Origin of the sequence: Alkalihalobacillus sp. BA299 (genome assembly GCF_017745675.1) — a bacterium.
Classification (GTDB): domain Bacteria; phylum Bacillota; class Bacilli; order Bacillales; family Bacillaceae_F; genus Alkalihalobacterium.
On sequence record NZ_JAFLJM010000003.1, the window covers coordinates 288,357 to 346,027 of the forward strand.

Below are 57,671 nucleotides of genomic sequence, written 5' to 3' on the forward strand. Positions count from 1 at the left end.
TTGATCTCCAAGCACGAGCATGTAAGGGATCTTTTGCATTTGTGCTTCGCGAATTTTATAACCAATCTTTTCATCACGTTCGTCAATTTCTACACGAATTCCTTCTGCCTGTAACGTTTCAGCTACACGTTTCGCATAGTCTAAGTGTACATCAGGTGATACAGGAATAACTTGAACTTGAATAGGTGCAATCCATGTTGGGAAAGCCCCTTTATATTCTTCAATTAAAAACGCAACGAAACGTTCCATTGTCGATACAACACCACGGTGAATAACAACCGGTCGATGCGGCTTTCCATCTTCACCTACATACGTTAAATCAAAACGTTCTGGTAATAAGAAATCCAGTTGGACTGTTGATAAAGTTTCATCCTTTCCTAAGGCTGTACGTACTTGTACGTCTAGCTTCGGACCGTAAAACGCAGCTTCACCTTCAGCTTCAAAGTATTCTACTCCTAAATCATCCATCGCTTCTTTTAACATACCTTGCGCTTTATTCCACATTTGATCATCGTCGAAGTATTTTTCTTTATCTTCCGGGTCTCTATATGATAAACGGAAGGAATAATCGTTCAATCCAAAATCTTTATACACTTCTTGAATCAGACGAACAACGCGAATGAACTCATCTTTAATTTGGTCTGGTCGACAGAAAATATGAGCATCATTTAAAGTCATCCCACGAACCCGTTGTAATCCTGTAACGGCACCACTCATCTCGTAACGATGCATCGTACCAAGTTCAGCAATACGAATAGGTAGCTTTCGATAACTGTGAATGTCATGCTTATACACCATCATATGGTGAGGACAGTTCATTGGACGAAGGACAAGTTCCTCATTGTCCATTTCCATCACAGGGAACATACTATCGCGATAGTGATCCCAATGTCCTGATGTTTTATACAATTCTGAGCTACCAAGTACTGGCGTATACACGTGGTCATATCCTAAGCGAACTTCTTTATCAACAATGTACCTTTCGATTAAACGACGGATTGTCGCTCCTTTTGGTAACCAAAGCGGCAAGCCTTGACCTACTTTTTGAGAGTTTGTAAATAAACTGAGCTCTTTTCCAAGTTTACGATGGTCACGTTCCTTCGCTTCTTCGAGTAAACGTAAATGTTCGTCAAGATCTGCTTTTTTAAAGAATGCAGTTCCATAAATGCGTTGAAGCATCTTATTCTTACTATCTCCACGCCAATATGCTCCTGCAATACTTAACAACTTAAATTCTTTAATTTTCCCAGTCGACGGTACGTGAACCCCGCGGCAAAGATCAAAAAATTCACCTTGCTCGTAAATTGTCACCGATTCTTCAGCCGGTATAGCTTCAATGAGCTCCAATTTAAGCTGATCATCAATTTCTTTATAGCGAGCAACAGCTTCATCACGACTCACCTCTATACGGTGAATATCTAGATTTTCATTAACGATTTTCTTCATTTCTTTTTCGATTTTCGGTAAATCTTCAGCTGTGATTGGCGTTTCACTATCAATATCATAATAAAAGCCATTTTCAATAACTGGACCGACACCAAGCTTTACGTCTCCGAATAACCGCTTAACAGCCTGTGCTAATAAATGGGCCGTACTATGACGCATAATTTCTAGGGCATCCTCAGAATCCTGCGTGACAATTTCAATTTTTCCATCTGTATGAAGTGGTGTACGTAAATCCACTAACTCTCCATTGAATTTTCCAGCAATTGATTTTTTCTTTAGTCCAGGACTAATCGATGCTGCAACATCTTCTGTTGACGTTCCAGTTGGAAAATCCTTTACAGCACCATCTGGGAATGTAATTTGCAATACATCAGACATTTCACTCACTCCTATTTTTCTTTTTGGCTCTTTTCTAAAAGATTGTTGCTTTTAGCTATTGAACCGTTAACCAAGCGAAAGCTTGGTTCTTCACGCTTTGGCGTGAAGCCTTTGAACATAAATCAGCCAGATGGACAAATTAATTTGTCCATTAGGGCTGATTTATGTTCAAAAAACGGTCCAATAGCAACAAAGTTTACGAAAACAGCTTTCTTTTTTTGCAAACAAAAAAACACCCATCCCAAAAAGGGACGAGTGTTATACTCGTGGTTCCACCCTTGTTTCTATAATTGCATTCGATCATCGTTCCTTACTACGCTACGTAATCGACATCGTTTCATTGTATTTTAATACTTTCGATTACAATTACTGCTACCTAAAAGTATACAATGACATATTAACCCACGCAATTATAGCTCAATTCTTCAGAATAACGGTCTGGAGCCGTTAGCAGATACTATGACTTCCCTGCTAATGTTCAAAGGTGGTAAGTCAACATTTCGTGTTAGGTAGTTCTCAGCACATGCTACCTTCTCTGGAAACCGTAAATGAAGACTCTTATCCTTATCATTACATCACACATCATTTAATTTGATATGTAAGTAATTATATGAATTCATTTCAAGAAAATCAAGTTTTCGTTTAAAAATATGATCATTTTTTATGTTACTCTTTGAAATACACCGAGTGGATATAAGATTGCTCTTTCTTGAAAAATCGTTTGGAGCGTATATATGATCCCTTGGTCGACATCATCCGTATAAATAGAAACTATTTCTGGATTAATACTGACTAGAGGAGAAACAACCATTTCCTCGATATCTAAGTCTCCTTCGAAAACCAAGGCCTCTTCGAGAAAATGTTCTTTTTCTTCTCGACTAATTTTTCTAAAGGAACTATTATAAAACGAAAAATGGCCATCATAAACAAGATGGAGTTCTTTCATTTTCTTTGGAGCTGATTTCAAATAGTTACGAAGACTCTCAACAATATTTTGATACTCTTGCTCAAGTAAATATTCATCAATTGCGATTTCAACACAATCTATTAATATTTCACAATAGTCTTTTAAGCGAAACGTTAAAAATGGTTCATAGTAGAAGGTTGTATGTTCGTCAATATTACTCGCAAATGCTTCATATAAGTAATTTTCACGTTCTCTAAAGCAAGAAATAGATGGTATATCATCCCGGTATCCATTAATAATTTCACAAGCAATACTTAAGATTTGTTCCTGTTCTTCTGGGTCTTTAAAATAAAACATACTTTCAATAATTTCTAATAACCAATCTTCCTCTTTCGTTTCAATCACATAGTGTGAAAGAATTGAAGCTAATAATGGATGAAACGAATCATAGAAGTCAATGTTTGTATCCTCATAATGTATGAATAATGTCGCCTCTTCTTGCCCCTTAGCTATGTCTAATGTTACTTGTACACCTAATTGAGTATATTTAGACATATACCGGGTAAGTTGATTATAGACTTGCTGGCAATCGTGCTGAGATTCAAATTGAATGGAAATCAATGGCAAATCCCCCTTAACCGATGAATTAAACAATTTATTTGCACCGTATCCCGGTTGTAAGCGTTCGTGCATGACAAATCATTCTACTTGATTCCTATGACAAGCTAGGAAAAAAAGAACAAAAAAATACGCTTATCGTATAAAAACGAATAAGCGTTAATTTAAATCAGTCTCATGTTTCATAGCTATCGACATATTTCTAAAGAAATTCTTACTATCTCTAATTAATAGCCTATTTCAAGAATAAGAATTCATCCTTTTTTAGTTTTGCATGACAAAATCTTTTGCTGTCATTTCATCATTATCAAATATACGTAAGATTTTATATTTTGTATTTCGCTGAGCAGGAATTTTACCGGCTTCACGAATTAGCTGTAAAATTTGATTCGTGTTCACTTTATGAGTTGTACCCGCTGCAGAAACGACGTTTTCTTCCATCATCGTACTCCCGAAATCATTACAGCCATAAGATAATGACTCTTTTCCAACGTCAGGCCCCATCGTTACCCATGAAGATTGGAAATTCGCAATATTGTCTAAGAAAATTCGAGATATTGCTACATTTTTGAGGTAGCCACGTGGTGAAATTTTTTCACCTTTTAAATTCGTATTATCAGGTTGGAACGTCCAAGAAATAAATGCAAGGAAACAATCCGTTTCATCTTGTGCATCACGAATTCTTTGCAGGTGAAGAGCGCGTTCTTCAATCGTTTCACCTAAACCAATTACCATCGTAGCCGTTCCGTGCATACCTACTTTTTTTACAGTTTTCATACAATCGATCCATTCTTGCCAGCTATCCTTAAGACGGCTCACACGTCTACGTGTTTCATCCGTTAAAATTTCTGCACCGCCTCCAGGTACTGAATCTAATCCAGCTTCTTTTAACTGAGTAAGTATGTCTTCTAATGACAATCCTGAAACCTCTGCCATTTTGTAAATTTCAGCAGGCGAAAACGAATGCATCGTAATGTCAAAACGTTTTTTGATCTCTTTTAGTAGATCTGTATAATACGTAAATGGTAGATCGGGATTTGTTCCACCTTGCATTAAGATTTCCGTTCCCCCAACATCTACCGTTTCTTGGATTTTTTTAAATACTTCTTCATTTTCAAGGACATAACCATCTGCATGCCCAGGCGGTCGATAAAAGGCACAAAATCGACAATACGTATCACAGAAATTTGTATAATTTACGTTTCTACCGATTACAAATGTTGTAACTGGTTTAGGATGCCATTTTTTCATAATGGCATTTGCAGCTCGCCCCATTTTTTCGACTTCATCGCTTTTATAAAGTTCAATGCAATCTTCTAACGAAATACGTTCACCGTTCACTGCTCGCTCGAGAATGTGGTCAATGCCCATTTGATTCATAACCCCCATCTTTTTCAACTAGTATTATACTATCATAGATTAATGGAGAATGCCCGTTCCAAAAAGAACTATTTCTTTTCTCTACGATTAGAGCCTTCTACAAATATAGGCGTCGTGAAGTGGCGGATTCTCTCCATAATCCGTTTTGCCTTAAGCTGTTCAAATCCTCCACGCTCCGAATAAGACAAATGTGCTTCTAATTCCTCATAGCTATAATTAGATGTAAAAAGCGTTGGGAGTTTTTCAAGCATTCGATATTGCAGAATAACTCCTAGCACATCATCTCTAATCCAGCTCGACAAACTTTCTGCTCCGATATCATCTAAAATGAGCACCTCGGCATTTTTAACTCGATCGAGCTTTTCATTTACTGTACCATCACCAATGGATTGTTTCATTTCTCTAAAAAAGTCCGGCGTATAAACAAGCATCGTTTCGATGTCACGATCGGCCAAAGCATTAGCGACAGCCCCCATAATATACGTTTTACCGACACCGAACATTCCGTATAAGTACAAACCCATCGATCGATTTCCTGGATCTGCTTGCATAGCAAACTCTAACGCAGCTGCACTAGCAGGCCACCGAGATTCTTCACTTTTATCAAAATTTTCAAATCTCGCTTCTAAAATATCTTTAGGAATATATAAGCTTTTAATTAAAGATTGTTGTTTCTTTTGGCGATCCGTTTTTTGTTTAACTTCGCAAACCTCGAATTGAATATCAACAAACTTTTTTTCAACAACTAAGTTCGGACGATAGCCTTGCATTAAATTCGTGCACTTCTCAAGCCCTGGACAGTTATGACAGGTACTCAACTCTTTTCGATATTGATCTAACTTCGGTAAGCTTCTTTCTAGCATATCTAAGGAAACATGCGGTTTTGATTGTAAAAACTCACCTATCAACGGATCAGTTAAGATCTCGCGTTTCAACTTCTCATACTGTCTTACAAATTTTTCTCCGCTCATCATCGACTGTAGGGAAGCTTGAATCGATTCCATCTAATCTTCCTCCTTTTTCGTTTTCTTTTGTCTTAATTCTTCCATCATTTTTTCAAATCTTTCTTTTTCCTGGGCATATTTAGGATCCGGACGCTGTAATTCTTTATCTTTCATGTCTGTTGACTTTTGTTCCTGTTCTTTTAATAACCATTTTGGTAATGTTTCTTTACGTTCAGATGATTTCCTTGGTCGTCCTTTTGCTTTTGGTGTATTGTCTAATTTTCCTTGCTGATAGGTCGTATTTTTTTGGTACTCTTGTTTCGCTAATTCCATTGCTTGCTTTACTGTTTTTATATTCTTCCTTGACCAATGTCCTGCTATTTTATCAATTAATGACTTCGTTAATTTCATATCATTTCGTATCATTACGGAATCAATCAGTACATTAACAACACCCGGCGTCAATTGATAGTCCAAAAGCAAGCTTTCGATTATTTTCACGTCAGCCAATGGAACTTTAGCTCCCTCTGATCGACTTTCTAATAAATCTAGTGGTGACGTCGTTTCATATAAAACAATCATTTTTTCTTCGTCCGATTGAGGCTCCTTTCCAACCATTTCTCGGTGTTCGATTGGTTGGGTTTTTAATCCAAGGGTTGGCGGTTCATTTCCATATTCAATTTTATACCACTCTTGTGCCCGTTTTCTTAATTCTTCAATATTCAATTGATCATCATGAAGAAGGGCTTGCTGAATTAACCGGCTCATTTCTAGTGGCTGAATACGATAAACAAATGCAAGACGAATAATAACCTTTCGAATTTCTATTGTAAGCAATTGTTTCGCATTAATAAATGTCGCCAGGTCGGATTCTAATAATTGGAAATCAAATGAACTGTCCGCAAACATCAAATCATTCGTTGATTCTCGTTGAACGACTTCTTTACTCGAATCTATTTCTAACGCATTAATTAACTCTGTTTGATGATGAGTAGCAATCTCAGAGTGAGCCAAAGAAGTAAATACCTCATCGAAACCATAAGTTACTTCTTCATAGCCTTCATGGTCTAACTTATCAATTAAAAAACGTTCTCTGATTTGACGGTACTTTGTCTTCCCTAAACGATTATATAGATAAACACTTAAAACGTCATTTGTAAAAAATGCCTGTGGTGACATCGGAGACTGAAGCTCATACAAATAAGTTGAGGTGTCTTCGGTCTTCTTTTTGAAAGTTTTTAATAATCCAATTGCTTCTAACTTTTTCCGTTCTTGATAAAGTTGAGGTAACGGTAAATCCATACTAATCATTAATTGTCGATGTGTCGCCTCAGCACTCCAATAAATATCATCTTCCAATTCACTCCATAGCGTCATATATAAGCTATAAGCCACTGCTCCGATCAGTGGTTGATATAATAAAATCAATACTCTTTGATCCTGAATAGTTAATTGATCTTTTGCTCTAATCATATACCGATCTACTGGCAAAAGTTCTTTCCAATGCCATTCCATCCTTACCACCTAGCCTTACTCTGTTCTTCTGTAGAAAGTCATCATATTTAGCTACGAACGGCGACAAAAATAAGTTTTCTCATAGTATAAAGTGAAAAAGAGCTCTCAGCATTTTGCCTAAAGCTCATTTTATTTCTTCGTAGTATTTCGATCTATGAGATCTTTTAATTCATCAATAAACACATTAATATCTTTAAATTGGCGATACACCGATGCGAACCGAACGTAAGCTACATCATCTACACTAGCTAAAATTCCCATCACCAATTCTCCGACGTCTCTGCTCTCGACTTCATTCATTCCTTTGCTGCGGAGCTCTCGTTCTACTTTTATAACAATTTCATTCAGCTGTTCTAAAGATACTGGTCGTTTTTCACAAGCGCGAATAAGACCCCTTAATATCTTTTCACGACTGAACTCTTGACGCGTTCCGTCTTTCTTTACAATAATAATTGGATGTTCTTCTACCGTCTCAAAGGTAGTAAAGCGATAATTACATGCTTCACACTCTCTTCGTCTTCGAATTGACTTACCTTCGTGGCTCGGTCTAGAATCAAGAACTTTTGTTCCATTAAATTCACATGCTGGACAACGCATTTGGTATCAACTCCACTTTGTCTTGCATTTGGGTTAGAAAAGCGCAAGCGACCGCTCATCGGCGCTGGAACTAGACATCTTCTGAACAATATACTACTTTAATAATAAATAAAAAATTAAAGAAAGACAAGAAATCGTTCACTCGATATGTAAGAAAAGTAGTTTTATTGTCCAAACTAGGAAGTTTTCTTCAATTATTTATCTTTATTGTTTGTCAAGATAAAGCTATTATTACCAGTCCCTATGCACAGCCTTAATGTTAGTTAAACGGGTAAAAAAACCAAAAAGAGGTGGCTCAGGACCACCTCTTTTTAAAACATTACAATGCTTGAACTTTTGATTTTTCAACCTTGATAGGACCCATTCCCCTTGGCACTTCAATTATTTCACTTGTTGTAGCCTGTAGTGCTTTAGATATATAATCTGAAGCTACATTCGGGTCGATTCGATCGCCACAAGTGTAAACATCGATACTTGCGTAACCATGTTCTGGAAAGCTGTGGATTGTTAAATGCGATTCTGAAATAATCACAACTCCACTAACACCATGTGGGGCAAATTTATGAAAAGCTACTTCACGTACTTCTGCCCCCGATTCCAATGCAGCATCAACGAAAACTCTCTCAATAAAATTCATATCATTCAACTTCTCTACGTTACATCCCCATAATTCAGCAATTACGTGACGACCCATAGTATCCATAAGTTGAATCCCCCTTTTCAAAAAAATTCATGCCTTCGAAGCATGTAGGAATGTTAAGGTACCACGGGGGAAAGTTAGTCCAGAGAGGTCCTAACCCTTTGAGTAGCTAACTATTCCTGATTTGCTTATTTGAAGTTCACGTGAATTAGTATACTTGTTTTATTTTGGATTTGCAATAATAATTTAACAAGTATATTCAACGATCTGCATTGTAATCTGATACGTGCTGCTGGATGCTTTAGGATACCTAGTGCCGTAACACATCTAGGGATACTTCATACAAGAAACGATAGTTCTCCTGCACGAAGTTACACTATATTGTTAACTCCTTCACTAGCCTATATTCAATTAATATATACCATTTAAAGACATTATAAGGCCATGAGGCTAAACTTATCCTTTACCTCATTTTTAAAGTGCCTTAGAACCATAAAAAAAGCTGCTTTAGCAATCTTCATGTCCCCGCCCAACACCCTTTAGACTCAATAAAAGAGACTATAAAGAAGGTTTAGTCGGAAAACCGAAATGCATAAGGCAGCCTGTATTCTAGACTTTTTTAAGTTTAAACGTGAAGTTCAGCCCCTGTTACAATTTTTTTTGCAATAAGGTTTACAAGGTCGACTACTCGGCATGAATATCCCCACTCGTTATCATACCAAGCAAGCACTTTTAATTGTCTTTCTCCTAATACCATCGTTGATAATCCATCAATAATCGAAGAATTTTCGTTACCATTAAAGTCTATTGATACAAGTGGTTCATCTGTATATCCTAAAATTCCTTTTAATTCATTATTCGCTGCTTTTCTTAATACATCATTTACCTCTTCAACCGTCACATCTTGCTTTAGCTGAACAACAAAGTCAACTAAAGATACATTTGGTGTTGGAACACGTAATGCCATTCCGTTTAATTTTCCTGAAAGATTTGGTAAAACTTTCGCGATCGCTTTTGCTGCACCCGTCGAGGTTGGAATGATCGACTGCGCGCAAGCTCGAGCTCTACGTAGATCTTTGTGAGGATTATCTATGTTCTTTTGGTCGTTCGTGTATGAATGAACAGTCGTCATCATTCCTGTTTCAATTCCAAACGCTTCATCAATCACTTTTGCTACAGGTGCTAAACAGTTTGTTGTACAAGAAGCATTAGATACAACATCATGCTTCTCATGAATGTAATCTTCTTCATTAACTCCCATAACAATGGTTACATCTTCTTCTTTACCAGGTGCTGTAATAACTACTTTCTTTGCTCCAGCTTCTATATGGTAGCCTGCAGTTTCCTTTGATTTAAACTTACCAGTTGCTTCAACAACGATATCTACATTTAATTCTTTCCATGGTAATTGTTTCGGATCACGTGATTGTAAAAGCTTTACTACTTTTCCGTTAACAATCAATTCATTATCCCCAGCAATGACCTCTGCTTGGAATGGTCCATGGGTGCTGTCATATTTCACTAAATGAGCTAATGTTTCTGCAGGGTAACTTGCATTTACCGCTACAACATCTAATTTATCATCAAGAATTGCTTTTCGGAACACCATTCTCCCAATTCTTCCAAAGCCATTAATCGCTACTTTAACCTTCATCACAAATAGCTCCTCTCCATTTATATATGCTATACTAAATGTCATTTGATATGAATTAGTATAACATATAATATGCATTGTGAACTAATAATTTTAATAAAATGATCATAAATAATAATAATTAGGCAATTCAAACAATAAAACGTTACATCAATTAGTGGGAATAAGAAAAGCGCAAGCGCCCGTTTAGCGGCGTATGGACTGGAGCCCCACCGTATGAGATAAAGGAAACACGGCGAGAGTCATCGAGACGATGTTGACTTATCGTAAGGAGGGGGAGCGAAGTCCACTAGACGCTGGGCGCTGAAGCTAGACAAGAAAAGCGGAAGGTGTCTGCTTATCGGCGACAAGCGCTGGAGGACCAGCAATTAGTGTCTTGACTTTTAGACACGTTTGATGGACCGAAGCGACCTCGAGCCGATGACACCTGCAGCTAGACATCCCGAAATTTAAACTTTCTTATTCTTTAAGAAAAGCACTAGGATGTTCTTGCAAATCCTAGTGCTTTTCTTTACAAATAATATAGTCTTTTAATAATTATTGTTTTTAGTTATCCATTAATGGTGAATAACCTTCCATTTTGTTAATACGTGCTTTAATTGTTTTTTTGTTTCTCCAATCGTACCATTATTGTTAATGACTTCATCTGCTAATTGAAGTTTATCTTTCAACGGCATTTGCGAACCGATTCGGCTTAATGCTTCTTCCTTTGTCGATTGATCTCGTTGCACTAACCTCTCTAATTGAATGTGTTCCTCAACATACACAAGAAGGACTTTATCCACCATATGCCTTAAATCACTTTCAAATAATAATGGTAAGTCATAAACAACGACACGATGTCCAGTAGCAAACAATTGATCTTTTGTTTCGACCATTCGCTTTCGTATAGCTGGATGAACAATTGCATTTAATTTTTGTCGTTCATTTTCATCATTAAAAATTATCTCTCCAAGCTTTTTTCGCGCAAGCGTTCCATCATCGTTTTGGATACGACTCCCAAAATGAGCAACAATTTGCTGATATGCATCTTCACCAGGTTCGACTACTTCTCTTGCAATCACATCTGCATCAATAATGGGTATATCGAATGTAGAAATCAAGTTAGAAACGGTACTTTTTCCACTAGCAATTCCACCTGTTAAACCGATAATCATCCTATGAACTCCTTTACATTATCTGATCCCGGACTTTTTGAACTTCCCCTCTTATCTTGTTCAAAAAGGAGGACAAAAAGAGCCGAGAAGATTGAGGCGGCGCAGCTTCGAGCAACACAGTGTATGCATATAATACATGAGTAGCGCAGAAGCAAGCCAACGAAGAGATTCGACAGCTATTTTTCCCAGACTTTTTGAACTTCCCCTAAATTAAGCTCCATACACCTAGTATAATCAGTAATAACCCCGGAATAAACGAAAACTTTTTCATAATATACGTATCAGAATAGCGGTAACCGCTTTTCATTCCAAACGTAACGAAGGATGCACTCATTATTGCTACTGTAAGTGCCATTAACCAAGGTGAAAACCCTATGAGGGCAGCTCCGATTCCTGCTCCGAAAGCATCGAGGGATAACGCGACGCCTAATAAAATAGCTTCTCTGCCTGTAATTGTTCCTGATTTATCAATGTCAGCTTCCATCGGCTTACGCAAAATTCGAATGACTAAGCCAAGCATTTTAATTTCTAAATTAATTAAAATTTTATCATCGACCTTTTCCTTTTCTTCATCATAAGAGTTCTTTGCTGGTCGAAACACTTGATAAAGTGCCCACGCACCGATCAAGATTAAGATAATCCCCCCGAGTGCTTCTGCAAATTGCGGGGATAAGTATCGTTGAATCAAATTTCCAAATGTCATGGCGATAAGAATCGAAGCTGCTGAACAGAAAGCAATAAAAAACAAGGACTTAAACGGTAACTTCATCTTCCGTAGTCCATAAGTTAGACCCACACCAAAACTATCTAAACTAACAGCTAAAGCTAATAGAAGTAATGAGAAGAATTCTACCATGTAAAAAGCTCCTTCCATGACTGATAAGATAGTATATGGCAGGAGCCCATCCAACGTACTTTATTTTTGGCAATTCGGACAGTAGTGTGTTCCACGACCCCCAACGGCCGTTTTTTCAATCAGTGTACCGCATTCTCGACACGGCTCTCCTTTTCGACCATAGACAAAAAGAAATTGCTGAAACATTCCCATCTCACCTTGACCATTCACGTAGGATTTGATCGAACTCCCACCTTGTTCAATGGCTTGGCCTAATGTTTCAATAATTTTTCGATGTAGTAATGGCAACTCTTCTTCCTTGATGTCTTTAGCTAGTCGTTCAGGATGAATTCGTGCGTGAAAAAGAGCTTCATCAACATAGATATTCCCTAAACCGACAACGATCTTTTGATCCAGAAGGGCTGTTTTTACCTTTCTGTTCGTTTTTGATAGCCCTACTTTTAAATGTTCAATTGTAAATTCATCCGAAAAAGGTTCTAGTCCCAGATCCATTAAAGGTAATGAATGCTCTTCCTCTCCCTTGACAAATAAATGCATTGTTCCAAATTTACGAACATCTTGATAACGTAATTCGGTACCGTCAGAGAAATGAAAAATGACATGAACATGTTTGTTTCGCTCTTCCTCAGATTCAAACATTCCGTAACGACCTTCCATCCTTAAGTGGGAGACAAGGACGTAATCATCTAAAATAAATTTTAAAAACTTTCCACGTCTCCCCATCGAACGAATTGTTTGATTACGTAATAGTGCTTTAAAATGGTCGGCATCATCTGGCTTTTTTATCATTTTGGGCCATAAAATATCTACATCAATAATCGTTTTACCAATGACGAGATTTTCTAACGTTCGTTTGACCGTTTCCACTTCAGGTAATTCTGGCATCATTCTTTCTCCTTATTTTGCGTCGTACCAACTGTCACCATATGAAGAATCTACCTTTAATGGAACATCTAGTTCAATTGCATTTTCCATCACATCTTTTACCATTTTTTCAACGGTTTCAAGTTCTTCTTTAGGTACTTCTAATATTAATTCGTCATGTACTTGGAGTAATAGCTGCGCATTCAATTTTGCTTCCTCTAATTGTTTACTTAATTGAACCATTGCTTTCTTAATAATATCAGCTGCCGTCCCTTGAATCGGCGTATTCATCGCTGTCCGTTCAGCAAAACTGCGAAGATTAAAGTTCCGACTTGTTATCTCTGGTAAATATCTGCGGCGATGTAGTAATGTTGTTACATACCCTGTTTCCCGAGCCTTTTCAATGACACGATCCATATAATCTTTAACACCTGGGAAGCTTTCAAAATAACGTTCAATAAACTGTGCGGCTTCTTTTCTTGTAATCCCTAAGTTTTGCGATAAGCCGTAATCACTTATTCCATAAACAATTCCAAAGTTAACCGCTTTGGCACTTCGTCTCATGTTCGATGTCACTTCTTCTTCTTTTACATGAAACACATCCATCGCTGTTTTCGTATGAACGTCCATATCTTCTTTAAAGGCTGTAATTAATCCTTCATCTTGAGCAATATGGGCGAGTACTCTTAATTCAATTTGTGAATAATCAGCAGCAAAAATGACCCAATCTTTTTCTGAAGCAACAAACGCTTTCCGAATTTTTCTACCTTCTTCTAAACGAATTGGAATATTTTGCAGATTTGGTTCCGTCGAGCTCAACCTCCCAGTTTGCGTTAACGCTTGATTAAAAATCGTATGAATTTTACTCGTATCGTGATGGACGACTTTTAATAGCCCTTCAATGTATGTAGAATTTAGTTTTCCAAGCTGACGGTAATGCAATATTTTCCCGATAATTTCATGTTGGTCTTGCAGCTTTTCTAAAACATCAGCAGATGTAGAATAGCCTGTTTTTGTTTTTTTAATTGGTGGTAGATTTAACTTTTCAAATAAAATTTCTCCTAATTGCTTTGGTGAATTAATATTAAAGGAAACTCCAGCTAATTCATGAATTTCCTTCTCTAAAGTAGTTAATTGCTCTCCTAACTCTTGTCCCATTGCTTTTAATTGCTGTTCGTCTACTTTGACTCCAGTAATCTCCATCTTTCCTAAGACGACAGCTAAAGGCATTTCTAATTCACTAAATAACTCAAACTGCTCATTCTTTTTCAATTCATTTTCAAGCTCTGCTTTTAACGAATAAATAACGTCCGCTTTCTTGATGAGATGCTTTTCTAAAGTTTCTCCATCAGGCACTTTGCGTTTTGCCCCTTTTCCATAGACAATCTCATCGTATTCCACAAGCTGCTTGCCACGCTCCTTTGTTACATCTGCTAATTCATAAGATGAGCTTGATGGATTTAATATATAGGAAGCGAGGAGAATATCAAAGTTCACTCCATTTAATTCAATATTTTTCCACCCTAAAGCAACTACCGCTCGCTTGGCATCAGCTAACCATTTTTTTTTCGAAGAGTCTTTCGCCCACTCAACAAAAATGTCAGAACCGACAGCAACCTCTGTAGGAATATAGTATTTACCACTCTCATTGATTATCGCAAATCCAAGGATGTCAGCTTGATGATAATTTTCTTCTAACACTTCTACAATGACGGCAGAAGGATTTTGCAGTATCGCTTCTGTAACACGATCTACAACATCGTAATCAATGTCTTCGTCTTGGAGAATACTTTCTTCTCCTTCACCGACATCGAGTTTATTTAATAAAGTATTGAATTCAAGTTCTTTAAATAATGAAATGACTTTTTCTTTATCATAATCTTCAAATGTAAATGAAGATAAACTACGATCAACTGGAACTTCTCTAAAGATCGTCGCTAATTTCTTACTCATCAATGCTTGTTCTTTATGTTCTTCTAAACGTTCTTTCATTTTTTTCCCTGATATTTTGTCAATGGATGCAAGTACATTTTCTACTGTTGCATACTCTTTTAAAAGCTTTACTGCTGTTTTTTCACCGATTCCTGGAACACCTGGGATATTATCAGAACTATCTCCCATCAAACCTTTCATATCAATAATTTGCTCCGGAGTAATCCCGTATTTCTCAGCTATCGCTTGCTCATCATATGTATCAACATTCGTAATTCCTTTTCTAGATAGTGTTACCGTCACTTTTGGTGACACTAATTGTAGTAAGTCTTTATCCCCTGAATAAACACTTACACTCCAATCTTCCTTTTCTGCTTGCTTTGCAAGTGTTCCTATAATATCATCGGCCTCATAGTTTTCAATCTCATATCTAGAAATTTGAAACGCATCTAAAACTTCACGAATAAGCGGAAATTGCTCAGATAATTCACCAGGTGTTTTTTGCCGTCCACTTTTATACTCACCATACGTTTCATGACGAAAAGTTGTTTTCCCTGCATCAAAAGCTACGACCATATGTGTCGGCTTCTCTTCTTCTATAATCTTTAGAAGCATCATCGTAAAACCGTAAACGGCATTCGTATATACTCCTTTTTCGTTATTTAACAAAGGCAGTGCAAAAAAAGCACGATAAGCAATACTATTTCCATCTACTAACACTAATTTATTCACAAGAGATCTCCTCTCAGGTTTCCATATTTCATTATATTTTATCATAACCATTCCCTTATTAAAAAACATCCGATTGATACTATTTAAGAACTATTAGCTAATGAAAAAGAGACACTCTGCATAGCAAAGTATCTCTAGATTCATTACTCAATATAGCCCATTAAAATTCGTGCATATGGCGAATCCGCTGGAAGGACAATTACAGTCTCGTCTTCGATCGTTTTCTCATACGATTGAAGCGTACGATACAATTGATAAAACTCAACATCTCGCCCAAATGCTTCATTATAAATACGGGCTGCTTCTGCTTCCCCTTCACCGATAATTACGTTGGCATCGGCTGTGGCTTTTGCGACAATTTCTTGCACTTCTCGGTCTGTATTTGCCCGAATACGGTTCGCTTCTGCGTCCCCTTGAGAAAGATATTCTTGAGCTTTTGATTGACGCTCAGAAATCATCCGGCGAAAAATGGCTTGTTCATTCTCTTCAGGTAAGTCCGTTCGCTTCATCCGGACATCCGTCAAACGAATCCCGTAATTATCTCGCTCTAATAGTTCATTCACTTTATCACGTACACGATCGTTAAAGCTTCCACGATTGGATGCTTCATCATTAATAATTTCGTCGTAGTTAAGCTGACCAAGTTCTGCCCGAATGACAGAGAAAATAAAATTACCCATAATCGATTCAGCATTTTGAATCGAACGTGCGTTAGAAATCATCAACTGTGGGTTTTGAATACTCCACACTGCATAATTATCAATAAGCATCCGTTTTTTATCTCTCGTATTTATTTCAGCTGGCGTAATATCGTAGACCATTTGATATTTCGGTAATGTAGTCACCGATTGAATAAATGGAATTTTATAACTTAATCCTGGCTCAGATTCAATTTTAATGACTTCTCCAAATTGACGGACAACCTTATATTGTCCTTCTTCAACAATAAAAAGATTAGACAGGATCGTTGTAATTATAGCAATGATAATAACTAATGTAACGCCAATACGGGTATATTTCTTCCATTCATCACTCGGTCGGCGTTCATCTAAATCGACAATATTATTATCACTCATTAGTTATTCCCTCCTTCCGACGCTTGATCGGACCGGCGTTCAATTGGTCGAATTGGTAAATAACTTACCGTATCACTATTATTATCCATAATGTAAATTTCAGTTCCTGGCAACACTGCTTCTAACGTTTCTAAAATAAGACGCTGCCTTGTTACCTCAGGATTAATTAAATACTCATTGTACAGTGCATTAAATCTTGCGACATCCCCACGAGCACGTTCCATCCGTTCTGCTCTTGTACCTTCTGCCCTAGAGATAATTGCATCTTGCTCCCCTTTTGCTTCATTAATTAACTTGTTTCGATATTTATTTGCTTCGTTAATTTTCGTTAGCCTTTCTTCACGCGCATCTGTTACTTCTGTAAACGCACGCCTTACTTCTTCATTTGGAAGTTCTACATTTTGTAATTTAACATCCATCACTGTAATACCAATCTTGTAATTGGCAATAAGCTTAATTAAGTTTTCACGAACTCTCGCTTCAATTTCCGGTCGTTGATCGGTTAAAATATCATCAATTCTTGAACTCCCGATCACCCCTCTTAATGATGCAGATGACGCATTAAAAAGAATTTGTTCAGGATTATCGGCACTAAATAAGTATTCTTCTGGGTTGGTAATTCTCCATTGGACAACGAGATCAGCTAAAAGAATATTTTCATCACCTGTAATCATTTTTGCCTCATCGGTGTAGTTCAACTCACCATTCTGTTCTTCAAAACCTACACGTAGATTATTTGTCGTTCGAGAAAGGATTTCTACTTGTTGGATTGGCCAAGGTAATTTAAATTTAAGACCTGGTTCAGTGATTGTTTCCTCAACTTCACCAAACGTAATTAACGCGGCTTGGTCTGTTTCATCAACAATATACCAGCCTGTCGATATAAATAATGCTAAAATTCCAATTACGATTGCTGCTAATAATCCAACAATCAATTGTTTAAGACTTACCATTTCATCCCCTCTTTCTGTTTCATACAATATTTTTGAAAATTTTCACTTGCGCTCTCTTAACTAATACGAAACACCTAAAAAAAAGTTTCATACAAATATTATAGTATATTGGTTTACAAGAATATAGGGCAAATCCAATACTCTTGCTAGCGTCATTATTGAAAAAAAAGGCTATTTTCGTAAACTTTGTTGATGTTCAAAAGCTTCACGCTATGCGTGAAGAGCCAAGCATCCGCTTGGCTTACGGTCCAAAAGCTAAAAGCAACAATCTTTGAGAAAAGAGCAAAAAAAAAAAAATAGGGCGGAAGCTAAGGGGAAGCTCCCGCCCTAAACAAGGGGATGTAAAACAACTTCTGTAAACTTGTCTGAAGGGATGAGCTAAACAGACAACTTACAGGCATTGATGAAACCGTTCGATAGTAATTATATCTAGTAACCGTTAATCTATAATGAAGGATATGTTAATTTTTTGTAAAGAATTCGCTTTAGTTAACAACGACTTGACATACATCCTTCAAGACCCATTTATTATTGTTTAACGGGAAAAAAGGTCGTCTCCCTCTTTCATGTCTTTATTAAGGGTTATCATAAATAAAGTTCCTTTTCCGACCTTGCTTTCTACATCAATCTTACCATGATGCGCTTCGACTAAGTGCTTAACGATAGCCAGACCAAGTCCAGTACCACCTGAATTACGGCTTCTTGCACGATCTATTCGATAGAAACGTTCGAAAATGCGCGGGAGTTCACTTTCACTAATCCCGATTCCGGAGTCTTTTACTTTCAACACCACTTCTTCATCCTGCTCCAGAACTTCTACAAATACTTCACCACCAGCAGGTGTGTAGGTAATACTATTATTGACAAGATTTATAACAATCTGCTTAATACGCACAGGATCACCATCAATTACAGTATCGCCCACACACTCAACTTTAAAGTGAAGATCTTTTTCATTCGCTTTCGGTCTAAGGAGTACATGAACATCTTCTACAATATCCGATACATTGGTTTTTTGCCAGTTGAGCTTAAAGTATTGTTGTTCGATTCTTGAAAGCTCCAAAAGATCATGAATTAAATTTTGCAATCGTTCACTTTCTTTCAAAATAATGGTTAAGAACTTTTCTGTCAGCTGTGGGTCACCCATCGCTCCGTCTAATAACGTCTCAGTAAACCCTTTAATCGATGTAACAGGAGTTTTTAACTCGTGCGAAACATTCGCTACAAAGTCTTTACGTACTTGCTCTAATTTTTTTAATTCTGTAATATCATGGAAAACGAGGGCAATTCCTCGTAACTTCTCGTCTTCACCAATAATTGGTGCTCCATATACATCAAAATGCCGTACTTCCAAATGGATCGGTAACTTAATTTGTCTACGCTGTCTTTTTTCTGTCATAAAGATATCTTGAACAATTTTTATAATCTCTTTATGCACAAATGCATCATGATATAAGCAATTTAACCAAAGGTCTGTATTTTCTTGAAAAATGTCCTTACAAGAACGATTTATAAGGGAGATATCACCTCGTGGATTAATAAATATTAACCCACTCCCCATGTTTTCAATCAAGGTCTCCATTCTTCCTTGTTGAATTTTATGACGTCTTGTAATCTGATCGAGATTATATGCCAAAACATTAATCGATCGATTAAGTTGACCTACTTCATTCTGGCTTCCTTCCATCGTTCTCGCTTTATAGTTTCCTTCAGCTAAGGAATTAGCTACTTTTGTTGCCGCTTCGATTGGACGGATCATTTCGTTTGCTATTCGAAAAGTGACAGAAACAATAACGATAAATGCTAAAGAAAAACTAAAAATAAGAATACCCCAAATTTTTCGATTCATTTCATTAAGTTCTTCAAAAGGGATCCCAAGGCGGAAGAACCCGATCGTTTCTTCACCGTCACCTTGAATCGGAACAGCATAGTAAAGCAATTCGTTATTTACTGTATCACTGTAACGAATCTCGTACTGAGGATTCCCCTCAATAACAGAACGGATTTCAGGACGATCAATATGATTATCCATCTCGCGGGGGTCAGTTGCCGACTCGCCAACGACAGTGCCGTCAGCTAAAATGATCGTTACTCGTGTATCAAGCTTTTCACTTATTTTTACGGCAAGCGCTTGAGTGTGTTCCTCATTATCTAATCCTAATTCTAATAAACTAAAGCCAGCTAATTCAGCTTCTTTCTTAAGCCGGTCAGTTATGCTTTCGAAATAAAATTCCTTAAATAATTGACCAATAATAAGCCCTAATCCAGCTAAAACGATGAGTGTTACTGCAAGTAAAGAGAAAACTAGTCGAAAACGAAACTTACCCATTTATTTGGGGCTCCTCCAATTTATACCCTAGGCCACGTATCGTCTTAATATAAATTGGCTTCTTCGTATTAGGCTCAATTTTTTCTCTCAAATGGCTAATATGAACGTCGACAATTCGCGTATCACCTACAAACTCATAATTCCATACCGCATTGAGTAATTGATCTCTTGTTAATACTCTTCCTTTATGATTCGCTAAATATAAAAGCAACTCAAATTCTTTCGGAGTTAAATCCATCGGCTCATTTTTATACAGTACTTCATAGTTTTCAGGATAAATATCAACTTCTCCAACTCGTATCATTGCCTCATCTGTTTCTTGTGATTCAGGATCTTTTTGCACTTGTCCAACTCGTCGTAAAATTGCCCGAACTCTTGCCACGACTTCTCTAGGGCTAAACGGCTTTGTCATATAATCATCTGCCCCTAGCTCTAGACCTAGCACTTTATCAAATTCATCATCTTTTGCTGTTAACATAAGAATAGGCGTCATAACTTTATTTAAACGTAATTGCTTACATACGTCTAATCCGTCCATTTCTGGAATCATTAAATCTAATACAATTAAATCAAACTGCTGTAATTTTGCTAGCTGGAAAGCTGATGCTCCGTCCATAGCTGTCGCTACTTCATACCCAGCTTGTTCCAAATTAAACTGAAGCAATGTTACAATAGACTCCTCATCATCTACAACTAATAATCTCTGTGTCATAGCTTCCTCCATTATTAAGGCTTTTTATATATTGTAATCTTTATTTTGATTATAGCAAATCAATGTAAATTTGTTGTAAAGTTCATTGAGATTATTTTGTTAGTATTAACATGAAAGAAAATGACTTAGTGACTGATGACAGCCATATATGGTTGGTGAATATCTACACTTTCTTATTCTTTAAAAAAAGAAGGTGATAGACAGTGCTTAACACTGTGTATCACCTTCTTTCATTTAGATCGGAAAAAAATTACGCTTGCGGTAAAGCCGCCATTACGTTTCGAACCGACGCAACAGATTGATCAAGAGCAGCTTTCTCCTCATCAGTTAAGTCTAATTCAATTATTTTTTCGATACCGTCTCCACCGATAATGGTAGGTACACCTACATATAAGTCCTCATAACCATATTCGCCCTCTAAGTAAGCAATGGTAGGAATAATGCGTTTTTTATCTTTTAGAATCGCTTCAACCATTTGAGTTAATGAAGCTGCAGGTGCATAGTACGCACTTCCATTTCCTAAAAGACCAACGATTTCACCGCCGCCTTTACGTGTACGTTCAACAATTGCATCAATACGATCTTGTGGAATAAGCTTTTCTAACGGAATTCCACCTGCATATGAGTAACGAATAAGAGGTACCATATCGTCGCCATGTCCACCAAGAACAAAGCCCGTAACATCTTCAACGGATACGTTTAATTCTTGAGCAACAAATGTACGGAAACGAGCTGTATCAAGAACACCGGATTGGCCTAATACACGATTTTTCGGGAAGCCTGACTCTTTAAATACAGTGTAAGTCATAGCATCAGCAGGATTAGTTAGTACGATAATGTAGCAGTCTGGTGAATATTTAACGACTTCTTTCGTTACAGCCTTCATGATACCAGCATTTGTGCTAACAAGGTCATCACGGCTCATACCTGGCTTACGAGCAATACCTGCAGTAATAACAACTACATCAGATCCAGCTGTATCTTCATAGTTAGAAGTTCCGATAACATTTGAGTCAACCCCTTGAACAGGCGTAGACTCTAACATATCTAAAGCTTTACCTTTAGTTGGACCTTCCATTTGTGGGATATCAACTAGTACAACATCACCTAGCTCTTTTTGCGCTACCATAAGTGCAGTTGTTGCACCTGTAAACCCTCCACCAATTACAGAAATCTTTCTACGTTTAATCGCCATTTTTCATCCACTCCCGGTACAGTATTAGATAATAATTTGCGGCTCTACAATTTAATGATTAAAGGTTTTTAATAAGCTCATCTGCAAACTCCGAACATTTAACTTCAGTTGCACCTTCCATTAGGCGTGCGAAGTCATAAGTTACTACTTTGCTTGCAATTGTTTTTTCCATTGATCCCATAATTAAATCAGCCGCTTCAGTCCATCCAAGGTGACGAAGCATTAACTCTCCTGATAGCAATACAGATGACGGGTTAACTTTATCTAAACCTGCATATTTTGGAGCTGTACCATGTGTAGCTTCAAAGATAGCATGTCCTGTATCATAGTTGATGTTTGCTCCTGGCGCGATACCGATACCACCAACTTGAGCAGCTAGTGCATCAGAAATATAGTCACCATTTAAGTTCATAGTTGCTACAACATCAAATTCAGCTGGACGAGTTAAAATTTGTTGTAAGAAGATATCTGCAATTGCATCTTTAACGATGATCTTGCCTTCTGCTTCCGCTTTTGCTTGCGCTTCATTTGCCGCATCTTTGCCATCACGCTCAACGATTGCATCATATTGAGCCCAAGTAAATACTTTTTCACCAAACTCAGCTTCAGCAATCTCATAACCCCAGTTTTTAAATGCGCCTTCTGTAAACTTCATGATGTTTCCTTTATGCACTAATGTAACACTTTTACGTCCTTCATTAATTGCATATTGAATGGCAGCACGAACTAAGCGAGCTGTACCTTCTTGTGAAACTGGTTTAATACCGATACCTGAAGTTTCAGGGAAACGAATTTTATTAACACCCATTTCATTTTGTAAAAAGGTGATTAGTTTCTTCACTTCTTCAGAACCTGCTTGATATTCAATACCCGCATAAATATCTTCTGTATTTTCACGGAAGATTACCATATCTGTATCTTCTGGACGTTTTACCGGTGATGGTACACCTGTAAAGTAACGAACAGGTCGTAAGCATGTAAATAGATCTAACTCTTGACGAAGAGCAACGTTCAATGAACGAATTCCTCCACCAATTGGAGTTGTCAAAGGTCCTTTAATTGCAATTATGTATTCACGAACAGCCTCAAGTGTTTCTTCTGGCAACCAGCTACCTGTTTGGTTAAATGCTTTTTCACCAGCAAGGATTTCTTTCCATTCGATTTTCTTTTCACCTTTGTACGCTTTTTCTACTGCAGCATCTAACACTTTTGAAGCAGCAGCCCAAATATCTGGTCCAATTCCATCTCCTTCAATAAACGGAATGACTGGATTATTCGGTACATCTAAAACCCCGTTATTAACTTTAATTACTTCTCCATTTGCCATTATCACATTTACCTCCTAACTAAGATTTAATAAAAAACTTTGTTTGTTTTTTATTAATAAAATATGTACAAGGAGGAGTTTCCCCCTCCTGACATTATACAATACTAATCTTATTAACGTTGGTCAATCGGAACGTAAACTTGCTTGTCCGGACCAACATACTCTGCACGTGGACGGATTAAACGGTTATTGCTGTATTGTTCTAAGATGTGAGCCAACCATCCTGACGTACGGCTCACAGCAAAGATTGGTGTGAATAAGTCATATTTAATACCGAGACTATGGTATACACTTGCTGAGTAAAAATCAACGTTTGGTAATAAACCTTTCTCGCCTGTTACCATTTCTTCAATTTTCACAGACATTTCATACCATTTAGGTTCACCGGTAATAGTCGTTAACTTTTTGGACATTTCACGTAAATGCTTTGCACGTGGGTCCCCGTCTTTATACACACGGTGACCGAAGCCCATAATTTTTTCTTTATTATCTAATGCACGACGAATATATGGTTCAACATTTTCTACTTCACCGATTTCGTGTAACATTTTCATTACTGCTTCATTAGCTCCACCATGCAACGGACCTTTTAATGCCCCAATCGCTGCTGTAATTCCAGAATAAACATCTGAAAGAGTCGCAACACAGACACGAGCAGTAAACGTTGACGCATTCAACTCATGGTCAGCGTGAAGTACTAAAGCTTTATCAAATGCATTAACTGCGATTGCATCAGGCTCTTCTCCTGTTAAAGTGTATAAGAAGTTTGCAGCAAAGCCTAAATCCTTACGTGGTGCGATTGGCTCTTTACCTTCGCGAATACGAGAAAATGCAGTTACAAGCGTTGGAATTTTTGCTTGTAAACGAATTGCCTTCTCACGATTGGCTTGCTCGTCCATTTCATCAGCTTTGTCGTCATAAAGAGCTAAACTAGATACCGCTGTACGAAGAGCAGCCATAGGATGAACATCATTATTCGGATAAGCTTTCATAAATTCAATAACTTCTTGAGGAATATCTGCATTATCTGCAAGATCCTTTGTTAATTGGTCAAGCTCATCTTGCTTTGGTAATCTACCGTACCAAAGAAGATAAATGACTTCCTCAAATGTTGCATTATCAGCTAGATCATCAATATTATATCCCTGATAAGTTAAAACACTGTCAATAATCGAACTTACACTAGAAGTTGTTGCTACAATTCCTTCAAGACCACGAGTAGTACTCATTTCTCAACCTCTCCTTTACCCTGTTTTATTCATACAGATTTACACGAAGGAAAGTAAATGCTTACATTTCCATCTAAAAACTATGTAGGAAGGAAGTTTCAATCAACTTACATTATAAACATTTTTTAAAGTTTTGTGAACGTTTAATCGACATATTCATCGCCTGCTGCAAAAGTTTAATTAATCTGATTTTTCTGATAAAAATCAACAAGGGAGAGAATCAGCTCCCGTTTGCCGTAAAAAATGATATGATTTGTATGATCAAATAAGCGATTCCTGCGGCGATTAAAGGTCCTACAGCAATACCTTTAAATAACACAACTGCCATGATCGTTCCTAGCACTAGCGCTGTAGTAATATGGGGGTCATTCTTTAATAAATCTACCCCGCTTGCAGCAATTATTGCTACAGCTATACCGGAAAAAAGTGCTATCCATGCATAAGAAGATTTAAGAGAGTCTGTAAGTTGTTTAAAACCTATTTCCCCTGTTGCAATCGGTACGAGAACGGCAATTGTGAGTATTGTTACCCCCCAATTTATCCCCTTAGCCTGTATTAGTGGGAAGAGTTTGTCGCCAAGCCCTGTCCATTTTAATAGTAAGAGTGCAACAACTGCTACTAGTAAAGACTGATTTTTCCCTAACCAGCTAATAACGAGTAATATCAGTAAAAACAATGATGATTGAGACAACAAATTAACTGTTCATCCTTCCTCCATAGACAATCCTCACTACTCATCATACCATATTTTTGCTTCATTCGCTATGTTTCATAATAGTAGGTTATTTTTTAAACGAATATATAGTAATTAAAGGGACGGAATAATTACCTATGATAGTAATTTGCTATAAAATACAAGTGAATTCTATTAAGGGTTTGTGAAATACTTACAAATCTATATTCGTTCCTCATTTTTTTTCCTCGCTTTTCATATGATGGTACAAGCAAGGACATGAGGGGGGTAATCTAGTGAACAAAGAACAGATAACAATGGCTTTACGAACGGTTTTTGTCATTTTAGTAATCTTACTAGTTATATATAGTTCATATTTTGTTACATCGGTAACGTACCCCTTTATATTTGGATTTATTCTTGCATTCCTTATTAATCCACTCGTCAATTTTCTGGAGTTTCATTGGAAATTAAACCGAGCCATCGCTGTCCTAATCTCACTACTGTTCATTTTTGTATTATTTTCAGGATTAATTACATTATTTATTGCTGAAATTATCTCTGGGTCTAATCATTTAGCTAAAGTACTACCATATCATATAAAAGCACTTGTCCTTTATATGGAAGGGTTTTTCTTCACAACGTTACTTCCATTTTATGAACAGGTGATCCGCTCTATTAATTCTTTAGAAGCCGAACAGCAGTCAACGATTATGAACTATATCCAAACATTTAGTTCGCAAATAGCAACCAACGCAGGGGCAGCCGTACAGAAACTATTTAATGGTTTATCAGACTTTCTCCTTTCATTACCTAACTTAGCAACCGTATTTCTTTTTACGTTAATGGCTAGCTTTTTTATTAGTAAGGACTGGTATAAACTCACCCGGTTCTTCCGAAAAGCCTTACCACATAAGGTAATTGAGAGTTCTACTAAAGTACTGAATGATTTAAAACAAGCGCTCTTCGGCTATATTGTTGGCCAGCTTACATTAATTACAATCACTTTTGTATTTGTCTTATCAGGATTACTAATTTTACAGGTTGATTATCCTTTTACTATTGCGGTTATTATTGCTATCGTTGACCTTATTCCATACTTAGGAACAGGGCTTATCTTTATCCCTTGGATTGTGTATAGCTTTTTTGCTGGTCATTTATCATTAACAATTAGCCTTTGTGTGCTTTACGGTATCATTTTACTCCAACGTCAGTTACTTGAACCTAAAGTTCTGTCTAGCAGTATTGGAGTAGATCCATTAGCGATGTTAATCGCCTTATTTGTCGGCTTTCAATTATTTGGCTTTTTAGGATTAATGATCGGACCAGCCAGTTTAGTTTTCCTTAACACCATTTATAAGGCAAATGTTTTTCATGATATCCGGGATTTTGTCTTGCAGAAAAAAAAGTAGACCGATTACAAAAGAGAAATCGTGTCTACTTTTTGGTTATTTTCTTGAAATAAATATAAAGTTTCCACTATTGATCATACGTTGGGAAATTTTCATCAATAATGCTTTAGCTGTAGCACGAGTAAATGGAATGAGTAAATAAAATCCAATAAAATCAGTTATAAAGCCTGGAGTCAGTAATACGACTCCACCAACGAGAATACAAATTCCATCTAAAATGACACCGTTTGGTAACTGTCCTTGTTGCATTTGGAGTTGTGCTAGACGAAGAGTTTGGAGACCTTCTCTTTTTGCTAACCAAGCTCCGAGTACTCCTGTAAGTACAACAAGAAATACGGTCGGCCATACCCCTAAATAATTTCCAGATAAAATTAACACACCAATTTCTAATGCAGGAACAATTATTATTAGCAAAAGTAACAATCGAAACATACTGTAACCTACTTATAAAACACTTGCGTGTCCTCTGTAAATATCGCCTCTTGCACTATCGACAGTTACTTCTTCACCATCTGCAAATCGTTCAGTCGCTAGTTCAACACCAACAATGACTGGCTTACCTAAATTAAGTCCGACCACTGCGGCATGAGAAGTTAAACCACCTTCTTCAGTAATTACTGCAGCGGCTTTTTCAAATGCAGGAATCATGTCTTTATCTGTACTTAATGTGACTAATACATCGCCGACATTTACTTTACTGTTCGCTTCTTCTGCTGTCGTTGCAATAACGACTTTTCCTGTAGCTGTACGCCGACCAATCCCTTGCCCTTTTGCAACCACTTCACCGATGACATGCACTTTAAGTAAATTTGTCGTTCCAGTTTCTCCAACTGGAACTCCTCCTGTTATGATTACTAAGTCGCCATGGTTCACATACCCAGAGTCCATTGCAGTTTGTACTGTAATATCAAGCATTTCGTCAGTCGTTGATGCTTCTCTTCCTAATAGCGGAATAACTCCCCATACTAACGCAAGGCGACGTAACACTTTTTCACAGCTTGTTACTGCAATTACCGGTGACTGTGGACGGTATTTAGCTGTAACTCTTGCTGTATAGCCACTTTCCGTTGCTGTTAAAATAGCTGATGCATTGAGATTATATGCCGTATGAGAAACAGATTGACTAATTGCACTTGTAATCGTCGTTCGAGTATCTTTAATGCGCTTTGAAAGCATTTCTTTGTAATTCAGCGCTTCTTCCGTACGTCTTGCAATATTATGCATCGTTTGAACCGACTCAACTGGATAATCGCCCGCTGCCGTTTCGCCTGAAAGCATAATGGCATCTGTTCCATCAAAAATCGCATTAGCTACGTCACTTGCTTCAGCACGAGTTGGGCGTGGATTACGTTGCATTGAATCTAACATTTGCGTAGCTGTTATTACTGGTTTAGCAACAGCATTACATTTTTTGATTAACTCTTTTTGAACAAGTGGTACTTCTTCAGCAGGAATTTCTACTCCTAAATCACCACGTGCTACCATTAAACCGTCTGCTACCTGTAAAATTTCATCAATATTATCCACACCTTCTTGGTTTTCAATCTTAGGAATAATGTGGATGTCAGCTGCATTATATTTTTCTAATAAGTCTTTAATTTCAAGGACATCTGATGCTCGTCTAACAAATGAAGCAGCGATAAAATCTACACCTTGATCGACACCAAATTTAATATCTTCAGCATCTTTATCAGTAATTGCGGGTAAGTTTACACTTACGTTAGGTACGTTAACCCCTTTTTTATTTTTTAGAACTCCAGTATTTAATACTTTTGTTCGAATTTCATTTGTTCCCACTTCGATTACTTCTAAGCCAATTAAACCATCATCTAATAAAATTTTTGATCCAGGGTGGACGTCATGAATAAGTCCAGGATATGTAATCGAGATTTTTGATTGATTTCCGATGACTTCCTCCATTGAAATCAATAATTCTTGTCCTTGCTTTAATTCAACAGCGCCACCTTCAACTGTTTGTGTTCTAATTTCAGGACCTTTTGTGTCCAGCAAAATGGCTACCGTTTTGCCTGTAATTTCAGCTGCTTCACGGATGTTTTTTATTCTCGCTCCATGTTCTTCGAAATCACCGTGAGAAAAATTTAATCTCGCTACATTCATTCCCGATTCAATGAGTGACACTAATTTTTCAACCGTTTCACTAGCTGGACCAATCGTACAAACTATTTTTGTTTTACGCATAAAATCCTCCCTATCCAATTGTATAACTCTTCACATTTAATATTTATTGATGATTCCATGATGGTTGCACACTTGTAGATCTTAAATTGAAAGTTCTTGAGATAGATTGTACATTTCGTTATCAATACTATGCTTCACTTGAAGAATATCATTAATGTCATGATAAACAAGCTTATTACTTTGAATTCCTACCGTTTTCCCTGCTTGGCCTTCTAATAGCAATTCTACTGCTTTTGCTCCAAGACGACTCGCCAATACGCGGTCAAATGCCGTTGGAGATCCTCCGCGTTGAATATGACCTAATACCGTAACTCGTGTTTCGAGTTGAGTTGCATCTTGAATTTGTTGTGCAAAATCAATACCACTACCTACGCCTTCTGCGACAATGATAATACTATGTTTTTTTCCACGTTGATGGCCACGCTCAAGTCGACTTACAATTTGGTCCATTTCATATTGTGCTTCCGGAATAATGATAGATTCAGCCCCATCAGCTAATCCAGCCCATAAAGCTAGGTCACCTGCATCTCTACCCATGACCTCAACAACATATGTTCGTTCATGAGACGTAGCTGTATCACGAATTTTATCAATTGCATCAATAATCGTATTTAAAGCAGTATCAAAGCCAATTGTAAAGTCAGTACCTGGAATGTCATTGTCAATCGTACCTGGTACCCCGATCGTCGGGTATCCATGCTCGGTTAATTTTTGTGCCCCACGGTACGAACCGTCACCACCGATGACGACTAAGCCTTCAATACCAAATTTATTCAGTTGTTCAATTGCTTTTTTCTGACCAGCTTCCGTTTTAAATTCTTCACAGCGAGCAGTATGTAACATTGTTCCACCTCGATGAATGATATCACCGACGGAACCGATTTCTAGCTTTTTAATATCTCCTGAAATTAACCCAGAATAGCCAGAATAAACCCCGTACACTTCTATGTTGTGAAAAATCGCTTTACGAACAACCGCACGTATGGCAGCATTCATTCCTGGCGAATCGCCACCACTGGTTAACACACCAATTTTTTTCATATCATATCCTCCTTATGTGTGTATCTGTAATATTCAATCTACCACGTTGAAAAAAGGAAAACAATAGCTCTTCTTCGAAAAGAAAAGTGCTTTCTATTAGTAACAGAAAGCACTTTTCCTTATTTTATGCCGATGGTATCGTTTACAAACGTATATTGTCCAATTTTTTTGTATTTTTGATAACGCTCTTCGACGAGTTCCTCTGGAGTAAGCGAAGATAATTCGGTTAACGATTTTTCAATTATACGATCAATCATTTTTGCTTGTTCATGCACATCGCGATGTGCACCACCTCTGACTTCTGGTACAATTTCATCTATGACACCTAACTCTTTCAAGTCTGGAGCCGTAATTTTCATCGTATCTGCTGCGCGCTGTGCTTGACCTGAATCTTTCCAAAGTAATGCTGCGGCACCTTCAGGAGAAATAACAGAAAACCATGTATTTTCAAGCATAAAAATGCGGTTTCCTACTCCAATTGCTAATGCTCCACCGCTAGCTCCTTCACCAATCACAATACAAATGATCGGAACTTCAAATCCAGACATTTCTAGCAAATTACGAGCAATCGCTTCACTTTGTCCCCTTTCTTCAGCTGACATTCCAGGGTAAGCCCCTTTAGTATCTAAGAAGCAAATGATCGGGCGTCCAAACTTATTCGCTTGTTTCATTAAACGTAAAGCTTTTCGGTATCCTTCTGGGTGGGGCATACCGAAATTACGGCGAATGTTTTCTTTCGTATCTTTTCCACGTTGGTGTCCAATAATCGTAACGGGTTGTCCCTTATATTTTGCTATTCCACTAACAATAGCAGCATCATCGCCATACAAACGATCTCCATGCATCTCAATAAAATCCGTAAATAATTTTTCAATATAATCTAGAGTTGTTGGTCTATCCCCTAAACGTGCAATTTGCACACGCTCCCACGGTTTTAAATTCCCATAAATTTCAATTTCTAATTGTTCTAGTCTTGATTCGAGCTTGACTATTTCATCAGATAAATCAATATCCTTTTCTTGGGTAAAAGACTTCAATTCTTTAATTTTTTCTTTAAGTTCTACTATAGGTTTTTCAAAACTTAAATCAGACATCTGTCCCACCTCCTTACTTATTGATGCATTGATAAGACTTTTACAAGCGTATCTTTCATGTCTTGACGGTGGACGACTCTATCAAGCTGTCCATGCTTTAATAGAAATTCAGCTGTTTGAAAGTCTTCAGGTAACTCTTGACGTATCGTTTGTTCAATTATTCTTCGTCCTGCAAATCCTATTAAGGCTTTCGGTTCAGCAAAATTGTAATCACCTAGTGACGCAAAGCTAGCAGAGACTCCTCCAGTCGTCGGGTGCGTCATAATCGATATAAATAGTCCACCTTCACGATCTAACTTCTGCAACGCAGCACTCGTTTTTGCCATTTGCATTAGGCTTAATACACCTTCTTGCATTCTCGCTCCACCTGAAGCTGAAAACAAAATAAAAGGTTCTTTTGTCTCAATCGCACGTTCTATCGCACGCGTAATCTTTTCGCCAACAACAGACCCCATGCTTCCCATTCGAAAACGTGCATCCATTACGCCTATGACAGTGTTGTAGCCATTCATTGTTCCTCGACCCGTGACAACTGCTTCATTTAGATCGGTCTTTTTACGGTCTTGCTCAAGCTTTTCTTCATATGTAGGAAAATTGAGCGGATCTTTTGCAATCATATCCTTATCAAATTCTTCAAATGTCCCTTGATCAATAAGACTTTCGATTCTCTCGTAAGCCGTCATTCTATGGTGGTGTCCACAAGATGAGCAGACATATAAATTTTTCTTTAACTCTTTTGTGTACATAATCGTCCGACAAGATGGACATTTTGTCATTAACCCTTCTGGGACTTCCTGCTTTGCACGTTCAGATGGTATAGTAGCATACTTTTTCTTTTTTGAAAAAAAGTCTCTTAACACAATGACACCTCTCTCTAACTTAGAGATCTATTTAAAATTTACATAATCATATCATAAGTATTTCTTAAACCGCAATAAACGGTCCTTTCAATCGTTCACAAAATACCGATTAAAATCGACTATTTTTTAAATGTTTTTCTAAGGCATTCACAGCCTCTTGTTCATTCTTTTTCAATAGTGCATTATAGATTTCTTCGTGTTCAGCAATAGACGCTAAAGGTCTGCCCTCACGAGATAAAGATTCACGAATAGAAACTTTATTATACTCAACTAAAGGAATCCATAAATTTAACATCAGGCCGTTATGACAAGCTTCTACAATTGTTTTATGAAACAAATAATCTTCTTCGACAGGAAAGTCTCCGTGCATCCATTCACTTTTTGATTTCTCAATGAGAGCTTTTAATCTTTCAAGCTGGTCTTTAGTAATTCGTTGACAGGCTAACCGCAAAGCTTCAACTTCAACAATTTTCCTCGTCTCAGCAAGATCTTGTCTCGCACTTTCATCATTCAATATAAAGGATAAAATAATTTCTACTAATCGATGACTTCCAGCTTTTTTTATATACGTACCTTCGCCGCGACGAGTTTCAATTAATTCAAGTAATTCCAAGGCTCGAAACGCTTCCCTTACAGAAGAACGCCCCACCTGAAGACGTTCACTTAATTCACGTTCAGATGGGAGCCTGTCACCACTCTTCAATTGATTATTACGAATCATTTGATTAAGTTGTTTAATAATTTCTATATATACTTTAGGCTGATCATTAGCCACTATCGTCACAACCTTTATTTCCCGGAGCTATTCAATAACGGCAAGTTTTCTCGTTTTTTCGGCCACTTGCTCAGGATCTACTTTCTTGCGCGCTACACCTGTTTCCATAGCTGCTTTTGCCACTGCCGCAGCTACTGCAGGTGCTACTCTTGAATCGAATGGAGCTGGAATTACATAATCTTCATTTAACTCTTCATCACCTACTAGATTAGCGATCGCATGAACAGCTGCTACTTTCATTTCTTCGTTAATATGTGTTGCACGAACATCTAATGCACCACGGAAAATACCCGGAAACGCCAAAACGTTATTCACTTGGTTTGGAAAATCAGATCGACCTGTTCCAATCACTTTTGCTCCCGCTGCTTTAGCTTCTTCTGGCATAATCTCAGGAACAGGATTTGCCATTGCAAAAATAGTCGGATCCGCATTCATGCTTTCAATCATCTCTTTAGTAAGGGCACCAGCTACTGAAACACCGATAAACACATCTGTCCCTTGAATTACATCTTCAAGATTTCCTTCTTTAAGATCACGGTTTGTAAATTTAGCTACTTCGGCCTTAACATCGTTCATTCCGTATGGGCGACCTTCATAAATTGCACCTTTTGAGTCACACATTATAATATCTCGTACGCCCATACTATGCATTAATTTAATAATCGCAATCCCTGCTGCTCCAGCACCATTTGCAACGACTTTAATTTGAGACATCTTTTTGCCTGTTAATTTAAGTGCATTAATCAATCCAGCTAAAGTAACAATCGCTGTTCCATGTTGATCGTCATGGAATATAGGGATATTCGTTTCTCGTTTTAAACGTTCTTCAATTACAAAGCAGTTCGGTGCAGCGATATCTTCTAAGTTTACACCACCAAACGTTGGCTCAAGGAGCTTGACCGTTTCGATGATTTTTTCAACATCATTTGTTTTTAAACATATTGGGAATGCATCTACCCCTGCAAATGATTTGAATAATACTGCTTTTCCTTCCATTACAGGTAAGGCTGCCTCAGGACCGATATTCCCAAGTCCTAATACAGCAGTTCCGTCGGAAACAACAGCAACCATATTACCTTTCATCGTATATTCATAAACGTTTTCCACGTTATCAAAAATTTCTTTACAAGGTTCTGCGACTCCTGGGGAGTATGCAAGACTTAAATCATTCGCATTACGTACAGCGACTTTAGACTTGGATTCTAATTTCCCTTGATTGATTCGATGCATATGTAGAGCTTCTTCTCTAATTGTCGACATGTGCATTCTCTCCCTTCTCTCTCTTATGCTATTGTCCATCACTTATTGAGGTCGACGCACTTAACTGGTCTGACCACTGATAAACTGACTTCATTATACCAGAACCGTTATCCTGTTACACTATTTATTCGCTTTTTATCACAACATTTTTTCTACCTAATATTTCCTGAAGTTGTTCGATCTCCTTTCCTGTACTACTAATAGTGTATTGATCTGTTAATACAACTTTCTTATTTGTTTTTTCATAAAACAAAATAACTTGTGCACCGCCATCATGCGTTAAAAGGATTTCTTTCACCTTTTCTAGTAACTCTTTTTTCTCATAACCTTCCTGTATTCGTAAAAATATTCTTGCTTCAGTCTTTTTTTCTTTTAATTCTTTGAGTAGTGCTAAATGTTGCACAATAAAAGATCTTCTTTCTTGCCTTTCTTCTAATTTTATTTCGGCAAGGACTAATTCTTTTTCAATTAATATATGTTTATATTGTTGCCAAACTTGAGGGAATATAACGGCTTCAATTTCTCCTACTTCATCTTGTATGCGAATGAAGCCCATCTCTTCTCCTTTTTTTGTCGTAATCTTTCGCACACTTTGTAAAAATCCAGCAATCGTTTGTTTCGTTCCACGTAAGGCTATGAGTACTCGATTACTCGGAACACGATTGTATGAACTTAAGACGGCGGTATACTTTGAAAGAGGATGTCCTGAAAGATACAATCCCGTCATATCTTTTTCATAATGGAGAAGCTCCTCTTCACTAAATGGCGGAACAGAAAAATAGCTTGGCCGTTCGGTTGGCATAGAAAATAATTGACTACCGGTATCTAGATTCTTTCTAATTTCCTCACCATACTCCATCGCATCATCAAGCGTTGCAAGTAGCTGAGCGCGATGATAGCCAAATTCATCAAAACAACCCGCAACAATAAGCGACTCAATTACTCGCTTCGTTACAATTCTCGTATCAACTCTAGCACAAAAATCAAACAAATCTTCATATTTCTTATGTTTTCTTGCACTAATTATCTCAACAGATGCTTTTTCACCCACGTGTTTAATGGGCGCAAAGCCAAAACGAATTCCACTTTCTTCTAAAGAAAATGGATAAAAACTATAATTTACATGAGGTGGCAGGATGTTAATTTGAAGGTTTTTCGCTTCGGCTATATATTGACTCAGTCTTTCTTGATGGAAGATAACGCTTGAAAATAACGCAGCGTAAAATGGTTTTGGGTAGTTTGCTTTTAAATAAGCTAACTGATAGGCAATCATACTATAGGCGACCGCATGACTACGGTTAAACCCGTAATTAGCAAAGCGGACGATCATGTTATATACATCATTTGCACTCGTTTCGTCATATCCTTGTTTAATCGCACCTTTCACAAACCGAAACCTTTGCTCCTCTAAAACGTCCCGCTTTTTCTTGCTGACCGCACGTCTTAATAAGTCAGCTTCACCCAATGAAAAACCTGCCATCGTTGCTGCAATTTGCATAATTTGCTCTTGATAAACGATGACGCCATGTGTTGGTTTTAATATCGGTTCTAGGTGTGGGTGCGGATATATAACTTTACGTCGTTTATGCTTGCCGTCAATATAGGTCCCGATAAATTCCATTGGACCAGGACGGTAAAGAGCATTTACAGCTACGATGTCTTCAAAATTTGATGGCTGAAGCTGTTGTAATACTCTCCTCATTCCTTGCGATTCTAATTGAAATACACCAGTTGTTTCACCTTTACAAAGAAGGTCAAACGTTTTATTGTCATCTAACGGTAGCTCATCTATATTGACCGTTTCACCCGTACTCTTTTGAATAGTATTTATGATTCGTTCTAATAATGTTAAATTGCGGAGACCGAGAAAGTCCATCTTCAGCAAACCGATTTCTTCTAATATGTCCATTGGATATTGGGTTAAAGCTGCTCGTTCTTCCTCAATTAACAAAGGTACATGCTTCGTTAAAGAGGTTGAACTGATCACCACTCCTGCGGCATGAGTAGAAATATGCCGTGGTAACCCTTCAACTAAAATGGCTGCTTCGTATAACTGTTTCACTTCAGTAGAATCTCCAACCATTTTTTGTAGCTTTTCATTCTCTGCTAATGCTGTTTTTAATTTTATTCCAGGTGTATTGGGGATGAGCTTAGCTATTCTATCAATGATGAGCGAATCGATGTTCATCATTCGTCCAACATCCCGAACTGCTGCTTTTGCAGCAAGTGTCCCAAATGTAATAATTTGTGCTACATGCTCTTGCCCGTATTTTTTCCGTACATATTCAATCACTTCATCACGCCGGTGATCTGGAAAATCTATATCGATATCTGGCATCGTGACTCGTTCTGGATTTAAAAATCGTTCAAATAATAAGCCGTACTGAATCGGATCAACCTTTGTAATATCTAATAGAAAGGCTACTAGTGAACCAGCAGCAGAACCTCTTCCTGGCCCAGTAATCATTCCTTCATTTCTAGCAAACTTCATAAAATCCCAAACAATTAAAAAGTAATCACTAAATCCCATATTTGAAATGACTTGAAGTTCATATCGTAATCTCTCTCTCATTTCGCTAGTAATTTCGTTGTACTTTATCGACAGCTGCTTCTCGCAAATATCCTGTAAATAATCCTCACTTGTGACGTCAGACGATAATGGATACTTCGGTAGCTGTATCGTTCCGAGTGTTAGTGAAAGCGAACAACGCTCTGCGATCTTAACTGTATTTGAGAGAAAACGCGGGAACTTTTTAAAAATGTTCTTCATTTCCTCTACTGTCTTTAAGTAATACTGTTCAAATCCATTGTCATTCGTTTCAAGCCATTTCCCTTCTCGAATACCGTTCACAATTTGGTAGGCTAAAACATGCTCTTTTTCCGTAAAATGAACATGGTTAGAAGCAACGATATCCACTTCTAAAGAATTAGAAAGTTGAACAATTTTGTTCATTACGACTAGATCCTCTCTACGGTGAACCTGAAGCTCGATAAACAAATCATCAAAACTAAATTTCGATTTTAAAAGAGAAATAAGAGTATTCACTTGATTAAATTCATTTGAACGAACAGCATCTAATAGAAGGCCGTTTTCGTATCCCGCAACAACGATTAACCCGTCACTATAGTCTAGAACATTGTTGATATCAACAGTTTGGTGATGATTACGATTAGCAAGTGTAGAAAGTTTGATTAGCTGTTCATATCCTGTTTCATTTTTCGCATATAAAAGGAACGGGTATGCTTTCGCTTGATCTTCCATCGATACCATTAATTCCAAGCCAATTATAGGTTTAATCCCTTCATCAAGGCAAGCTTTATAAAAAGGAATTGCACCAAAGAGCACCCTTTCATCTGTAATGGCTAGTGCATGGAAGCCTTTGTTCTTCGCCCTTTGAACTACCTCACGGATTCGACAAGCACCTTTTAATAAACTGTATTCTGTATGTAAATGTAGATGGACAAAACTCATCCAGCTTTCTCCTTCCCGTTATAGGTCCTACGTTACAGGTGACAGGGACCTTTACTACGCTAAAAGTACCTGTCACCATTTCTACAGACACCATACTACAATAGTTAACCATTTTCTACGGTCTTCTCTATTTATTATACTATGTATAAAAATTGAAAGGAAAAAACAAGCATATTCTTACTTAAGACGAGCTATACATGATAGAAAGGAAATCAACTTGTATAGATAAAGGAGAGGTTCTTTATGGACCGAAATTTTGCTGCTACTCTCGTTGTGGACTTCTTCGTTGCATTCGGTGTGATTATTGGTGGAGCGATCATCGGAGGAATAAGTGCATTTTTAATTGGGGAACCCCCATTGCAAAAAATAAGTGAACTAGCTGCAAGTTTAAAAATTTGGGCAATCGTTGCTGCAATTGGTGGCACTTTCGATGCGTTTACTAGTTTAGAACGCGGACTTTTTCAAGGAACACACGATGATATATTCAAGACACTATTAATGATTTTTTCTGCCCTCTGTGGCGCCCAAGCAGGTACGACCATCATCCACTGGCTAACCCAGGAGTAGGCTTTATGAGAGTACCCCCGTATTACAAAAGGCCAGGTTGGCAACGTTTTTTTGCCGGAATTATGATGGGCATCATTATTGGATGGGTATTTTTTGTTTACGAATTTGGAACGATTAATGAACGCCTAGTAAGCGAAATTAAAAAACAACAAATTACGATCAATTCATTAAAAGATAACCTCGAGACCTTAAGAAGTGATCAAAAAAAAATGAATGAAGAAAATGAAAAAAAACTTACGATTCAAGATATCGAAATGTACTTTACCAATGAAAGAAAATTAAAATTAAATGAGTTAACGTTATATGAACTGAAACAAACTGCTTTAAAAGAATTAAATGATTTAAAAGGAAAAGACATTGCAACGATTGCAGCTACAAAACACTTAATGATAAAAACTATTGAAAACAAAGTATTTCAAATCGGAGAAACTCGATATAAACTAAACACAAAACAAATTTATTTATATACTACACTAGAATTATATATGGAGATTGAAATTGCCCCATAAACTACTTTCCTCAGAAAGTAAACGAGCTTTTGGTGAACAGAAAAGGAAATTTTGTGAAAATTACTTCAAAACACTCTCATTTTGATTATATTTCCTTTATAATATAATTAGCATATTTGTCTCATTGTACAAATGACTCCAATACGTAGGAGGTGCTTTACCATGGATGTTACAGGAAAAGAAATGGTGATCAACCGAAAAGAAATGGCTTTGAAAAAAGTAGAAAAGTTAAAAGCTGGGTATTCTGCATTCGCTGAATCAAAAGAAGTAACCGAAATGATTAAAAAACAACTTGCTAAAGAAGGCATTGAAGTTTATGAAGACGTTACTGAGATGGGTTCTTGGTTTATCCCAGCCAACAAAAAAGAATAAACCAAAGAGAGAGGCTGTCCTAAATGTTCACTCCTAGAGTGTTCAAATAGGATTGCCTCTTCCTTTTGTATTAAATGTTAGGATAATTTATTATCAACTTTACAAACTTCATGTAAGTCATGAATAATATACTTCGTCTCTTCCCAATCCTTCGCCTTTGCTCCAGAAGCCATTGGATGACCACCACCACGGTACTTTTGTGCAATTTGATGAATATGAGGACCTTTGGAACGTAACCGTACGCGAATGTCCTCACTATCGCTGTCTTCTACAAAAAACACCCATGCCTTTAACCCTTCTACATCATTAAATGAATTCACCAATACAGAGGATTCATTAGCGGTCACGTTAAATTTTTTCAGGATGTCTTTTGTTAAAATCATCACTCCAAGTCCATCGTCATAGACCTCAAAGTGTTGAAGAATATACCCTTCTAATCGCGTCAAATTCAAATCTTTTTTATAAAAGGTTGAATAGAATGCACTTTGATCGATATTAAATTGTAATAACTCACCAGTATATTGATGTGTTTTCGTCGTTGTATTCGGATATCGAAAACGCCCTGTATCTCCAACAATTCCTGCATACAATAAGAAGGCAGCATCATCTGTAAGAATGTAACCATTTTTTTTGCCCTCTAAATAAAGTTCTACTACCATTTCACTAACAGAACTTGCAGAAGTATCTACCCAAACAATATCACCGTATGGCTCTTCATTAGGGTGATGATCAATTTTTATTAGGAAATCACCCTGATTATATCGTTGATCACTAATTCGTTCTGTATTTGCCGTATCACAAACGATCACTAAAGCTCCTTCATAGGTAGAGTCCTCTACTTCATCCATCGTTGCCAAAAAGCTTAATGAAGGGTCTTCCTCTCCTACAATATATACTTTCTTATTCGGTGAGTTAGACTTGATAAGCTGTGCTAACCCTGCTTGTGAACCAATCGCATCTGGGTCAGGACGTTCATGGCGATGAATAATGATCGTCTCATATGCTTCAATTTTTTCTAAAATTATTTCAATCACTTGTCATTCTCCTTTGATTACTAGATTTCCTATGCCTTTCACGATAAAATATGATATGACGCTTGTCCATTATAGGATAGAGAGCTAAGGAGGGTCTTATTTACATGACACAATCATTCATTATATTAATTGTGATCTCGCTCGCATTCTTTATTTACTTTAAAATAAAGTTTTGGCGTACGACTGCTACCATCGAGAAAAAATGGCAGCAAACTCGAGCCAATATTGCACTAGGTTCATTTCTTATTTTCTTTGGTCTTAACCTACTTGTCTTTCCTAGAAGTACAGTCGATATTATTATCGGAATTATTTTTGTATTACTAGGATTAGCTAACGCGTATTTTGGGTTCCAAAATTACAAGCACTATCTTCCACAAGTCATTGAGGAACGAAAAGAAAAGTTATAAGAAAAGCGAAAGAGGCCGGACTCAAAACTGCTAAACACCTCAAAGCAAGAGTACGAGGAGCGTAGACATTTAAGAGTCTGCCTCTTTTTTATTTAGTCAAGAAGCTGTGCCATCATTAACGCCTTCCCAACAATTTCCCCGTCATGATACAGCTCAACATCAATTTTCCCGTGTTTCCTTCCAATTTCTAAAACTTTCGGGTGAATATCAATCGTCGTATCAATTTGAACTGGTTTAATAAAATACAGCGTCACATTTTCTACGACAAGATCACCTTTTTTATACTTTCTTAATGCTCGACTCCCTGCTTCTGTTACGATCGTTGTGACAACACCATATGATAAGGTTCCCAAATGGTTCGTCATTTGCGGAGTTACTTCACATTGAAATAATAGATGATCTGAAGTTGAGTGGTCGGAAAAACGACTCGTAACAACATCTTCAATCGTTTCACCTACATGTGGCTGCCGCTGGCCCATTTGCAGCGCTTTTAACACATCTTGACGACTAATAACACCAATCAGCTTCCGCTGTTGGTCAACAACTGGGAGTTGCTCTATACCTTCCCATACCATAACATGGGCCACCGACGCAACAGATGTCCGTTCATTAACTGTAATCGGGTTTTTCGTCATTACTTTTTCGATGGCCGTTAATCGATTGACTCCTAAAACATCTTTTGACGTAACCATTCCTTGAACTCTAAATCCTTCATCAACTACAGGATATCGACTATGCCCGGTTTTCTGGTTAAGCTCATGCCATTTTTCAACTGTATTTGCAGTCGTCATATAATATGTATCCTGTAATGGAATTAAAATATCATCAACAAGTACGATTTCTTTTTTAATAAGCTGGTCATAAATTGCACGGTTAATCATTGTCGCCACCGTAAATGTATCATAGCTTGTCGAAATAATCGGCAGTTCTAATTCATCAGCTAATTTAATAACTTCATCACTCGTATCAAAACCACCTGTAATTAATACAGCAGCCCCAGCCTCTAAAGCAATTTTATGAACTTGATAACGGTTTCCAACAATTAAAAGATTGCCTGGGTCGACATAGCGCATCATTGCATCGAGCTTCATCGCTCCAATGACAAATCGGTTTAACGTTTTATAGAGACCTTGTCTTCCACCAAGTACGGAGCCATCCACAATATTAACGACTTCAGCAAACGTCAATTTTTCAATATTCTCTTTCTTTTTCTTTTCGATTCGAATGGTACCGACTCGCTCTATCGTTGAGACAAACCCTTGATTTTCAGCTTCTTTAATCGCTCGATACGCCGTCCCTTCACTTACATTAAGCGCCTTTGCAATTTGACGAACTGAAATTTTTTCACCAATTCCTAGATCATTGATATATTGTAATATTTGCTCGTGTTTCGTTGCCATATCCCCTCACCACACTTTCTCATGAACTGTATCTATTATTTATACCAAAACTGTATTAGTTCTATTATACTGTTCAGGGATAGGCACTTCAAGGTTACCTACTATATCTTCTCACCTTATCTCCTTGATTCTCTTTATTTTCAGCAGGCAATACAGTTTTTCTTCTCCCCTTACTATAAAGAAGTCCAACTAAGTTTCCACCTACAACTATTAACGCAAATAGGAGCCAAGCAATCGCAAAAACTCCAGCTAAGCCTGGGTCACCTAACGGAATCCTTGGCACTGCAAAATACACAACTGCTAAGGCAAGAAGTAAGCATAACAACAATCTCTGTTTCATCGCTCTTCATCCTTTCGTTATTGTAAGCTTCTTTCAAGGAGTATTAACTTACTTCTATCTTATGAAAAAAAAATAAAAAAAGAAGTGTAATCTTCTATGATCGTTTTGTTTAATAGAGAAAGGACAACAATTAATCATTGAATTATATTAAATTATTTTTTAATAATTGGCTAAACTTCCAGCTAGGAACAGGTGCACTAAATAAAAAGCCTTGCACTACTTGACAATGAAGTTCTTTTAAATAATTGTAATGCTCCTCTGTTTCTACTCCTTCAACTAAAGTCTTTAATCCTAGCTGTTTTATCAACAGGATAATCGTTTTTAAAATTTCCTGCGCTTTTGGATCTATATTCGTATCATGCAGAAAAGATTTATCTATTTTCACAATATCAATTGGTAGCTTTTTAAGATAATTTAATGAAGAATAGCCAGTCCCAAAATCATCCAATGCAACTTTAATTCCAATAGCCCGTAATTTCTCTAACTTACGAATAGCCTGATCTATTTCTTTCAACACAACCGTTTCCGTAATTTCAAGGATTAGATATTGTGGATCTAGATCGGTTTCCTTCAGTATTTCAGTCACGGTCAATATTAAATCATCTTGAAAGAACTGTTGAACAGACAGGTTAACAGATATTGAAATTGGTATATTACCTTCATCCAACCATTTCTTTTGCTGTTTACAAGCTTCTAGTAATACCCATTTACCAATTGGGATAATCAATCCAGTTTCTTCTGCTATCGGAATGAAATCAACTGGCGAAACAAGACCTAATTCGGTATTATTCCATCGAATTAACGCTTCTGAACCAATAACTTTACCTGTTTGAATGTCAATCTGAGGTTGATAATAAAGAGTAAACTCTTCTCTTTCTATAGACTGGTGTAAATTATTTTCAAGCTCCATCCGTTTATCTATCGTATGGCTCATTTCATAGGAAAAATATTGATAATGACTCGTTTTTCGTTGCTTGCTAAAACGAACAGCAATATTAGCATTTTTTACTAATTCCCCAGCTACTTTACCGTGATCAGGATACAAACTTACTCCGATACTAATACTTAAATGTAATTGATGATGCCCTAAAGAGAATGGCTTATCAAATGCCTCGATAAGAGTGTTAGCGCTATTTTCGATCTCCTTTACCGAGGTATCACTAATCATAATGACAAACTCATCGCCACTAATACGGTACACCTTTTTATAAAAAGTCGTTAAGCGCTTTGCGATCAGTTTTAGAAGTTCATTACCATAATCACGCCCCCAAGTATCATTAATAGAATTAAACCGATTGATATCAATATAAAGTAAAGCAAGGGTGTTCTTTTTGTACTTAGCAGCTTCTAAAGCTTCTGTGAGGTGGTCTTGAAACAGGACTTCATTCGGTAAATCTGTAAGCGAATCATAATAAGCGAGTCGATAGATTTTTTCTTCGTTGTACTTTTGTTCTGAGACATCGCGAGCTACATATACATAACGCCTGACATCTCCATTTTGTTCTTTGATTGGAGTACCTTTTCCTTCAAGGTGGATCCATTTTCCGGTTTGATGCCGAAAGCGATACGCTACTTTTTGCGGTAAATTGGTTCTTACTAGCTCCATAAAAGCTTGTTCTACGTTAGAAACATCGTCTGGGTGCACAAAGTCAAAAGCTCTCTTCCCTAAAAGTTCCTGAGGACCATATCCTAAATACGTTTGATGAGATTGAGAAGTGTACTCAAAAAAACCGTACTGATTGACTATTCCTATAAAATCAGATATATTTTCTGCTACCAATCGATACTGCTCTTCTTTACGATAAAGCATTTCTTTCGTTTTTTTATGCTCAATCGTTAGCGAGGCTAAATGAGCAAAAGCCTCGATGAGCTGTAGTTCTAAACGACTTGGTTTTCGCTTCTCTTGATAATATATTGCAAAAGTTCCAAGCACCTGTTCAGTTGAAGACAATATAGGAATAGAATAACAAGCTCTATAGCCGTAAGTTAACGCTAAACTGCGATAATCCTTCCATAAAGGATCTGTTTCTATATCTTCTACGACTACCGTTTCTTTGCGGAAAGCGGCTGTACCACAAGACCCAGCAGTTGGACCGATTTTTTGACCATTGATTGCTTGAATGTACTCTTTTTCTAGACTTGGTCCTATAACATTTTCTAACGTGTTTCTTTCTTTATTTAAAAGCATGATTGAACTTAAAGTTTTAGGAATAATCCCTTGAATTTCAAGCGTTATTTTCTCTAATACACTTTCAAGTGATTGGCCCGTCGCAATCATTTCTAAAATTATATTTTGCGCTTTTAGTACGTATGTATCTTGTGTGTTTTTAAACATATCTCATTTCCTTTCGTACTTCGATATAAATTAAAAACACACCCCATAAAAGGATGTGTTATCCTAAAATGGTAACTGGCTGGCATGACCCTTATGGTTTTAGCCCCTTTAGTTTTGCGTCCCTCCATTTCTGAAGGTTTGCCTTTATCATTTTACCCGTCTATTTTAGCGTTGTTAAATTACGCAGTTGATCATTTGATAATGAGTTAATTTTTGCCTTAACGTAGCAAATTAAGATTTTACGCATTTTAAGTACATATATTTAATAATACCATAATGAATACTATCTTCCGACGAAACCTTACAATTTATTCCTTTTAGTGACCATGATTCCCTAACTTTTCCTCCTATAGACACCTAACCTCTTCTTTAATGACCCTTCGTTCCTAATTTCTTCCTAAATACTAAAAGAGGGTGACTCAAAAGTTAATTGAGTCACCCTCTTGTTACGCATAGTATAAGTTGAATGAAATATACTTGCTTCTATTTGTTTCCTTTATAATTCAATTGCTTCACCTGGTTCTAATACTTTCCCAATTCCTTCAGATAGATTTTCAACAAATTGTTTTCCATCTTGCTCAATGACAGGGAATGTATTGAAATGGATTGGTACGACTTGCTTTGCCTGCAACCACTTTGCTGCAATAGCAGCATCTTCTGGACCCATCGTAAAATTATCGCCGATTGGTAAGAATGCAATATCAATGGAATTCAGCTCTCCGATTAACTTCATATCAGAAAATAATGCCGTATCACCTGCATGATAAACGGTTTTCCCTTCAGCTGTAAACAAAATTCCACTTGGCATTCCTGTATAAATGATTTGGTTTTCATCATCTTTTACATAAGATGAACCGTGAAAGGCTTGTGTTAATTTAACTTTACCAAATTCAAACGTATGGGCCCCACCAATATGCATGGCGTGGACGTTAACTCCTTGCCATCCTAAATATGTAGCCAATTCAAATGGTGCCACAACTAGTGCATTATTACGCTTTGCAAGTTCCACCGTATCTCCGACGTGATCATTATGTCCATGAGTAAGTAAAATGACGTCTACTTTAACTTCTTCTGCTTTTAAATCACTTTGCCCATTTCCAGTAATAAATGGGTCAATAATAATTCTCTTCCCGTTTGTTTCAATTTTAACGACTGAATGACCATGATAAGAAACTTTCATTATATTTTTTCAACTCCTTTTTTTCTACTATAAATCATTACGAGATTATAGGATTAATTCCTGCTTTAATTTTTATTAGATTTGGGTTCACTAAACATTTTTTGCTTTTTAATTCCTTGTGTTTCTGTTACAAAAGATGCTTCTAAAACTGCATTTGGATCGACCGATAGCACTACTTCTTTGAGCTTTGGATACATGAAACGACTTGTAATACAATAAATAATTAGCCGCTCATCACCGGTATAACCACCCTGTCCATGAAGGTAAGTGATCTGTACATCTAATTCTTTTAACAAACGTTCTCCTACTTCATAAGGGCTATCAGAAATAATCATTACCGATTTCCCTTGATTTAAACCATCTAGCACAAAGTCGATCATTTTTGAAACAATATAAAATACCGCAATAGAGAACATTGCTTTTTCTAACGTAAATACAAAGGCAGCAGCTGTTATAATCAGCGCATTAATCGCTAATAAAAACTTACTTATTGGAATATGGAAACGACGCTGCATCCAAATGGCAATCATTTCAGTTCCATCCACCGCGCCACCAAATTTTACAACTAACCCTATTCCTATACCTAATAATAAACCACCGTAAAGAACAATTAGAACTTCAGAAGAGGTAATGGCAGGCATTGGAGCTAACCACATAAGCCCAAGCGTCGTTACGACATTGGCATAAATTGTACGAATGACAAACCGTCTTCCCATAAAATTAGCAGCAAACATTAGCGCAGGCAGGTTTAAAGCAATGTACACAGACCAAATCGGAAATCCCCACACCGAATTCGCCATAATCGAAATAGCAGTAACTCCACCATCAACTAAACCATTAGGAGCAAGAATTAATTCAAGACCACCAGCTGTTATCAATGAGCCAATCGAAAGTAATAAATAATCAATTATTTTTTTCATTCGCTTCCCCTTTTATACTTCTTTCTATTATTTTAACATATGCGCTATTTCTCTTTTATATCAAAAGCATATAAGAAAAAGCTAAAGACATATCATCTCTAGCTTTCTCTATCATCTATTTAGGCCCATTCAAAAATATTTTATTTGATAATATATAGTACTAACACTGTAATTATTACTCAAGTAGTTCGTGTGCGCTTTTAAATTCTCTTCCTTGGGCTTCCGCTACAGCCTTATACGTGACATACCCTTCTAATGTGTTAATTCCTTTTAATAAAGCTGAGTTATCAAGACAAGCTTGTCGGTACCCTTTATTTGCAATTTGTGCAGCGTATGGGATCGTTACATTCGTTAACCCAATCGTCGATGTTCTCGGAACAGCACCTGGCATATTGGCAACTGCATAATGAAGAACTCCATGCTTTTCATATGTTGGGTTATCATGAGTAGTAATCCGATCAGTCGTTTCAAAAATTCCACCTTGATCTATAGCCACATCGACAACGACAGAGCCTGGTTGCATCGATTTGATCATTTCTTCTGTCACTAGTCGAGGGGCCTTCGCACCTGGAATAAGGACTGCCCCGATGACTAAATCAGATTCTCGAACAGAATCCGCGATATTCATTGGGTTTGACATCATCGTATTAATTTCTTTACCAAAGATATCATCAAGCTCTCGTAACCGTTCAGGGCTTAAATCGAGTATCGTTACATTTGCTCCTAACCCAATCGCAATTTTTGCAGCATTCGTACCGACAATACCTCCACCGATGATCGTGACCCTACCACGATTAACACCTGGGATCCCTGCTAGAAGTGTACCCTTTCCACCATTTGGCTTCTCTAAAAATTGAGCACCAATTTGCGATGCCATTCTACCTGCTACCTCACTCATCGGAATAAGTAAAGGCAGTGAACCGTTCGGGGGCTGTACTGTTTCATAAGCAATACCGATTACTCTTCGATCCATTAGAGCTTGCGTTAATTCTCGCTCTGGTGCTAAATGTAAGTAAGTAAAAAGGATTTGTCCTTCATAGAAATAGTCGAACTCCTCAGCAAGTGGCTCCTTTACTTTCATTACCATCTCTTTGGACCACGCTTCTTGGGCTGTATTTACGATTTTGGCACCTGCATTAACATATTGTTCATCCGTAAAACCTGATCCAATCCCAGCACCTTTTTGAATAAAAACTTCATGACCTAACGTAACGAGTGTAGTCACCCCACCTGGAGTCATCGCCACTCGATTTTCATTGTTTTTAACTTCTGTTGGGACACCAATCCTCAAACCTTACACCTCATTTGCAATAGTTAATCGACTTTTGGATTACAAAGTTCACTTTAGTCATTCCCTAAAAAACAATTACCATTACAGACATTAAGAGTCTTCCTTGTCCCATACCCAAGTAAATAATTTTCCTTCGCCATTCATCATTCTTATATCTAGGCATTCAATTCCTTCATAACCATTTTCCTTTAACTGCTTGACCATAAAATCAACGTTTGCATCTTCGCGAAGTTTAATTAGAGAAATAATCTCTTTGACTTCTTTTGCTGCTTCTTGGCCTCTTTTAATCTCACTTCCTGTTTCATATTCATACTTATCAGGATTATCATATTCCCATTCGTGAATGACCCCATTTTCGACAACTGTGATCCGAACAGCAAATTTATCCATAAGTTCTGAAGCGAAACCTATTGGTTGATGCAATAGCAACAATGAAAAAACCATGAGTATATAAAATAGTCTTTTTTTCATAAATATCACCTCTAGTATTAAGGTGCATCATTCTATGGAAAAAAATACATATTATTTCCAGATTATCAATTATCTTAAATTGATTAGTCCATATCTTTTACCTACCTGTGACTATTAATAACATCAAGGCCACCCGTTACTTCAAGCACGGTTCCTGTGATCATATCGGAGTTCTCTTGACATAGAAAACTAATCGCTCTTGCTATATCTTCACCTGTACCCGATCGACCGACTGGGGTTTTATCATCATAAAACTGCCTAGAATACTTAATTGTCGCCTCTTTCATTTCACCTAAAATGTTACCAGGACAAACCATATTAACTGTAATACCATGCTCCGCTTCTTCTATTGCCAATGTTTTCATTAAAGATACAAGACCGACTTTTGCTGCAGCATATGCGGATCGAAAAATCCATCCCGGTGCATCATTAGCCCCCTGAAATCCATACGCAACTATTCGCCCGAACTTTTGCTGTCTCATCAGGGGAATAACGCGTTTGGCAATATGGAAAAACGAGCTTAAATTACCTTCAACCATTTCATACCACTCGTCATCTGAATAATCCACCAACTTTTTACGCTCAAAAATATAAGGTCCAGCATTATGAATAAAAATATCTAACGTTTTAAACTTTTGCACTGATGATTGAATGAGTCCGTCTAAATCAGATTTATTTGTAACGTCTGCCTGTACAAAATCCAGTTGATCTGCTCTTGCTTCCCAACGCTTTTTCAATTTTTCTACTGCTTTTACATCACTTCGATAACTAACAGTTACAGAATATCCTTCTTCTAGCAGTTGTTCCGTAACCTTTAGACCAAGTCCCTTTGTACCTGCAGTAACAATCGCATGTCGCATATGAACGTCACACCTTCCACCTATTAAAACTACTCCTTTTGTATTGATCATACATTGAAAGGGACATGAAGTAAAAAAGATTGCTCTACAGCTCCTATTAAGATTATGTAAAAAGGCTGACTCTCGAGTGTCAGCCTTTTTATTTCTCGCGAATAAGAGGGTATAAATTTTCAAGGATGTCTAACGCAAGCGCAAGCGCCCAGCGTCTAGTAGACTTCGCTCTCCTCCTTACGATAAGTCAACATCGCCTCGTGCGCTTTTCTTATTAACCTCTCAATTCTTCATTATTCCTTTGAATCGATGCACGCTCATCTTCTGTCGTACCGACGCGATATGAATCCATAATTTGTTCTAATACCATCATTTCGCCTTCTTCATCATAGATCGTTCCTGATAGCTTATGTTCCTTCATTCGAGTACCCCCTTCTGATCTTTCAAAACAAGTATATTATTTAACAATTGATGAACTTTTATTACGACGCCTATTATTGTCACAATTTTTGATATTTTGATTGGAAGTGTTTCAGAGGCCATAACTAGAAACGCTAAATGTGATGTATTGATTGTTCGAAACGTCTTTTTAGTAATATTTGTACAGACTTTCATTAAAAAAAGTTGTTGAATTTCAGCTTCGGATCAGTAAAATTAGATTAGGAATAATTTAATCCTTATTTATTTTTGTCCGCAAATAAATAACTTGCATACTCTGCTTATGGGAATGAATTTAGTTTTTTGAATATTTAGATAGAAAAATATTTAAATTGGTATTATTTTCGTATTTTCATTATTAGCTTTTAAACACTTTACAACAGAATATAGTTTAGGGAGAGAGAAGAAGAAATGAAACATATTACGTTTAACCCTTATCGTACAATAGGTATACCGAATACTACCTATTTAAAATCTGATTCTATGTTTCAACATATTGAACAAATTAAAGAATCGGATTGGGTTTTATTCCCTGAGTATTGGCAAGTGAATTCACTCGTTTACGGGCTAAATAAAAAGATTTTTCCAAGCATTAACTCTTATCACTTAGGGCACGACAAAATTGAAATGACACGTGCACTATTGGCTGTTTGTCCAAAAAATGTTCCATATACGTTAATTTTACCCAATAATGAAAATGGTTTTGCAACCGTATTAAATGAAATGCCATTTCCATTTATCGCTAAAGAAGTTAGAAATTCCATGGGGAAAGGCGTGTATTTAATCCATGACGTCAAGGAATTTCGAGAATATGCATCAATTAGTGATGTTTTATATGTCCAGGAATATCTGCCAATTGATCGTGACATGAGAATTGTCTATGTAGGTGATGACGTAATAGCTGCTTACTGGCGAGTTGGAAATGGAGAAAACCACTTAAACAATGTTTCACAAGGGGGAGAAATTCTTTTAGAACTTATCCCGAGAGAAGCTATTGATCTAGTAAAGCATGTAGCACAGACGTTAGGAATTAACCATGCCGGCTTCGATGTCGCAATGGTTGACGATCAATTTTATATATTTGAGTTTAATATTTTATTTGGAAATATTGGTTTTCAGCAATTAGATGTTTCCGTAGAAAATAAGATTTTAGAATATATGCAAAAAGAGGATAGCAAACTTAATTTGGATACAATGTTTGTTTCTTAATTCCAATAAAAAGATTACAAACTAAAAATTTAACAACATTGTTAATAGACGTTAATCACATAATAATTTAATGCGAAGCTTGAGGACTACCCTCAAGCTTTATTTGCTGAAAAACTTTAAAAATGGAGATTATCACAGCAAAAAATCGAGAATAATCTTAGCGTAGTTATCCTCGATTCCTGTTCTAGTTTAAAATTTTTCACTATGTTGATGTAATAATATCCTAAAATAGTGTGCTTTGCTTATTTATTGTTTAATAAGGCTTCTGCTTTTTCGATCGCTAACTTGACTTGTGCAAAGCCTGTCCCACCTGCGCTATTTCTGCGAGCAACAACTGTTTTCGGTTGAAGCACCTCATAAATGTCCTCATCAAACAACTCACTTGCTTCTTTGTAATCTACAAATGGAAGGTCGAGTAGGTAAAGTCCCTGTTGAATACAGTGAAGGACGAGTTTTCCAACCACTTCATGTGCTTCACGGAACGGCATCCCTTTCGATGCTAAATAATCGGCAAGTTCTGTCGCATTGGAAAAGTCAGAATGCGTCGCTTTTTCCATTACATCTGTATTGACTGTCATCGTTTCAATCATACCTGTAAAAATTTTCAGCGACCCTTTGACCGTTGTAACTGCATCAAACATGCCTTCTTTATCTTCTTGCATATCTTTATTATACGCAAGCGGCAAACCTTTAAGGATCGTTAATAAAGAGAATAAGCTCCCATACACTCTTCCTGTTTTTCCACGGATCAGTTCAGCCATGTCTGGGTTTTTCTTTTGTGGCATAATGCTACTTCCCGTTGCAAATGCATCATCTAACTCAATAAAACGGAATTCTTGTGAAGACCAAAGGATAATCTCTTCACAAAGTCTCGATAAATGCATCATTAAAATCGATGAACCACTTAAAAATTCTATAATGAAATCACGGTCACTCACTGCATCTAAGCTATTTTCATAAATCCCGTCAAACCCTAATAGCTCTGCACTGTAGTGACGATCGATTGGAAACGTCGTTCCAGCTAGCGCTCCGGCACCAAGCGGCGAAATATTGACACGCTTCAAGCTATCTGCAAAACGATTAAAATCCCGCTCTAACATCCAAAAATACGCCATTAAATGGTGGGCAAACGATACAGGCTGTGCGCGCTGAAGATGGGTATAACCTGGAATTAACGTTTCAATATGTTTTTTACCTTGATCGACTAATGCTTTTTGTAAGCTTTTAATTTCAGCTAAAATTTCTTCTATTTGTTTACGTAAGTATAAATGCATATCCGTTGCTACTTGATCATTCCGACTTCTACCTGTATGAAGCTTTCCACCGACTGGGCCAATCTCATCAATTAAGAACTTTTCCACATTTAAGTGAATGTCTTCATTTTGAACAGAATACTCAAGTTCTCCGTTTTGGGCTTTCGCTAAAATCTTTTTAAGCCCTTCTGTTATTTTCGCAACCTCTTCTTCTGCCAAAATCCTACATTTTCCGAGCATTTTAACGTGCGCAAGACTTCCCTCGATGTCTTCTTCTACGAGTAGTTGGTCGAAGCCGATAGAGGCGCCGAATTCATCGACCCACTCTTCGGCTGTTTTTGTAAATCGACCACCCCACAGCTTACTCACAGTTTGACCCCCTTCTTGTTGTTAACGTCCTTATTTACTTTACTGCTTACTTTTGTTGGTAGGCCCCAAAGTTTAATAAATCCTACAGCTGCATTATGGTCAAACTCATCATCTGTTGAATACGTAGCAAGCTTTTCATCATATAATGAGTATTCTGATTTACGTCCTTCAACAATCGCATGGCCTTTAAATAGTTTTACACGAACAACGCCTGTTACATTCTTTTGCGTTTCTTGTAAGAATGCTTGAAGAGCTGGAGTTAAAGAAGAGAACCATAAGCCGTTATAAATCACTTCCGCTAATTTTTGACTAATAACAGGTTTGAAGTGGGCAACATCTTTTGTTAACGTTAAGTCTTCTAACTCTTTATGTGCTTTAATTAATGTCATTGCTCCTGGGCACTCATATACTTCACGAGACTTGATTCCAACAAGACGATTTTCCACGTGGTCAATACGTCCAACCCCATGCTTACCTGCTACTTCATTTAATTTTAAAATAAGTTCATGTAATTCATATTTTGTTCCATCTAATGAAACAGGTACACCTTGTTCAAAAGCAATTTCTAAATACTCAGGAACATCAGGAGTTTTCTCAAGCGGTGCTGTCATTTCGTATGCACCTTCTGGAGGAGTTGCCCAAGGATCTTCTAACACTCCACACTCATTAGCACGTCCCCAAAGGTTGGCATCGACAGAATAAGGGTTATCTAAATCAATTGGGATCGGAATATTGTTATTTTTTGCATATTCAATTTCTTCATCACGAGACCAACCCCACTCACGAACAGGAGCTAATACTTCTAAATCTGGATTTAATGCTTGAATAGACACTTCAAAACGAACTTGGTCATTACCTTTACCTGTACATCCGTGAGCAACTGCTGAAGCTCCAACTTGCTCAGCAATTTCTACTAGCTTTTTAGAGATTAATGGTCTTGATAACGCGGATACTAATGGATACTTTTGCTCATATAATGTATGAGCTTGAAGTGCTGGTAACACAAACTCTTCAGCAAACTCTTTTTTTGCATCGATTGTATATGACTGTATAGCTCCAACTTTAAGAGCTTTTTCTTTAATAAATTCTAAATCTCTTCCTTCACCTACATCAAGTCCTACAGCTACAACATCATACCCTTGGTCACTTAACCATTTAATGGCCACTGATGTATCTAATCCCCCAGAATATGCTAATACTACTTTTTTCTTACTCATGTTATTCCCTCCATTAATGTATGAATATAAATACTCTATTAATCATTTTTATACATTGTTTTACTAAAAATAAGAGGTGTACTCCCTCTCCCACGAATGAATAAACTTAAATAAAAACTAATTATTATTCATTACTTTATCAACTAACTTCATTTTTGGCAATAGGGAATTTCAAAAAAGTTGAATATAATTTTTCATTTTTTGTTTTCACTATCTAGATGTTTAAATCTCTTATTAGTTCATGTAAAATTAATGTAGGGGGTGGAGAAATGGATTATAAATTTATTTATGATGAACGATTAGGAATTGAGCTACCGTTTTTTTATAAAGACTGGGATGAATATACATTTTCTACACAAACAGAAATTTTACTCCGATGGGAACGGATTCGTGGAAATATACCTGACCGAATTGCTGACCTTGAGATACTAATAAATAAGAAACAAGCTGCATTAAGTAATGAAGATAACTTTCAGCTTTCATGTGAGTTAAATAGTGAAATCTCAGAACTCGCTTCAATTATCAATGATCTGTGGATTTGGTACCGAATTAATCAAAATGTTACGGAAAAAGTGCATCAATAGTAAGAAAAAAGAGGCTAGTCTCAGCCTCTTTATTATTTGTATTTGTAACGATATTATTCTTTTTCAAGCAATAGTCTCTTTTGATAAAAACGTTGAGCGACTTCAGTTACTTGTCGTGAAAATTGATAATTCAATGTTGCACCAAATGCCATTCCAATAAGAGGCACGCCCTGGATTAATTTTTTTCGCAACAACATGATCATCATTGCTTTTATTAGTTGTCTTAACGGATGTTGGATCCAAGAAATATCGGCAACTTCCTCATTTCCTGTATAAAACCATTCATCGTAATCTTCTGCTTGCACTTCTTCCCATAATGCTTCCCAAGCACCACCTTGTAAATCTTTAGGTAATGAAGCAACATGAAAAACTTTAAGTGCAATCATCATTTCTGCAGGCCGCTTAACATCATAACCATAGGATAAAGCAATGAGTTGTATCGCTCTCATATTAATAGCGATCATAGCCGGGAGGTCCATACCTAATAAAATAATTCCTCCCATCCCTGCAACTCCGCCTTGTCCCATTGACAGTAAACGTTGCTTTGCCATCTGTTGTTTTGCCATAAAGTTCAACTTTTCAATCGATAACCCTTTAATATCTTTAACTTCCTCTATTTCTGCATTAAATACTTTCGCTTGCTCGATAATTCGTTCTCTTGCATCTTCATGAAATCTTGAGTTTTGGATCATCGCGTGCAAGTGAAATAAAAAGTTATCAATCGACTCCAAAACTTTTGTTTTTTTCTCTTTACCAATTTGATCAAGGCCAACGGTTAACCACTTTTGATACATCATCTCAAAATCTGTTGGTTCATGATGGAAAAAGGATTGCTCCCAGCGTTCAACTTCAAGTAATAAGCGCTCTTCTTGTTTCGTTAATGACACTCATATTCTCTCCTTTCATTAGAACTTTCACGTCACTTTCGATAGGTATACATCTTTCGTTTGAACATTGGAGAAAACGTCCATTCCTCACAAGCTTCATTTCCTATCATAAAAAAAGCATTTAGTTCATTATCAAGTTGATTGATATGTTGAAAAAAAATCGCCTCTGCAGTTTTACTGCCAACCCCACTTGTTTGATAATTCTGTCTATAATTTGACAAGATGCAATGCTTTAATGCTACCATTTCGTGGTGGTCTGTCGAAATTCCTGCTTCTATTGCTCCTTCAAGAATCATTTCAATACTTAAGACGACATGACCAATTAATTCACCGCTTGTTGTATAATCCGGTATAACTGGGTCGCTTAATGCTTTCGTTTTCCCTATATCGTGTAATATACACGAAGCGATAATTACATCTTTATTCAAATGTGGATAAACTGGCAACACTTGTGCAGTAACATGACAAAGCGTAACAATATGTTCAAGTAGCCCAGCATAATATGCATGATGATACATTTTTGCAGCAGGAATTGTTGTTAATTTTTCACGAATTTCTTTTTTTCTTAATAATGTCTTTATTATTTCACGAAGTGTCTCACTGTCAATTTCATCGATAAACATGCGTAACTCTTGCCATAACTCTTCACGTGGAATGAAAGCTTGATTGACTAATTCGTTTATATCGATTTCATCTTCTTCAGTCACAAGCCGGACTCGTTGAATATTTAACTGGCGCTGTTCACGAAAAAACGTAATCAACCCATCTACTTTTATGATGGCTCGTTTAAGGAGCCACTCTTTTTGTTTTTCAGTTACGTCCCATAATTTTGCACGTAAGCTCCCACTTTTATTACTTAGAGTTAGTGAAAGATACTCACTACCATTCGCGGCGACGCTCGTTTCCCGATCTTTCACAATAAAATAGTCAACAACCCGTTCTCCTTCTTGTTTGTTCATCCAACTCAATTATGAACACACTCCCAAAAATGTCTAGAATACTTTCATTGTATGCGAATTATCGAATCAATAAAAGTTTTAGCCATTTGAATACTGATTTTACTCTATATCTATTTCAGTTCTTTTATTTTGGCTCTTTTCTCAAAGATTGTTGCTTTTAGCTTTTGGACCGTAAGCCAAGCGGATGCTTGGCTCTTCACGCATAGCGTGAAGGTTTTGAAAATAAAATAGCCGTTCAGACAAATGAATTTGTCTTGAAAAGGCTATTTTATTTTCAAAAAACGGTCCAAAAGCAACAAAGTTTACGAAAACAGCCTTTATTTTTAAACTCTAGTTAAACTTGGAAAAAAACTAAAATTAAAAAGAGGCTAACTTAAGTGTCAGCCTCATTCAAACGATTTTCTATTGCGATAACCGAACAGTATCTCTTGCAATCATCACTTCTTCATTAGTTGGGATAATTAAAACTTTGACAGGAGAATGCGGATAGTTGATAAACGCTTCTTTTCCTCTTACTTTATTTAAAGCCGGATCCCAGTATACGCCCATAAACTCTAAACCGCTAAGAACTCGTTCCCGAATCACATCACTATTTTCACCAATACCTGCTGTAAAGATGATCGCATCCACACCATTCATACGTGCTGCATATGAACCAACATATTTATGAATACGTGAAGTAAATACTTCTAAAGCTAATTCTGCACGTTCATTTCCCTTTTCAGCTTCTTGTTCAATATCTCTCAGGTCACTAGAAAAACCTGAAACACCTAGCATTCCACTATTTTTATTTAATACATCTAATACCTCTTGGGCTGTCTTACCTGTCTTTTCCATAATATAAGGGATCAATGCAGGATCAATATTTCCTGAACGTGTCCCCATCGTTACCCCTGCAAGAGGTGTAAAGCCCATCGATGTATCAATGGATCTGCCTCCATCAATTGCCGCGATGCTTGCGCCATTCCCTAGATGACATGAAATTAAACGAACCTGTTCAAGCGGGCGGTCTAATAATTCTGCTGCGCGTTGAGACACATACTTATGTGATGTCCCGTGGAATCCATATTTACGAATTCCGTATTCTTTGTAGTAGTCATAAGGTAAGCTATACAAAAAGGATTTTTCAGGCATTGTTTGATGAAATGCTGTATCAAATACAGCAACTGCAGGTACATTCGGTAAGACTTCTTGAAAAGCTCTAATACCAATAAGATTTGCAGGATTATGTAGTGGCGCTAATTCTGAAACTTCCTCAATTCCTGCCAACACTTCTTCAGTAATTAAAACCGAATCATTAAATTTTTCACCACCATGAACCACACGGTGTCCAATTCCTTCAATTTCATCTAATGTTGCAATAATCCCTAGCGTTGTTAGTTTATCAAGTAAAATTTTTACCGCAAATGAATGATCAGGGATGTCTAATGTTTCCTTTTGTTTTTCATCATTTACTTCAATGGTAAAAACACTTTCTCCAAGGCCAATTCTTTCAACAATTCCTTTTGTTACAACCGTTTCTTCAGGCATATCTAACAGTTGAAACTTAAGTGAGGAACTTCCTGCATTAATTGCTATTATTTTTGGCATTATTACGAACCGCTCCTTTAATCATGCTTAGTGCACCTAATATTGCACTTTGTAATTATTAATAATCTATATAAATTCATATGATCACCTTACTTATTTAACCATTCAAGATCCTCATTTTCAACCAACCACACTAAAGTCTTTAAATTCAGATTTGAATACGCTTTAATAGTATTGTTATAAAAAGTAAACCCATCAATTAATGTAACCGTCTATGAAATATTTAATTCTTCTTTAAACCAACGATCAATTTGCTTTAAC

At 37.0% G+C, this 57,671-nt stretch carries 52 protein-coding genes, 1 riboswitch and 1 other annotated feature (2 of these 54 cut by a window edge); of the genes, 8 read left to right on the top strand and 44 right to left on the bottom strand.

From position 1 onward, the window contains the following. The 20 genes from thrS to J0N78_RS05820 form a co-directional block, all read right to left on the bottom strand. Positions 1-1,824 carry the 5' portion of a threonine--tRNA ligase gene (gene thrS, locus J0N78_RS05725; protein WP_209122057.1) on the bottom strand. The gene continues 117 nt to the left of window position 1, outside the view, so only the first 1,824 of its 1,941 coding nucleotides appear in the window; its start codon is at positions 1,822-1,824; its stop codon lies off the left edge, out of view. A gap of 244 nt (positions 1,825-2,068) precedes the next feature. Next, positions 2,069-2,404: a binding site (T-box leader), on the bottom strand. An 81-nt stretch (positions 2,405-2,485) separates the two neighbouring features. Next, a complete protein-coding gene (gene ytxC, locus J0N78_RS05730) occupies positions 2,486-3,424 on the bottom strand; it encodes a putative sporulation protein YtxC (RefSeq protein WP_247747150.1) in 939 nt (312 codons plus the stop codon). Positions 3,425-3,613: 189 nt separating this feature from the next. After that, entirely contained in the window at positions 3,614-4,720 is a 1,107-nt protein-coding gene (gene mqnC / locus J0N78_RS05735) for a cyclic dehypoxanthinyl futalosine synthase (protein WP_209122058.1), read from the bottom strand. 77 nt (positions 4,721-4,797) lie between these two features. Continuing rightward, positions 4,798-5,733, bottom strand: a complete 936-nt coding sequence (gene dnaI / locus J0N78_RS05740; protein WP_209122059.1) for a primosomal protein DnaI — start codon at positions 5,731-5,733, stop codon at positions 4,798-4,800. Then, on the bottom strand, positions 5,734-7,188 hold the full coding sequence (locus tag J0N78_RS05745; RefSeq protein ID WP_209122060.1) for a replication initiation and membrane attachment family protein: 1,455 nt from the start codon (positions 7,186-7,188) through the stop codon (positions 5,734-5,736). 129 nt (positions 7,189-7,317) lie between these two features. After that, on the bottom strand, positions 7,318-7,785 hold the full coding sequence (nrdR, locus tag J0N78_RS05750) for a transcriptional regulator NrdR (RefSeq protein WP_209122061.1): 468 nt from the start codon (positions 7,783-7,785) through the stop codon (positions 7,318-7,320). Positions 7,786-8,104: 319 nt separating this feature from the next. Further along, positions 8,105-8,488, bottom strand: a complete 384-nt coding sequence (gene speD / locus J0N78_RS05755; protein ID WP_247747151.1) for an adenosylmethionine decarboxylase — start codon at positions 8,486-8,488, stop codon at positions 8,105-8,107. A gap of 562 nt (positions 8,489-9,050) precedes the next feature. Then, the gene (locus tag J0N78_RS05760; RefSeq protein ID WP_209122062.1) at positions 9,051-10,079 is read right to left on the bottom strand and encodes a glyceraldehyde-3-phosphate dehydrogenase; all 1,029 of its coding nucleotides are present in this window, start codon (positions 10,077-10,079) and stop codon (positions 9,051-9,053) included. A gap of 557 nt (positions 10,080-10,636) precedes the next feature. Beyond that, positions 10,637-11,236, bottom strand: coding sequence for a dephospho-CoA kinase (coaE, locus tag J0N78_RS05765; RefSeq protein ID WP_209122063.1), 600 nt, complete (start codon positions 11,234-11,236; stop codon positions 10,637-10,639). A 205-nt stretch (positions 11,237-11,441) separates the two neighbouring features. Then, positions 11,442-12,092 carry a sporulation membrane protein YtaF gene (gene ytaF, locus J0N78_RS05770; protein WP_209122064.1) on the bottom strand — a complete coding sequence of 217 codons (651 nt, stop codon included), beginning with the start codon at positions 12,090-12,092 and terminating at the stop codon, positions 11,442-11,444. Between the two features lie 60 nt (positions 12,093-12,152). Next, positions 12,153-12,977, bottom strand: a complete 825-nt coding sequence (mutM, locus tag J0N78_RS05775; RefSeq protein ID WP_209122065.1) for a DNA-formamidopyrimidine glycosylase — start codon at positions 12,975-12,977, stop codon at positions 12,153-12,155. A gap of 12 nt (positions 12,978-12,989) precedes the next feature. Continuing rightward, a complete protein-coding gene (gene polA, locus J0N78_RS05780; RefSeq protein ID WP_307794905.1) occupies positions 12,990-15,620 on the bottom strand; it encodes a DNA polymerase I in 2,631 nt (876 codons plus the stop codon). A 143-nt stretch (positions 15,621-15,763) separates the two neighbouring features. Then, entirely contained in the window at positions 15,764-16,696 is a 933-nt protein-coding gene (gene hflC, locus J0N78_RS05785) for a protease modulator HflC (protein ID WP_209122067.1), read from the bottom strand. Beyond that, the gene (gene hflK, locus J0N78_RS05790; protein WP_209122068.1) at positions 16,696-17,649 is read right to left on the bottom strand and encodes an FtsH protease activity modulator HflK; all 954 of its coding nucleotides are present in this window, start codon (positions 17,647-17,649) and stop codon (positions 16,696-16,698) included. Before hflK ends, hflC begins: the two co-directional genes overlap by 1 nt. Before the next feature lie 535 nt (positions 17,650-18,184). Then, positions 18,185-19,978, bottom strand: a complete 1,794-nt coding sequence (pnpS, locus tag J0N78_RS05795; RefSeq protein ID WP_209122069.1) for a two-component system histidine kinase PnpS — start codon at positions 19,976-19,978, stop codon at positions 18,185-18,187. Continuing rightward, positions 19,971-20,690 carry a response regulator transcription factor gene (locus tag J0N78_RS05800; protein ID WP_209122070.1) on the bottom strand — a complete coding sequence of 240 codons (720 nt, stop codon included), beginning with the start codon at positions 20,688-20,690 and terminating at the stop codon, positions 19,971-19,973. Before J0N78_RS05800 ends, pnpS begins: the two co-directional genes overlap by 8 nt. 250 nt (positions 20,691-20,940) lie before the next feature. Continuing rightward, complete coding sequence (gene mdh / locus J0N78_RS05805) at positions 20,941-21,885, bottom strand: malate dehydrogenase (RefSeq protein ID WP_209122071.1); 945 nt, start codon at positions 21,883-21,885, stop codon at positions 20,941-20,943. 58 nt (positions 21,886-21,943) lie between these two features. Further along, positions 21,944-23,212: an NADP-dependent isocitrate dehydrogenase gene (gene icd, locus J0N78_RS05810; protein ID WP_209122072.1), complete on the bottom strand. Its 1,269-nt coding sequence runs from the start codon at positions 23,210-23,212 to the stop codon at positions 21,944-21,946. A 113-nt stretch (positions 23,213-23,325) separates the two neighbouring features. Next, entirely contained in the window at positions 23,326-24,441 is a 1,116-nt protein-coding gene (gene citZ / locus J0N78_RS05815) for a citrate synthase (RefSeq protein WP_209122073.1), read from the bottom strand. A 220-nt stretch (positions 24,442-24,661) separates the two neighbouring features. Next, a complete protein-coding gene (locus tag J0N78_RS05820) occupies positions 24,662-25,135 on the bottom strand; it encodes a DUF441 domain-containing protein (protein WP_209122074.1) in 474 nt (157 codons plus the stop codon). 275 nt (positions 25,136-25,410) lie between these two features. Between J0N78_RS05820 and ytvI the strand changes: the two genes are divergently transcribed. Continuing rightward, the gene (ytvI, locus tag J0N78_RS05825) at positions 25,411-26,526 is read left to right on the top strand and encodes a sporulation integral membrane protein YtvI (RefSeq protein ID WP_307794906.1); all 1,116 of its coding nucleotides are present in this window, start codon (positions 25,411-25,413) and stop codon (positions 26,524-26,526) included. A gap of 36 nt (positions 26,527-26,562) precedes the next feature. Here ytvI and J0N78_RS05830 read toward each other — a convergent pair whose 3' ends face one another. From J0N78_RS05830 to dnaE, 8 genes are all read right to left on the bottom strand, one after another. After that, positions 26,563-26,958 carry an FxsA family protein gene (locus tag J0N78_RS05830; RefSeq protein ID WP_209122075.1) on the bottom strand — a complete coding sequence of 132 codons (396 nt, stop codon included), beginning with the start codon at positions 26,956-26,958 and terminating at the stop codon, positions 26,563-26,565. A 12-nt stretch (positions 26,959-26,970) separates the two neighbouring features. Further along, positions 26,971-28,725 (bottom strand): pyruvate kinase, encoded by a 1,755-nt coding sequence (gene pyk / locus J0N78_RS05835; RefSeq protein WP_209122076.1) that lies wholly within the window; start codon positions 28,723-28,725, stop codon positions 26,971-26,973. 81 nt (positions 28,726-28,806) lie between these two features. Beyond that, the gene (gene pfkA / locus J0N78_RS05840; RefSeq protein ID WP_209122077.1) at positions 28,807-29,766 is read right to left on the bottom strand and encodes a 6-phosphofructokinase; all 960 of its coding nucleotides are present in this window, start codon (positions 29,764-29,766) and stop codon (positions 28,807-28,809) included. Positions 29,767-29,885: 119 nt separating this feature from the next. Next, on the bottom strand, positions 29,886-30,860 hold the full coding sequence (gene accA / locus J0N78_RS05845) for an acetyl-CoA carboxylase carboxyl transferase subunit alpha (protein WP_209122078.1): 975 nt from the start codon (positions 30,858-30,860) through the stop codon (positions 29,886-29,888). A gap of 17 nt (positions 30,861-30,877) precedes the next feature. Further along, positions 30,878-31,720 (bottom strand): acetyl-CoA carboxylase, carboxyltransferase subunit beta, encoded by an 843-nt coding sequence (accD, locus tag J0N78_RS05850; protein ID WP_209122079.1) that lies wholly within the window; start codon positions 31,718-31,720, stop codon positions 30,878-30,880. Between the two features lie 109 nt (positions 31,721-31,829). Next, positions 31,830-32,495, bottom strand: a complete 666-nt coding sequence (locus J0N78_RS05855) for a FadR/GntR family transcriptional regulator (protein ID WP_209122080.1) — start codon at positions 32,493-32,495, stop codon at positions 31,830-31,832. Positions 32,496-32,522: 27 nt separating this feature from the next. After that, the gene (gene ystJ, locus J0N78_RS05860) at positions 32,523-33,755 is read right to left on the bottom strand and encodes an NADP-dependent malic enzyme (RefSeq protein WP_209122081.1); all 1,233 of its coding nucleotides are present in this window, start codon (positions 33,753-33,755) and stop codon (positions 32,523-32,525) included. Between the two features lie 124 nt (positions 33,756-33,879). Continuing rightward, positions 33,880-37,227, bottom strand: coding sequence for a DNA polymerase III subunit alpha (dnaE, locus tag J0N78_RS05865; protein WP_209122082.1), 3,348 nt, complete (start codon positions 37,225-37,227; stop codon positions 33,880-33,882). 243 nt (positions 37,228-37,470) lie between these two features. Between dnaE and ytrH the strand changes: the two genes are divergently transcribed. The 3 genes from ytrH (at position 37,471) to J0N78_RS05880 (ending at position 38,675) form a co-directional block, all read left to right on the top strand. Beyond that, on the top strand, positions 37,471-37,794 hold the full coding sequence (ytrH, locus tag J0N78_RS05870; RefSeq protein WP_209122083.1) for a sporulation membrane protein YtrH: 324 nt from the start codon (positions 37,471-37,473) through the stop codon (positions 37,792-37,794). A gap of 5 nt (positions 37,795-37,799) precedes the next feature. Continuing rightward, entirely contained in the window at positions 37,800-38,303 is a 504-nt protein-coding gene (gene ytrI / locus J0N78_RS05875) for a sporulation membrane protein YtrI (protein ID WP_209122084.1), read from the top strand. Positions 38,304-38,465: 162 nt separating this feature from the next. Beyond that, positions 38,466-38,675, top strand: coding sequence for a YtzJ family protein (locus tag J0N78_RS05880; protein WP_209122085.1), 210 nt, complete (start codon positions 38,466-38,468; stop codon positions 38,673-38,675). Between the two features lie 77 nt (positions 38,676-38,752). Here the strand turns inward: J0N78_RS05880 and J0N78_RS05885 are convergent, their stop codons facing one another. Further along, positions 38,753-39,709: a DHH family phosphoesterase gene (locus J0N78_RS05885; protein WP_209122086.1), complete on the bottom strand. Its 957-nt coding sequence runs from the start codon at positions 39,707-39,709 to the stop codon at positions 38,753-38,755. Positions 39,710-39,813: 104 nt separating this feature from the next. Between J0N78_RS05885 and J0N78_RS05890 the strand changes: the two genes are divergently transcribed. Next, on the top strand, positions 39,814-40,116 hold the full coding sequence (locus tag J0N78_RS05890; RefSeq protein WP_209122087.1) for a YtpI family protein: 303 nt from the start codon (positions 39,814-39,816) through the stop codon (positions 40,114-40,116). 92 nt (positions 40,117-40,208) lie between these two features. On the opposite strand, the gene J0N78_RS05895 is transcribed toward J0N78_RS05890, so the two are convergent. The 9 genes from J0N78_RS05895 to J0N78_RS05935 all read right to left on the bottom strand — a co-directional run bounded on the left by J0N78_RS05895 (position 40,209) and on the right by J0N78_RS05935 (position 49,325). Further along, positions 40,209-41,516, bottom strand: a complete 1,308-nt coding sequence (locus J0N78_RS05895; RefSeq protein ID WP_209122088.1) for a CBS domain-containing protein — start codon at positions 41,514-41,516, stop codon at positions 40,209-40,211. A 94-nt stretch (positions 41,517-41,610) separates the two neighbouring features. Next, positions 41,611-41,856, bottom strand: a complete 246-nt coding sequence (locus tag J0N78_RS05900; protein ID WP_209122089.1) for a hypothetical protein — start codon at positions 41,854-41,856, stop codon at positions 41,611-41,613. Positions 41,857-41,998: 142 nt separating this feature from the next. Continuing rightward, entirely contained in the window at positions 41,999-44,191 is a 2,193-nt protein-coding gene (locus J0N78_RS05905; RefSeq protein WP_209122090.1) for a sensor domain-containing phosphodiesterase, read from the bottom strand. A gap of 67 nt (positions 44,192-44,258) precedes the next feature. Then, a riboswitch (cyclic di-GMP riboswitch) is annotated at positions 44,259-44,344 on the bottom strand. Between the two features lie 343 nt (positions 44,345-44,687). Then, entirely contained in the window at positions 44,688-45,371 is a 684-nt protein-coding gene (locus J0N78_RS05910) for a metal-dependent hydrolase (RefSeq protein WP_209122091.1), read from the bottom strand. 65 nt (positions 45,372-45,436) lie between these two features. Beyond that, complete coding sequence (locus tag J0N78_RS05915) at positions 45,437-46,291, bottom strand: YitT family protein (protein WP_209122092.1); 855 nt, start codon at positions 46,289-46,291, stop codon at positions 45,437-45,439. Positions 46,292-46,466: 175 nt separating this feature from the next. After that, the gene (gene ald, locus J0N78_RS05920; RefSeq protein WP_209122093.1) at positions 46,467-47,582 is read right to left on the bottom strand and encodes an alanine dehydrogenase; all 1,116 of its coding nucleotides are present in this window, start codon (positions 47,580-47,582) and stop codon (positions 46,467-46,469) included. Positions 47,583-47,672: 90 nt separating this feature from the next. Then, complete coding sequence (locus J0N78_RS05925) at positions 47,673-48,053, bottom strand: hypothetical protein (RefSeq protein WP_209122094.1); 381 nt, start codon at positions 48,051-48,053, stop codon at positions 47,673-47,675. Positions 48,054-48,154: 101 nt separating this feature from the next. Further along, positions 48,155-48,913 carry an SDR family oxidoreductase gene (locus J0N78_RS05930; RefSeq protein ID WP_209122095.1) on the bottom strand — a complete coding sequence of 253 codons (759 nt, stop codon included), beginning with the start codon at positions 48,911-48,913 and terminating at the stop codon, positions 48,155-48,157. A gap of 265 nt (positions 48,914-49,178) precedes the next feature. Continuing rightward, entirely contained in the window at positions 49,179-49,325 is a 147-nt protein-coding gene (locus J0N78_RS05935) for a hypothetical protein (RefSeq protein WP_209122096.1), read from the bottom strand. 96 nt (positions 49,326-49,421) lie between these two features. Here J0N78_RS05935 and J0N78_RS05940 point away from each other — a divergent pair, with 96 nt between their 5' ends. Further along, on the top strand, positions 49,422-49,535 hold the full coding sequence (locus J0N78_RS05940; protein WP_247747152.1) for a universal stress protein: 114 nt from the start codon (positions 49,422-49,424) through the stop codon (positions 49,533-49,535). A 218-nt stretch (positions 49,536-49,753) separates the two neighbouring features. Then, entirely contained in the window at positions 49,754-50,551 is a 798-nt protein-coding gene (locus J0N78_RS05945) for an ATP-grasp domain-containing protein (protein ID WP_209122097.1), read from the top strand. Positions 50,552-50,793: 242 nt separating this feature from the next. On the opposite strand, the gene argH is transcribed toward J0N78_RS05945, so the two are convergent. Together argH and J0N78_RS05955 are read right to left on the bottom strand one after the other, a co-directional pair. After that, a complete protein-coding gene (gene argH / locus J0N78_RS05950; protein ID WP_209122098.1) occupies positions 50,794-52,173 on the bottom strand; it encodes an argininosuccinate lyase in 1,380 nt (459 codons plus the stop codon). Further along, complete coding sequence (locus J0N78_RS05955; protein ID WP_209122099.1) at positions 52,170-53,390, bottom strand: argininosuccinate synthase; 1,221 nt, start codon at positions 53,388-53,390, stop codon at positions 52,170-52,172. Before J0N78_RS05955 ends, argH begins: the two co-directional genes overlap by 4 nt. Positions 53,391-53,659: 269 nt before the next feature. Here J0N78_RS05955 and J0N78_RS05960 point away from each other — a divergent pair, with 269 nt between their 5' ends. After that, complete coding sequence (locus J0N78_RS05960) at positions 53,660-53,974, top strand: hypothetical protein (RefSeq protein ID WP_209122100.1); 315 nt, start codon at positions 53,660-53,662, stop codon at positions 53,972-53,974. Positions 53,975-54,027: 53 nt separating this feature from the next. Here J0N78_RS05960 and J0N78_RS05965 read toward each other — a convergent pair whose 3' ends face one another. From J0N78_RS05965 to J0N78_RS05980, 4 genes are all read right to left on the bottom strand, one after another. After that, positions 54,028-54,861: an EcsC family protein gene (locus tag J0N78_RS05965; protein WP_209122101.1), complete on the bottom strand. Its 834-nt coding sequence runs from the start codon at positions 54,859-54,861 to the stop codon at positions 54,028-54,030. Between the two features lie 32 nt (positions 54,862-54,893). Next, positions 54,894-55,820 carry a 3'-5' exoribonuclease YhaM family protein gene (locus J0N78_RS05970; RefSeq protein WP_209122146.1) on the bottom strand — a complete coding sequence of 309 codons (927 nt, stop codon included), beginning with the start codon at positions 55,818-55,820 and terminating at the stop codon, positions 54,894-54,896. 402 nt (positions 55,821-56,222) lie between these two features. Then, positions 56,223-57,410, bottom strand: coding sequence for an acetate kinase (locus tag J0N78_RS05975; protein WP_209122102.1), 1,188 nt, complete (start codon positions 57,408-57,410; stop codon positions 56,223-56,225). A gap of 212 nt (positions 57,411-57,622) precedes the next feature. Beyond that, positions 57,623-57,671, bottom strand: the 3' portion of a protein-coding gene (locus J0N78_RS05980) for a class I SAM-dependent methyltransferase (protein WP_209122103.1). The gene runs 947 nt beyond the window's last position; 49 of the gene's 996 nt are visible here — the last part of the coding sequence; the start codon falls outside the window, past its right edge; its stop codon occupies positions 57,623-57,625.

What these genes read in the sequence shown, in the direction of transcription:
- ytaF (WP_209122064.1), bottom strand. Translation starts at nt 12,092, where the DNA reads ATGGTAGAATTCTTCTCATTACTTCTATTAGCTTTAGCTGTTAGTTTA.
- J0N78_RS05970 (WP_209122146.1), bottom strand. Translation starts at nt 55,820, where the DNA reads ATGAACAAACAAGAAGGAGAACGGGTTGTTGACTATTTTATTGTGAAA.
- mutM (WP_209122065.1), bottom strand. Translation starts at nt 12,977, where the DNA reads ATGCCAGAATTACCTGAAGTGGAAACGGTCAAACGAACGTTAGAAAAT.
- J0N78_RS05960 (WP_209122100.1), top strand. Translation starts at nt 53,660, where the DNA reads ATGGATTATAAATTTATTTATGATGAACGATTAGGAATTGAGCTACCG.
- speD (WP_247747151.1), bottom strand. Translation starts at nt 8,488, where the DNA reads ATGGATACTATGGGTCGTCACGTAATTGCTGAATTATGGGGATGTAAC.
- dnaI (WP_209122059.1), bottom strand. Translation starts at nt 5,733, where the DNA reads ATGGAATCGATTCAAGCTTCCCTACAGTCGATGATGAGCGGAGAAAAA.
- J0N78_RS05880 (WP_209122085.1), top strand. Translation starts at nt 38,466, where the DNA reads ATGGATGTTACAGGAAAAGAAATGGTGATCAACCGAAAAGAAATGGCT.
- J0N78_RS05975 (WP_209122102.1), bottom strand. Translation starts at nt 57,410, where the DNA reads ATGCCAAAAATAATAGCAATTAATGCAGGAAGTTCCTCACTTAAGTTT.
- J0N78_RS05760 (WP_209122062.1), bottom strand. Translation starts at nt 10,079, where the DNA reads ATGAAGGTTAAAGTAGCGATTAATGGCTTTGGAAGAATTGGGAGAATG.
- J0N78_RS05910 (WP_209122091.1), bottom strand. Translation starts at nt 45,371, where the DNA reads ATGAAAGTTTCTTATCATGGTCATTCAGTCGTTAAAATTGAAACAAAC.
- J0N78_RS05895 (WP_209122088.1), bottom strand. Translation starts at nt 41,516, where the DNA reads ATGGCAACGAAACACGAGCAAATATTACAATATATCAATGATCTAGGA.
- pnpS (WP_209122069.1), bottom strand. Translation starts at nt 19,978, where the DNA reads ATGGGTAAGTTTCGTTTTCGACTAGTTTTCTCTTTACTTGCAGTAACA.
- J0N78_RS05935 (WP_209122096.1), bottom strand. Translation starts at nt 49,325, where the DNA reads ATGAAGGAACATAAGCTATCAGGAACGATCTATGATGAAGAAGGCGAA.
- J0N78_RS05925 (WP_209122094.1), bottom strand. Translation starts at nt 48,053, where the DNA reads ATGAAAAAAAGACTATTTTATATACTCATGGTTTTTTCATTGTTGCTA.
- J0N78_RS05800 (WP_209122070.1), bottom strand. Translation starts at nt 20,690, where the DNA reads ATGACACAGAGATTATTAGTTGTAGATGATGAGGAGTCTATTGTAACA.
- hflK (WP_209122068.1), bottom strand. Translation starts at nt 17,649, where the DNA reads ATGGTAAGTCTTAAACAATTGATTGTTGGATTATTAGCAGCAATCGTA.
- hflC (WP_209122067.1), bottom strand. Translation starts at nt 16,696, where the DNA reads ATGAGTGATAATAATATTGTCGATTTAGATGAACGCCGACCGAGTGAT.
- J0N78_RS05890 (WP_209122087.1), top strand. Translation starts at nt 39,814, where the DNA reads ATGACACAATCATTCATTATATTAATTGTGATCTCGCTCGCATTCTTT.
- J0N78_RS05905 (WP_209122090.1), bottom strand. Translation starts at nt 44,191, where the DNA reads ATGTTTAAAAACACACAAGATACATACGTACTAAAAGCGCAAAATATA.
- nrdR (WP_209122061.1), bottom strand. Translation starts at nt 7,785, where the DNA reads ATGCGTTGTCCAGCATGTGAATTTAATGGAACAAAAGTTCTTGATTCT.
- J0N78_RS05915 (WP_209122092.1), bottom strand. Translation starts at nt 46,291, where the DNA reads ATGAAAAAAATAATTGATTATTTATTACTTTCGATTGGCTCATTGATA.
- ytxC (WP_247747150.1), bottom strand. Translation starts at nt 3,424, where the DNA reads ATGCACGAACGCTTACAACCGGGATACGGTGCAAATAAATTGTTTAAT.
- J0N78_RS05900 (WP_209122089.1), bottom strand. Translation starts at nt 41,856, where the DNA reads ATGAAACAGAGATTGTTGTTATGCTTACTTCTTGCCTTAGCAGTTGTG.
- J0N78_RS05830 (WP_209122075.1), bottom strand. Translation starts at nt 26,958, where the DNA reads ATGTTTCGATTGTTACTTTTGCTAATAATAATTGTTCCTGCATTAGAA.
- coaE (WP_209122063.1), bottom strand. Translation starts at nt 11,236, where the DNA reads ATGATTATCGGTTTAACAGGTGGAATTGCTAGTGGAAAAAGTACCGTT.
- J0N78_RS05745 (WP_209122060.1), bottom strand. Translation starts at nt 7,188, where the DNA reads ATGGAATGGCATTGGAAAGAACTTTTGCCAGTAGATCGGTATATGATT.
- dnaE (WP_209122082.1), bottom strand. Translation starts at nt 37,227, where the DNA reads ATGAGTTTTGTCCATCTACATTTACATACAGAATACAGTTTATTAAAA.
- mqnC (WP_209122058.1), bottom strand. Translation starts at nt 4,720, where the DNA reads ATGGGCATTGACCACATTCTCGAGCGAGCAGTGAACGGTGAACGTATT.
- icd (WP_209122072.1), bottom strand. Translation starts at nt 23,212, where the DNA reads ATGGCAAATGGAGAAGTAATTAAAGTTAATAACGGGGTTTTAGATGTA.
- citZ (WP_209122073.1), bottom strand. Translation starts at nt 24,441, where the DNA reads ATGAGTACTACTCGTGGTCTTGAAGGAATTGTAGCAACAACTTCTAGT.
- J0N78_RS05930 (WP_209122095.1), bottom strand. Translation starts at nt 48,913, where the DNA reads ATGCGACATGCGATTGTTACTGCAGGTACAAAGGGACTTGGTCTAAAG.
- accA (WP_209122078.1), bottom strand. Translation starts at nt 30,860, where the DNA reads ATGTCTGATTTAAGTTTTGAAAAACCTATAGTAGAACTTAAAGAAAAA.
- J0N78_RS05955 (WP_209122099.1), bottom strand. Translation starts at nt 53,390, where the DNA reads ATGAGTAAGAAAAAAGTAGTATTAGCATATTCTGGGGGATTAGATACA.
- pyk (WP_209122076.1), bottom strand. Translation starts at nt 28,725, where the DNA reads ATGCGTAAAACAAAAATAGTTTGTACGATTGGTCCAGCTAGTGAAACG.
- mdh (WP_209122071.1), bottom strand. Translation starts at nt 21,885, where the DNA reads ATGGCGATTAAACGTAGAAAGATTTCTGTAATTGGTGGAGGGTTTACA.
- pfkA (WP_209122077.1), bottom strand. Translation starts at nt 29,766, where the DNA reads ATGAAAAAAATTGGTGTGTTAACCAGTGGTGGCGATTCGCCAGGAATG.
- ytrH (WP_209122083.1), top strand. Translation starts at nt 37,471, where the DNA reads ATGGACCGAAATTTTGCTGCTACTCTCGTTGTGGACTTCTTCGTTGCA.
- ytrI (WP_209122084.1), top strand. Translation starts at nt 37,800, where the DNA reads ATGAGAGTACCCCCGTATTACAAAAGGCCAGGTTGGCAACGTTTTTTT.
- J0N78_RS05945 (WP_209122097.1), top strand. Translation starts at nt 49,754, where the DNA reads ATGAAACATATTACGTTTAACCCTTATCGTACAATAGGTATACCGAAT.
- ystJ (WP_209122081.1), bottom strand. Translation starts at nt 33,755, where the DNA reads ATGTCGACAATTAGAGAAGAAGCTCTACATATGCATCGAATCAATCAA.